The sequence below is a fragment of the Sphingobacterium sp. NPDC055431 genome, from assembly GCF_053644255.1.
This window is the reverse complement of the sequence record NZ_JBSHLH010000013.1, coordinates 1-57671: the sequence shown is the minus strand read 5'-3', so window position 1 is coordinate 57671 and position 57671 is coordinate 1. Positions and strand designations below refer to the sequence as shown.

Genomic DNA, 57671 nt, shown 5'->3' with positions numbered 1-57671 from the left:
CACCGTATATGGATTTACGGAAAACTTTATGCTGCCTTTATCGCATGATGAAGTGGTATATGGCAAGCGTTCCTTGGTCTATAAAATGCCTGGCGATGAATGGCAGAAGTTTGCCAACCTCAGGGCATTATACCTATACATGTTTACTTTTATAGGAACGAAATTGCTCTTCATGGGTGGGGAATTTGGTCAGACTGCAGAGTGGAATGTCAACCAATCCTTGGACTGGCATCTGTTGCAGTACAAGCCGCATTCTAGTCTAAAGAATTTCGTGGCGAAATTAAATGAGATCTATAGAAAGTATCCAGCACTTTATGAGAAAGCATTCAGTCCGGAAGGGTTTTTCTGGATAGAATTAGGGGACAGGGATCAAAGCGTCTTTGCGTATTGCAGACGTGGGCACGATATGGTGAACGACCTAGTGGTCATCCTCAATCTTACGCCTGTTGTCCGGAGGAAATTTAAGTTAGGTGTGCCGCATCCGGGAAAATGGGAGCTGATCCTGAACTCGGACGATCAGGCATATAATGGCAGTGGCGTATCGGTTAAGAAAGAATTGATTACAGAAAATGAACCTTGGATGGGGCAGGAACAAGCCATTGTCGTAGACCTGCCACCATTGAGCGGTTTAGTATTTAAAAGAAAATTCGGAAAATGAAAGTCATACATTTAAGTGTAGAATGTTTTCCTGTCGCCAAAGTCGGCGGATTGGCGGATGTGGTGGGTGCCTTGCCTAAATACCAAAGGGAATTAGGTATTGATGCATCGGTCATCATGCCCTACTTCAACAGGAAGTTTGTACAGGATCATGAATTTGATGTGGTAGCCCGTGGAGAATTCCCACAGGGTTCCAGTGTATTGACCTATGAAATATTAAAGGAGAAAAAAGATGAATTGGGATTTCCGTTGTTCTTGGTGAAGATCCCTAATCTTTTGGACCGTGAAGAGATTTATTGTTATCAAGATGAGGCAGATCAATGGATTGCCTTTCAGCATGCGGTTCTCCATTACCTAAAAAGCAATGATATTCATCCGGATGTGCTGCACTGCCATGATCATCATGTAGGATTGGTTCCTTTCTTGACCAAGTGGAGCAATGAATTCAATGTCTTCAAGGGTGTAAAAACGGTAGTGACGGTCCATAATGGACAGTATCAAGGCTGGATGTCCTGGAGCAAAGGGATTATCCTGCCATCATTTGATACCTGGAAATGGGGGTTGTTGGATTGGGATGGTCTGATCAATCCGTTGGCCACCGCCATAAAATGCTGTGATGCCTATACCACCGTTTCTGAAGGTTATCTAAAGGAACTGTTTGTGGATGCAAATGGATTGCAGGATTTGTTTTCAGATGAACGCTCCAAGGCCGTGGGCATAGTCAATGGTATTGACACCTCTTTTTGGGATCCAGAGATCGATGCCTTAATCGATCATCAATATTCCATGGTAACCGTGAACCAAGGGAAGGCTGAGAACAAAATGACCTTTTGCAAAGAATTTGGTCTAGATCCGAGCAAGCCTCTGTTAAGCTATATCGGTCGATTTGCCACGGAAAAAGGAGCAGATATTTTGCCTGAATTAATTGAGAATCTTTTGAAGAAAAACTCAGGGAAATTAAGTATATTTATACTAGGCTCTGGTGATGCGGGTATCCAACAATCTATAGAGGCTATCGCTCCTAACTATAAAAATGATCTAGCAGTATTCTTTGGGTATAATGAGCAATTGGCTCACCGGGTTTATGCAGCCTCAGACCTGTTGATTATGCCTTCGCGTGTGGAGCCCTGTGGATTGAACCAACTGTATGCATTAAAATATGGGACCATTCCTGTCGTTCGCAAGATAGGGGGGCTAAGAGATACCGTAAAGGATGTAGAAGAGGGAGGCTATGGCTTTCTTTTCAATGATGTAGAGGCTGATGAAGCTGCTGAGACTGTGAAAAGAGCAATCAAATATTTGAGTTATGCTGATAACTTGACGAAAACAAGGGATGCTGCGATGGTATTGGATTATTCTTGGAACAAATCGGCAAAGAAATATATAGAGTTATATAACCAATTACTTAAATGATATGTCGCATAAAGTTGTTTCTATAGTACTAGGTGGGGGTCGAGGAACCCGCTTATTTCCGTTGACAGACCAACGTTCGAAACCAGCAGTTCCAATTGCAGGAAAGTATAGATTGGTTGATATCCCAATTTCCAATTGTCTTAATTCTGGCTACAATAAGATATATGTACTGACGCAATACAACTCGGCTTCATTAAACAAGCATATCAAGAACTCCTACAACTTCAGTATTTTCAGTAAGGGTTTTGTGGATATATTGGCTGCAGAGCAGACCAATGAAGGTGATCGCTGGTTTGAAGGTACCGCCGATGCGGTTAGAAGGACCCAGAAGAACTTGGTGAATGTGGACTATGATTACGTGCTGATCCTTTCGGGCGATCAACTCTATCAAATGGATTATTCGGCCATGGTGGACTTCCATGTTAAGAACGGAGGGGAAATCACCATTGGAACCATTCCAGTAACGGCCAAGGAAGCTCCAGGTTTTGGAATCCTGAAATCGGATGAAAACAATAAGGTCATCTCCTTTATTGAAAAACCGACCAAGGACCTTTTGGAAGACTGGACCTCGGAGGTGCCTGAAGAATTGGAAAAACAAGGTAGAAACTATTTGGCTTCCATGGGTATCTATGTGTTCTCCAAAGGAGTGATGTCGAGGATGTTGGCAGAGAACAACGGAATGGATTTTGGAAAAGAGATTATTCCAGATGCAATCGAAAGTTCAAATGTATTGAGCTATCCTTTTGACAGCTATTGGACCGATATCGGTACGATCCCTTCTTTCTTTGAAGCGAATATTGGATTGACAGATGATATCCCGGAATTCAACCTTTTTGGCGAAACGGTATATACCCGGGCGCGTATGTTGCCACCATCAAAAGTGTCAGGTACTACCCTGAACAATGCAATCATAGCTGATGGATGTATTATCTTGGCTGAAAAGATCCAACGTTCTGTGATTGGGATCCGTTCTAGGATAGGGGAAGGAACCGTGGTCAAGATGACCTATATGATGGGGTCGGATTATTATGAAGAATTAAATGAAGTTGTACAATTAACTTCATCCCAAGCTCCGCCACCAATTGGAGTAGGTGAGCGCTGTTATATCGAAAATGCCATCTTGGACAAGAACTGTAGGATTGGAAATGATGTGAGGATTAAAGGTGGGAAGCAATTAAAGGATGGGGATTTTCCTGAGTACACAATTTGTGAAGGTATTATCGTCATCAAGAAAAATGCTGTAATAGAACATGGCAGAACCATTGGGTTCTAGAACTATAAGATTTAAAAAGAAAGGCTATCCCACTCGGATAGCCTTTCTTTTTTATGTTTTTATTGTTGGCCTTTTAATACCAATTCATAGATAAAGTAAATGATCGCCAAGACAATGATTGCAATGATGATTGTTTTCTTGAGATTGTTAGCTGCTGGCTGATCATCTTTCTCTTTAACGACTGTTTCTGGAACCTTTGTAGGGTCTACATCTTCGGCGTTATTGATTTTGTTTCCTTGTTCATCTTCTTTTTCTTGCATCGTTATTCTCCATTAGTTTACTATTCTTAAACAAATAAAGAGATAAATAGTTTGAGATGGCATGTTAGTCAACAGATTCGCGGATTAAGCCATAATCAAGGGCCATTTTTATGGCCGAGCTCAAGTTGCTGGTCTTGAATTTTTCGATCAGGTTCTTACGATGGCTCTCCACAGTGTGGTGGCTAATAAAGAGCTTTTCTGCAATTTGGGTCGTCGTCAGTCCCTGTGCCGCTTCAGCCAATATTTCCTTTTCCCGACGGGTCAATTTTGGGACACTCTTCAGTTCCGTACTGTTTTTCTTATCGATGATCAGTTTGGTCTGTTTGCATAGAAATTTCTTTCCAAAAAGAATTTCTTGGATGCCAAGCTTGATCTCGTCAATGGAAGCATTTTTCTGGATATAGCCATGCGCCCCTTCCTGAAAAGCGCTGTTGATCACAGCAAATTCATTGTGAACACTGAGCATGATGATCTTAAGATCCTTATGTTTTTTGATCAATGGACTGATCAATTCCAATCCATTCGCATCAGAAAGGTTGATGTCCAATAGCAAGACATCAATCGCAGTTTCTTCCAAAGCCTTTACCAAGACCTGCGCATTGGGATAACAACCAATGATATTTAAATCTGGCTCTTGGGCAAGGATGTTCTTCAAGCCTTCGGATAGTAAAGGATGGTCGTCGGTGATGGCGATATTTATCATGTTTGTTTGTTTTTTGGGATATTGATTTCAAAGCTACTACCTTGACCGATATCAGATTGTACATTCAAATTACCTTTCAAGAACTCTACTCTTGATCGTATGTTCTGCAAGCCTGCAGATTTGTTGCTGTGATTGTTCCTGTCAAACCCTTTTCCGTCGTCCTCAACGGTGATATGGTATTCGGAGTCTTCCTCAACAAGCTGGATAAGGATTTGGCTAGGGTCCGCATGCTTAATGGCATTATTGACCAGTTCTTGGATAATTCTATAGATGACCAGTTGCTGGTCAAGATTCATGTTGTTGTTAAAATGCAGGAATTGGACATCGATTTCCAGATTATCATTGCACATGCGTGAGGCATAGTCATTCAAGGCTTCCTGCAAACCAAACTTCTGCAATAGGTCTGGTGTCAGGTTGTGGGCAACTCGACGGAGTTCATCAACGGCCATATCCAATTGGGTGATTCCCTTTTGCATCTTCTCCTGGATCTCAAATGATGTTTGGTCGTTCAGATGGGATAATTGCAGTTTGGTTCCTGATAAAAGTCCTCCTAAGCCGTCGTGTAGATCGCGTGCAATCCTTGCCCTTTCTTGTTCTTGCCCATCCAATAGGGCAGTCAGCATGGATATTTTCGCATTTTGTCTTTCTTGTTCGATGGCAAGGTTGTGAAAGTTCTCCCTTTGTTTCATATGTTTCAGGCGCTGCGTATAGGCATAGAATAGGACCGCCAATAGGGTTAAGGCTGCGATCATCAAAGCAATGTAATACGTGTTGATTTTATCCTTTAAGCTGATTTCTTGTTGATAATTGCTGATTTCTTGAGCTCTGTTCTTGGCTTCCAGTTTAGACATCTGAATTTCCTGAAACTGCTTCTCAGCAGTCAGTTTGGAGACCTCCAATTCTTTGGACTGATTGTCCTGGATCAGGCGCAAGTTTTCCAGTTCCTGCTTCTGCTGGATTCCCAAAGCTGCCATCAATTGGATCTGCTGTTCTTTCTTTTCAGCTTCTACTTGTAAGAGTGCCAGTTCTTGGTCCTGTTTTCCTTTTTCATACTGTGCTTCAAGACGCTTGCCTATACCCAGCTTCTCCTGGTCGTAGACATTGGTAAACAAGGTAATGTATTCTTTATAATAATTGATGGCCTCCTGATAATTTCCCTCTTGCTCACTGATATGTGAAAGGGTGTTATAGATGCTCATCAAGATCTGTTGATCCTGTACCTGGGATTTGTTGATCTCTATCAGTGATGATAGCAAATGTTCTTTTGCTTTTTTGAAGTTCCCGTTAAGAAGTTCCAGTTCTGACAATATCCCATACGCCGAGGCAACCAAATTGTACTGTTTGGATTCCAGTCCTTTTGTTTTTGCCAGTTCAGCATACTGAGTTGCTTTATCCCTATATTCCTTAGGATAGAACTTAAAATAGAGATGCGAAAGGTTATTGGCTACAAAAGCTAAGTTTGAAGGTATTGGTATCTCATTCTGTTTTTCCAGATAGGTATTCAAAGCTTTTAGGTAGTATTCTTCCGCTGAGTTCCTAAATTCTACATGTTGTTGGTCTTCTAGATATTTCTGTTCATACATATAGCCCAATGACATGTAGGTGTCAAAAATGGTCAGTGGATCTTTCTGCTTCAGTGCAATATTCAGCGCTAGTTTGCTGTATTTTTCCTGCAGTTCAAACTCATTCCAGTTCGCGTAAATAGACGTCAGCTCTTTATAGACATTTGCTTTTCTGTTGAAAAGTGTATTCGATTGTTTGGCCTGATCGTAATAACTTAACGCGATCATAAACTGCTTGACTGCTTCTGCCTCCTGTTGTTGCCTTGCCAATATCCATCCATAGCCGTAATAGACATATCCTTTGGTTTCGATGTCCTTGCTGCGGTCTACCAATGACTTCGCCTTCAAGATGCTTTGCCTTGAACTTGTCGTTTCTTCCATAATCAATTGATTGATGGCAAGAATGGTATTGAGATAGGCAGAATATCGGCTGTCATTTAACTTGCTGGCAACGGCGATATCTTTTTTAAGTAGTTTGAAGGCTTCATCTTCCTTTTGATTGAAGAATAGCGCTTGCGCCAGCTTTCCGGTGCTGAAGAATTTTTCAGGATCGTCGGTGTTGTATTGATTATATTCTTTTTGGAGTTTGTCCAGGATATCCTGAGCCTTTGCCGAATGGGGAAGGAGGGCAAGAATGTTGAATAGAAAAACATAAAATATAGATAATAAGACTTTTCCTATGTTAGTGTTCATTCTTGCTTTCTGTTTGTGTATTGACAAAAGTACATAAACAGAGCCTAATTAAGGACTCTGTTTATGCTTTCGTTCGATTAGTTGATGTTTACTTTTTCACCTTTGGTATTGATATAATACACATCGCCATCATCCGTATCCATAACTGATGCCGTACCATCTTCGAAAGAGGAAACACTGCTAAACTTAATAGGGATGACTAACTTTCCTTGATTATTGATATATCCGAATTTTTCACCCTTTTGAACAATATGCAATGGGTCTTTTTCAGAAAGAGAGATCATATCGTAGCCTTCTGCAAGTTTTTTGTTCTGTTTGATATTGTACATTACATAATGATCATTTTCAACCGAAACAAAAACTTCGGCGTTGAATTCCAGGATGAGAGGATAAGAAATCGGAACGATAACCTTTCCTGTTTTGTCCAAGATTCCGGTTTTATCACCAACGGTAGCCGATAAGTATCCGTGGCTCATATGGCTCACCATATCATATTGAGCCTTGATAACAGGCTGGTCATTGGCACCAAGGATCCCAAACTTGTCGTTTTCGGAATAGATGTACTGTTGGTATTCTGCGTCATACACTAGGAAATCATACTTGAAAGGAATCTTGATGTTACCATCTTTATCCATTGAACCATATTTGCTATCCAAATTGATTACTGTGCTTATTCCTCCACTGAATTGATCAAAAAAGGTATAATCAGCTTCGGTAATAGGATTTCCATTTTCATCCATTAAGCCTAATAGCTCGGTGTCCTCATCTTGGTATAAGTAACGGTCTTCATCAACCTGCGGGACTGCTGAAAGGCTATCTGCCGCATCTAAATGCTCACCCTCTTCCTCGTCCACAACCAATGCAGCATAGAAAGTAGGAATCTCAAATTCGGTATTGCTCAGGCTTTCTTCGGTAATATTAATTGCAGTAAATCCAGTCTCGCCAATAGTAAGTTCCATTACCGCTCCAGGTAGATCTTTAAGGAACATGAATTGATCCCAATATAGGTTTGGATGTTTATCGGAGTACCAAACTTCCATCTTAGTATAGTTATCACCCGAAAGGTCAAAATCTCCATTCACTACGGCCATCTTACAAGGAATGCCTGCTATGGTTTTAGTTTTTCCCTGGACGAATTCAAATTCTACGTCTGATTCCACATATAGCCTTCCAGCTTCACCATCATTACCTTCATTGTAAATGTAATACTGTTCGGATTCTGGAAACAACAAGAAAGAGCGATCTGTCTTTTTGTTGATAACCTGCAATCTAGTGGGTGATTCATTGAGCGAAGTCTTAATAAAAGTGTCGTTGAACCAAGCCCTCAATGAATAATTGTCTGAAGTGTTTGCTTGATCCTTTTGTTCTCCAATTAAAATAGTGCGATAGTCGATTCTGTGAAGCTTTTGCTCTTGTGCCAACAATGTTAGATTGCAAAAGCTAATAAGTAAAATAGAAAATAATAGTTTTTTCATTAAATATGATGTTATTCCACAAAAATGGGCAGATTACGGCAGAAAAACCATCCCTGATAACAGCTAATTTCGTTGGTTGCACGGAAATAATAGCCTGATTTTATGAAGTGGACATTGTATAGCTCCGGAAAATAAATTTAGTAAGTATTCCTACTCAGTGGTTTTTAATATGTAAGTAAACTACTCCAAGCAATTATTTGACACTTCACCTCTTTTTCTATGATATAACATGTGTGGAGAATCAACTTTTTAAGATTATTAAACTTAAAAATATGCTTAAAATAATGTTTGTTAAGCAACGAGAATATTCTGTGTTACAACATTTATTCATTATTTTCTCTAATATCCTTTTTAATTGAAAATTAGTTATAAGATTAACTAAAGGGTAATTATTAAGCTTTAATTATGTTAACTTTTTAGATGAAGTAGCGAAACCTTTTTGTTATTTTTGAATTAACTAATTGTACTTGATAAAATATATTTAACATCTTAACCTACTATTAACAAACATTTAATAATAAACCAATATTGTAAAACCTTTCTTTGCTCGCAAAGAAATTGTACTTAAACCATGAAAAAGAACTACACCTACCTGCCCATTTTAGTGGGCTTATCGCTTCTTTCTTGGTCTGCTGCTCATGCTACATATAAGCATGTCCCACTAGAGCGGACCTATGAAATCAGTCAGAACATTATTCGAGGTAAAGTAGTCGCAGAAACAGGTGAGGCTGTTGTCGGCGCATCAGTGAGTAATGTCACGATTGGGTCTAGCACCCAAACTGATGAAAATGGAAATTTTGAACTCTCCGGTTCTGTGGGAAACGAACTGAGGATTTCCATGGTCGGCTATACTGCTAAAACTGTTACTGTTACTGGACCCCAAGTAAATGTTACTATTGTTGCTACCGATCAAAACCTTGATGAGGTCGTGGTTGTGGGCTATGGTAAGCAGAAAAAAGTGAACTTAACAGGTGCAGTAGCACAGATCGATTCCAAAGTATTGCAAGATCGTCCTGTAGCAAATGCAACCCAAGCTCTTCAAGGGGCTGTACCTAACTTGAACATTAATTTTACCAACGGACGCCCAGGGGGTGAAGGAAAGGTAAATATCCGTGGTTTTGCTTCTATTAACTCTGCAAATGCTGCTCCACTTGTCTTAATAGACGGCGTTCCGGGGAATATCAATACCATCAACCCTAAAGACATTGAATCGATATCTGTATTGAAGGATGCTTCCGCGGCGGCCATCTATGGTGCTCGAGGTGCCTTCGGTGTTATGCTTGTCACAACCAAAAAAGGACAAGCCGGAAAGATGACCATTGGCTATAGCAATAATTTTGGAACTTCTGACCTTACTGTTAACACGGATTTCATCACCAATGGCTATGATGCTGCCGTATTGAATGATGAAGCGTTTTTACGTGCAACTGGTAACCGATATACAGGTTATACCGATGAGGATTATGCCGAATTACTAAAGCGTAAAAATGACCCATCTTTACCTTCCGTGGTAATCCAAAATAGAAATGGAAAGGACCAATACGTGTATTATGCCAATACGGATTGGTGGAATACTTTCTATAGGGATAAGATGAATTCTATGGAACATGCCCTAACTTTTTCTGGTGGATCTGAAAAAATGGACTATTACATCTCCGGAAGAATGTACCAGAAAGGTGGTCTGATGAAGGTCCAGCAAGATAAGTTTGAAGGATACAACCTAAGAGCTAGATTGAATGGGCAAGTAACAGATTGGTTAAAAGTGAGCAATAATAGCCAAATTAACTATCAAAACTATACTTTCCCAGGATGGAACAGTAGTGTAGATGCCAACAATAACTTTATCTCCACAACTGTGCATGCATTACCTTCCTATGTTCCTCAAAACCCAGATGGTACGGCTACATACAGAACGGAACTGAACAATTATAATATCGGTGATGGTATCATGGCAGATTTACTTTACGGTAAATCCAAAGGAGGGGAGAAGGAATATGAATTTATCAACCTTTTTGAAGCTGTCGCTCAAATTATGCCAGGCTTGACCGTTACTGGTAACTATACATTTACCTACAATCCGATTGATAAATTTAATCGCAGGGTTCAGGCTCCATGGTCTGTTTATCCAGGCGTGATCAATTATTTGGGAAATGATCAGCTAGTTCAAAACTTAGAGAATTACAAGAAACATTCCCTTAATATTTTCGCCAATTTCAACAAAAAATTTGGTGATCATAATTTAGGAGCTACAGCAGGTTACAACCAAGAACTGAGTACCTGGAGAAATGTAGGTGGAACCCAAACCAACCTCTTATCGGAAGACCTTAATGACTTTAACCTAGGTACAGGCGTGCCATTATTACGTGGTGGCGAAGAATCTTGGGCATTACAGGGGTTTTTCGGAAGGATAAATTATGATTATAAAGGAAGATATCTTTTAGAAGTAAATGGTCGTTATGATGGGACTTCCAAATTCCCTTCAGGTCAACAATTTGGTTTCTTTCCATCCTTTTCAGCAGGATGGCGTATTATGGAAGAACCTTTCTTAGAGTCTGTGAAGCCTTATATCAACGAAGCTAAATTAAGAGTTTCCTACGGTTCTCTAGGAAATGCTCAGGAAGCTTCGCCTTATGGTTATATCCCGTTATTAGGTGCTGGAAACTCAGCCTACATTACCAATGGTGGAAGAACACAATTCTTAAGTTCACCGTCGCCAATCTCTGGAGATTTAACCTGGGAAAGAACCAGTACCTTAAACTTTGGTGCTGACTTTGAATTTGCTCAAAGTAGATTGACTGCATCCTTTGATTACTTTATCCGCGAAACCTTGGACATGTTGATCCCTGGAAAAACATTACCAGCAGTATTCGGTGCTAGTTCTCCGAAAACGAATGCAGGAGATTTAAGAAACGTAGGATGGGAATTGTCATTAGCATGGAGAGATCAATTTGAAGTTGCTGATAAACCTTTTGGCTATAGTTTCGGTCTTGGTCTGTCGGATTCCAAAGCAAAGATTACCAGATTTGACAATAGAGAAATGTTGTTGAACAACTATTATGTCGGTCAGACATTAGGTGAGATCTGGGGCTATAAGATCGACGGTTTGTTCCAAACCAATGAAGAAGCTGCCAATTGGGATGTAAATCAAGATCGTATTGATGCTCGCCGTCTTTCAGCTCCTGGAGATTGGTCTAAGCTGCAGGCTGGAGATCCAAGATTTGTGGATATCAATGGGGACAAAGAAGTAAACCAAGGGAAAAATACCCTAAGTGATCCTGGAGATCAGGTTATCATCGGTAATAGTAGAGCGAGATATAACTTCGGTTTAAACTTAGGTGCCAACTGGCAAGGTTTTGATGTCTCGGCATTCTTCCAAGGTATCGGAAAACAGAACTGGTGGCCAGGTTCCAATGCGGATAAGTTCTGGGGACCTTATTCAAGACCTTATTACTCATTCGTTCCAAAAGATTTTGTTGAAGATGTATGGACTCCTGAGAATCCAGATGCATATTTCCCTCTATTGCGTGGCTATATCGCTTTGGATGGTAACAGTTCCCTGAATGTAAAATCAGACCGTTATCTGCAAGATTTAGCTTATATCCGTTTGAAAAACCTAACCATTGGTTACACTCTTCCAAACGCTATCATGAGCAAGTTGAAACTGAGCAATGCAAGGATTTATCTATCTGGAGAAAACCTGTGGACAGCGACTAAACTAAGGTCAAAATATATTGACCCAGAACAAGCAGCTCAAGAATCTAACGGTAGAGCTTACCCTTATTCTAGAACATTTTCTTTTGGACTTGACTTTACTTTCTAAACCCATGAAAAACTCATTAATATTATATGTTCTACTTGCTGTTCTAGTTACAGGATGTAGTAAGGATTATTTAGATAGACAGCCGGAGGCAAATATCTCTCCTGATGTCTCTTTCAAAAGTGTCAAAGATCTTGAATTGTTCAGCAATTCATTTTATGACGGCGCCCTTCCATCTGCTGAAGGAATCTATAACGAGGCAATTGATAATATTGTTAAAACAACCCTTCAGGATGAATTAACGGGAAAAAGAATTGTCCCTGTAAGTGGGGGTGGCTGGTCTTGGACCCAACTAAGGAATATTAATTTCTTCCTTGAAAACTGCTATAATCATCTTTCAGTTCAGGATGCTGCGCCTTATGCAGGTGTAGCCAAATTCTTCAGGGCTTATTTCTATTTTGATAAGGTTAGACGTTTCGGAGATGTGCCTTGGTACGGAAAGGTTCTTGATGTCAATGATGAAGAGGAATTATCGAAAAAACGTGATTCCAGAACGCTTATTGTTGATTCCATCATGGCAGATTTAGATTTCGCCATCAAGAATATGTCAGACGCAAAGTCCGATGAAAAAGCAACAAAATGGACCGCCTTGGCACTTAAATCAAGAGTGGCCTTGTTTGAAGGTACTTTCAGGAAATATCATACGGAATTGAACCTGCCAAATGCAAATAAATACCTTGAAATGGCTGTAGCAGCTTCTAAAGAATTAATGGATGCTGGTCAGTATAGTCTATATACAGGTGCTGGTGTTGATTCTTATGGTAAACTTTTCAGCTCTGTCAATAGCGTATCCCAAGAAGTTATTTTGGCCCGTAAGTTTTCGGATGCCCTACAGATTTGGCACAATGTAAACTATTATACCATTACAGCTTCATACGGTAAGCCAGGTCTGGAGAAAAACTTGGTCAACTCCTACTTAATGAAAGACGGAACACGCTTCACGGACAAACCTAACTATGATAAAATGACCTTCTTGGAAGAGGTAAAAGATAGGGATCCAAGGTTGCATCAAACCATTAGAACTCCTGGCTATACCAGAATAGGAGGGGCAGCACCAATAGCACCTAACTTTGGGAATTCCGTAACGGGCTATCAGTTAATCAAATTCGTAGGTGATGTGAAATATGATAACTATAATCGTTCTGAAAATGATATGCCTATTTTCCGCTATGCTGAAGTTCTGTTGAACTATGCTGAAGCTAAAGCTGAATTGGGAACTTTGACCCAAGCGGATCTTGATCAATCCATTAACCTAATCCGTGCAAGAGCAGAAATGCCAACATTGGTATTAGCAGCGGCAAACAGCAATGCAGATCCGTATCTGGCCAAAGATTATCCAGCAGTTGCTGGCGCCATGAAAGGTGCCATCCTTGAGATCCGTAGAGAAAGAAGGATCGAATTGGTTATGGAGTCTTACCGTTGGGATGATATTTTGAGATGGAAAAGCGGTCAATTGATCACTCGTCAATTTAAAGGGATGTATTTCCCAAGCATTGGAAAGTTTGACCTTGATGGTGATGGTAAAGAAGATGTTTGGATTTACGAAGGAACTAAACCAACAGCTCCAGGCGTCCAATTGTTAAAATTAGGATCAGAAATCTTATTGGAAAACGGGAAAAGTGGAAACGTGATAATCAATGCCCATATCAAAAAAGTATTTGATGAGGCTAAAGATTATTTCTATCCGCTTCCGATCCAGGAATTGGAACTCAATAAGAATTTAACTCAAAATCCAGGCTGGAAATAATGTTAATATTAAATAAATGAATAAAGCCGCATCTTTTTGATGCGGCTTTTTCTTATGCAATATCTTCAGCTTTAGGGTTGTTAAGCTTGGAATGTTTATAACCATAAAAGAAATAAACCACTAATCCTATTGCTAGCCAGATCAAAAAGATCACCCAATTGCTCGTACCTAGCTCGGTCATCAAATAGAGATTGATCAGGATCCCAATCACAGGTAGCAACGAGAAATTGTATTTAAAAGCCATAATAGCAAGTACAATCCATACAGCCCAAAAGATCAAAATCAACGATTTATGCTCCAGGATATACAAGAAATCCAAGTGTTGCCATTCATGGATGGCTTCTTGGTTAAATCTCCAGATCAAAGCCCAAGCAATCACAAAACCTAATCCGATCAGGTATTTGCCGTTTATATAGGGAACTCTAAATTTAGATTGCTTTGATAAGCCTGAATAATCCATATAGAGTACACCCGCACAGACTAAAATAAAGGCAAAGAAGGTACCTACGGAGGTTAGATCCACAAAGAAATCCATCTTGAAGAACATGGAAGGTATAGCAACCACAAAGCCTGTCACGATTGTCGCAAAAGAGGGGGTCTTATATTTTGGATGGATAGTAGCAAACTTCTTCCAAAGCAGGCCATCACGACTCATCGTCATCCAGATCCTTGGTTGAGCCAATTGATAGACCAAAAGAGCACTGGTAATCGCAATGACTGAGGTGACTGAGATTATCCCAGCTAAATAATCGACTCCTATGTATTTAAAAACAAATGCCAAGGGATCTTTTACGTTCAGTTCCGTGTAATTCACCATCCCTGTCAATACCAAAGTTATCCCTACATAAAGAACGGTACAGATCAATAAGGTGATGATCATCGCCTTAGGAAGGTCCCGTTGGGGATTCTTGCATTCTTCTGCAGTGGTCGAAATTGAATCAAATCCAATAAATGCAAAGAATACAGCTGCAACTGAGCCTAATACGCCCTGGAGACCATTTGGAGCAAAGGGTACCCAGTTTTCAGGATTGACGAAAAAGGCGCCACCAATAATGATAGCCAAGATTACACCGATCTTTACCATGACCATGATGTTACTGGCTCTTCTAGACTCTTTAATGCCTCGGTATACCAACCATGTGATCAAGCTGATGATAACCCCAGAAGGCAGATCAAAAATAATAGGTACTTCACCAATCCGAGGGGCAGATTCATAGGCCTTCAGACCCAACTTATCCGCAACCGTCAAAGCTTCCGGTCCTAATTCAACTAACTTCTGATGAGCTTCCAAGGCATATTGGGGCGCCATAGAAAGCCATGCAGGGATATGAATCCCAAATCCTTCCAGCATGGTAACGAAATATTGCGACCATGATATGGAAACCACAATATTGGAAACAGCATATTCTAAAACCAATGCCCAACCAATAATCCAGGCGAATAGTTCCCCAAATGCAACATAAGCATAGGTATAGGCACTACCCGAAACTGGAATGGTACTGGCAAATTGAGCATAGGAAAGAGCCGTAAATACGCAGGCAAAAGCAACAAACACAAAAAGTAGAGAAATGGCAGGGCCACCCTCAAAACTAGCCAATCCGATGGTGCTGAATATTCCGGCACCTACGATGGCAGCAATTCCTAAGGAAACTAAGTCTCGAACTCCAAGGACCTTGTTCATACTTTCGGACTGACCCTTTTCCTTGATGATCAGTTCTAGACTCTTCCTTTTGAAAAGCTTATTTCTCATTAGCGATTAATTATTTGGTGAAGTCAACAAAAGTAGATATAAAAATGAAACCCTAGAATGATATTTATAAGAAAATCATACTAGGGTTTCTGAAAATTTATTGAATAAAATATTTCATTTATGTTGTGGCCGAGTAATTATCTAGTATTTCCTGCGTAGGTACAAAGAAAAGTGTACCTGTTTCCGCAGTACTGAAATCCAATATCCTATCATAATTTCCTACAGGATCCCCCAAGAACATATTTTCCAACATCTTTTTCGTTGTCGAGAATTTACTGGCGTAGGAAATAAAATACGTGCCGAATTCACCTTTTGAAGGATTTGAAAACGGAAGGTTATCCCGCACAATCTTTAGGTCATTCCCATTCTCATCTGTAATACTGGTCAATGCACTATGGGCATTCTTTGGCTTGACTTCATCCGTCATCTCCACATCCGACAATTTGTACCGACCAAATACCTTCTCTTGCTCGCTTGTAGACAGTTCTTCCCATGCCTTAAGATTGTGGATGTATTTCTGTACAAACTGATAACTCCCACCTTGATATTGAGGATCTTCTTCGCCAACCAATGCAAATTGAGCTCGTTCATCCCCAATCGGATTTTCTGTTCCATCGACAAAGCCAAGGATGGAACGGCCATCCCAATACCTAAAACCATGGACCTCCACCAAATTGTCGGCAACAGGATTGATGATATCGTAGATATCCTTCGCCATCTCATAACAGATGCCAGCATTCTCTGCGCGTAGATGAAAATGTAAATCTCCCTCCGTAGATACGGCAGTATGTTTTCCTCCAACAATCTTTTCAAAAGTCTTCAGTTCCTTGGGAAGGGGAGTAGGCATACCTAATTTATTCCAAGCATCATAACCGATCCCCATAATACAACTGGTCCTGCCATTTGGCGTACGAACCACAAATGAATGGTTCAAATTGGAAACCAGTGCACAAAGCCTTTCAAAGACAGCCTTATAATCTGTTCCATCCTTAAATTTCCAAACTGAAAAAATGGTGTTGTTATTGGGGTAATCCGTAATGTTTTGAGATATTGATGCCATAGGTGAATTTAATAATAGTGTTAACCTAATTTAAGCATTCTTAACAAGAGATAAAAGTTAGCCTGTAAATTTTATTGAAAGAAAAAAGTACTGCGTTTTAGGGCAGTACTTAATGCATTGTGATGAAAAAAGCAGAGAAATAAATCCCTGCTTTCTCAATTAGTAATTTATAACCTTATCTAATTCTTTTTCATCGATGGTAACTTCATTTAGATAACGCTCTAAGCTATCATCCAATTCTTTCATCCAAGGTGTATGGTGAGGTTCAGCGCTTGTGCCATCCATGACCGACTTGTAAACCTGATCCCTGTAGTTCAGGATATTGACCTCCTTGTCGTTTAACCAGCTTTTAAACATCTCTGCCACACGATCTAAATCGAATGCAGGATAATCCGTATAACTGATCAAATTCTTGATGTAATCTGTCTGGAAATCTACATGCTCAGGACCAGTTACGGTTTTAGCCTCGTAATCCATCCACTGTTTAATGTCGGCATCTCTTTCCTCTTTAGCTGGGAAATCAACTCTCCCCAACATATAATCCCTTGCAAACCATGCCTGAGTATCAAACATGTTGAATGTATAGTATTGGTCTTGCATTCCTAAGAATATAAGTCGCTCATTTTCATTGAATACTACACCTTTATATAAATTGTCTGGATACAGACAGTTCTTCGTCTTTAAACGCAAATCATCCGGTAGGAAAGGGAACTTGTGCTGATATCCTGTACAAAGGATTACAGCGTCATAATCTTCAGTTGTTCCATCTTTGAAATAAGCAGTATTGCCATCAAAGTGAGTTACCAACGGTTTTTCCTTGATTCCTTCTGGCCATTTCGTGCCAATTGGGTTTGTCCTATAGGAAATGGTCACCGAGTCACTGCCATGTTTGAAACATTGAACCGCAATATCCTCAGCAGAATAACTACTTCCGATCAACAACAACTTTTGTCCAATAAATTGATCCGCACCACGGAAGTCATGCGCATGCATCACGGCACCTGGAAAGTTATCAATACCTTTAAAATAAGGCATATTAGGTGTTGAGAAATGACCTGTACCTACTACAAGATAATCGAAGTACTCCTCGAATGTCTCATTCTTTTGTAGGTCATCAAATACGACCCTAAATTGTTTTTTATCTTCGATATAGTCAACCCAGCGAGCTACCGTATTGAATTTAATATAATCTCTTGCGTTACTTTTCTTAATTCTGCCTTGAATGTAGTCAAAAAGCACTTCACGTGGAGGATAGGACGAAATTGGCTGCCCAAAATGCTCCGTAAAAGTATAGTCTGCAAATTCTAGACATTCTTTTGGCCCGTTGGACCATAAGTATTTATACATGCTTCCATGTAATGGTTCGCCAAATTTCCCTACACCCGTTCGCCAGGTATAGTTCCACATGCCGCCCCAATTATCTTGTTTTTCATAACATTTAATTTCTGGGATGGGATTACCTTTTTTCTGTTCTGATTCAAATGCTCTTAACATAGCTAAACCACTAGGGCCAGCTCCAATAATTCCAACTTTAAAATCTGTCATATTTTATTCTTTTTATAAATTTTTTAAATTTTTCAATGTGCCATTATCTGTAGATAGATGCAATAAGGCTGTAATGATTCCCATTAGGGGAAATAGAAGGCGTGTTGATTTCTTTGGCAGATAATTACCAAATATTCGTGACGCTAAAATTAAAGGAAGTAATAAATAGGTGATGCTGAATGATCATTATACACAAATGTGTTTTTTTCCTTCACTGTTGCAAAGGTACGAATAATATTCATTAATTAAAAATATTAACGAAATAATATTCGGATTAACCAATGGTTTTATCGGAAAACCAATGATTAATATTTGGTTCTGTTAGGAATTGTTTGGCAAATTTGACCGTTCAGAAATTAAATCCAATTGCCTGCGCCCCTGTTGGTTTTGGTATATGATTTGCTTTTATCGGGTAGGATTTACCAAATTAATTCTAGCCCCATTTTCAATTAAATTAAGGGATTGCGTGATTTTGAGCAAAATCTGTTTATTTTAGGAGTAAATTAAAAAAATCATATATGGCATCAGGAATATTCGCGGTTTTGGATGATATCGCCGCTCTTATGGACGACGTAGCAGTTGCAAGTAAAATCGCAACTCGGAAAACCGCAGGTATTTTAGGAGATGATTTGGCCGTGAATGCCGAAAAAGCAACCGGATTTTTAGCATCTAGGGAACTTCCGGTCCTCTGGGCAATTACGAAAGGCTCCTTTGTCAATAAGCTGATTATCGTGCCTGTCGCCTTATTGCTCAATGCTTTCCTTCCCGTAGTGATTAAATATATTTTATTGATTGGTGGTGCTTATTTAGCTTTCGAAGGAGCGGAAAAAGTTATACATTATCTTTTTCACCGGAAGAAAGAAGGGCAGGAGGTCATTCAGGAACAAGCTTTGGAAGGAGAAGCAGCAGAGTCTGCAAAGGTTAAATCCGCAGTCACTACTGATTTTATCTTATCCGTGGAGATCGTAATCATAGCATTAGGAACTGTACTTGAAGAAAGCCTTGCCATTCAGATCCTAACGGTTTCTGTGGTTGCTATCCTTGCTACGGTGGGTGTATATGGTATAGTCGCCCTGATCGTGAGAATGGATGATGCCGGACATAGCCTGATCAAGAAATCGAACGATAAGGGAATAGCAGCTAAATTAGGACACCTCTTGGTAAAACTTTTACCGATTGTGATCAAGGCCTTAGGAGTAATCGGAACAATAGCTCTATTATTGGTTGCAGGGGGTATTTTTGTGCATAATATCGATTATTTCCACCATTTCCTTCCACAGGTTCCTTCAATCGTGAAAGAATTTGGAATGGGTCTTGTAGTAGGTTTTATTGTATTGGGAATTGTTCTCCTGGTCAAGAAGATCTTTGGGATAGGAAAGGATAAGCATTAATTTATTTGTGGGGCGGGTTAATTTTTAGCAATTTGCGCCACAATAGGTCCTGGCCTAAACCGAATAAAATTTCTACAAGAAATAGTATAGATTATTTATGAAAAAGATATTAAACATTATTTGTTTCGTTGCTGTTTTAGGGGCATTTACTGCCTGCTCCAAAGAGGATGAAGAAGTAAAGACTCCAAAAGACACTGCAGAACTGATTGGAAAATGGGTTAAGGTTGATGGAATCCGTAATTCAGATACTATTATCACCGAAGGTCCTCATTTGGACACCTTAAAAATGCTTGAATTCACAGCGGATAATAAGTTGACGGTGAGTCGTGGACAGTTCTGCGTTTTCACGGTTGCAAAAGATAAGAGCCAATCTGGCGATTTTGAATATTATTCAGTAAACAATAGTATTTACCCTGGTCTCAATGACAGGATTAAATATAACCAAGGCTGTACGAATGGAATGCCTGTATCTCTTCAAGGCAATGTTTTACGCATTGGATTTCCTACGGATGAGGCTTCTTACGAAGAATATATGAAAGTTATACCTGCAGAAACCCCAGAGGTTCCTGAAACCCCTGAGGTTCCTACAGAACCAACTCCTGTTGGATAAAAAAAGACATTTGAGGAAAGCCCAAAATTAATTTTGGGCTTTTTTCATTCTAGTTCCAATAAAATAAAAACCCCCGACCAGGTGGTCAGGGATTTTTTTATATGGCCATCCGCCATGTTATTGTTAAACATTTCTTTATGCTTAGAGATGTAGTTTCATCCCTTCGTGACTTGCTCTAAAACCCAGTTTCTCATAAAATTTCAAGGCATCTGGTCTTACTTTATCTACGGTGAGTTGAAGGACATGGGCACTTTTTTCTTTTGCTCTTCGGATCGCATATCGGATCATCTTTTCGCCATAACCTTTAGACCGCTCTGCTTTATCAATCCTAACCCCTTCGATCTGGGCCCTGATTCCTCCACGATAGGTCAGGTATTGGATAAATGTCAATTGCAAACAGCCAATAATTTTGCCATCCTCAGTTTCCATTACCAAAAGCTCTTGGTTTTTGTCCTCATTGATCTTATTGAAGGCCGTAATGTACTCCGCAGGAAGTGGATGCCGATAAGCCTCGCGCATGTTCCCTAACATATCGTCCGAAAGTAATTCTATGATTCTTTCTAAGTCCATAATATGGGCTTTTCTAAACTTCATGGTAGATTTTCCTATGTTTGCATAGTAAATGTACGAAAAATCTGGAATAAAAATAAAAGGATAAAAAGAAAGAATATTTTTTTTGACATATCTTAATAAGGATCTCGGAACGGAGCAATGTTCATCATGAAAAGGTTAAGGACTTTATTGGCGTTCAGTTCGTTAACCAAATTTTAACGATGACAGAGTCTAAGGGAGGAAACGTACAGATTCTTTACTACTTGTTCAGAATTGGAAACCTTCATTTCATCACAAACAAATTGTCTGATTTTCAATTTTTAGCACTTTATTACATTAATCTTCCATCTTATTACATTTTCACCTGCTACTATTGTAATTTTTTCTAAAATTATGTAACTTGTTGATAGATAGTTTGTTGGTGGATATTTATTTATCCATTACTCCCCATTTATCAACAATTTAATTAACATTTTTCGAAAAACACTTAGTATAGGAGGTATATCATGGAAAGTCTAAAATTTGAAATTGGAAAGGTTTCTCTGCATCAATTAAACAGTGTCAAGGACGCATTAAATGAAATAACAAATATCAACGATTGGCAGATTGCCCCTTATGTGGATGGATATTTGCTTTCTGTAAAGGGCATCAATATTGTAAGTTATTCCATATTAAAATCCATTACTGCACTGGGGATAAATGCAGAACAACTTTATGAAGAATAGGTTCTTCAGTACGAGCTTGAGTCAAGGGATTCCCTTGACTTTTTTCGTTTAATTGGATTGGGCTGTAGGTGTTAGATTGTTTGCTAGTGTTTGTTAGTTAAATGCTCTACCTAGTTAATAGTATACACATTTAGTTTTTTCCTTAAGATCCTTCGGATGGTATGTATCCTCGTTTTTATTGTTCCTTCTTTAATATCCATTGTCTCCGCGATTTCATAGTATTTAAATCCTTCTAGGTACATATTTATTATCTCATAATTTTCCGCTGATAAAGACTTGATTGACTTTTCGATATCGCCTAAAACAAACCTTGATTCAGCATTGTTTTTCGAACTTCGATTTTCCCCAGTATAGGTGAGTTCTTTTTCTGCGGTTCTGTATAAATTAAGGCGTCTATATTTATTCAAATAGATATTTTTCATGATCACATATAACCAAGCAACTATTTTAGGGTGATTGATAAATTTTTCTATTGATTTCAGGGAGCGGATGAAAGTTTCTTGAACCAGCTCCTCCTTTTCGTTTTGATCTGTAGTGAAGTTATTAGCCAACCGATTTAAAATTGGTGAATTCTGCACAATCACATCATTAATTAGATTTTTCATGATTGAATGTTATATGTTATGTAACATTATAACGTATTGTTTATGAGCATGTTTTGCGCTGTTGGGTACATTATGACAAAACAGGTATTAAAATTTATTTCAGGTATTAATCTCTTGCTTGATCTGAAATTTTAAAACTTGAATTTATAGGATTGTACGGTTTCGAACTGTTAATTTCCACTCAACACGAAAGTTGAAGGGATTAGGATTCTTTTGTTACACTTAAATTTGTAGCGAAATTGCGACAAATACCTGAAATCAGTTAAAAAGTACTGAATTGTCTTTAATTCAAGCATGCCCCAAGCTGATAGCGATTAATTTTAGTTAATTTTAATAGCTTAATTAAAAAGTTAACTAAGTATTGCCGATGAAATATAAAGTTGATTTAGAAAGATAGAGTTCTTAATAAATTAATGTAAATAAGTAAACTAATTAAAGTACAAAAAGAAAAGGTTAATTAGTCATGCTCACTACAAGAAAAGATTCATTTCACAATTCTGTTAACAATAAAAGATATACACTCCTCCAAGAAGATTGTAAAAGTGATTTTTTGTGCTTTGATGTCTTCTTTAAGGAAGGGCCCTTTGCAATTCTTGTTTTAGACAAGAACTTTCATGTTATACGTGTTAATGGGCGATTTGATTACATATTTGGGTTAAAAGGAAAGGAGTTAATATCTAGAGATATTTTTGAGTTTTTGAACTCAGAAGATGCATATAGATTAAAGGGGATTTTTGAAAATAGAGATGAGTCCAGAAAACCATTGTTGGTCAATCTGAGATTCAAGAAAAACAGAAGTTCCTTCCTAAAAATTGAAACCTTTATTAAAAAATATATCAATCAGTTCCAGGACCCGCATTATTGCATGCTCCTTTTTGATAAGAAATTTTATCCCCACCATCATTGGGTGGAACTGAAAAAAGAAGTGTTTCAGGCCATTGTTGATACCCAAGAACAAGAAAGATATAGGATAGGAACCCAGTTACATGATAGTGTAGCCCAAACCCTATATGCCATAAAATTAAACCTTCAGCACCTTGAAAAGGATAATGTCGGTAGTAAAAATGAAATGCAGAACATTAAACTGATGTTGAACGATGCTATTGCGCAAATACGGAATATCTCAATCGACTTGGTTCCTGCTGTCCTCCATGATTTTGGACTCAAGGCTGCAATCCAGTTTATGGTTAACCGAATTGATATGTCGGATTTCAAAATTACCACTGTCATTACCAAGAAAGTTGAGGAGGTAGAGCAAGAAGTTAAGTTAGTGATCTATAGAATCGTCCAAGAACTATTGAATAATTGCCTGAAACATTCCAATGCAAATAAAGTCGCTGTAAAAGTAGGAATGAATGAAAATAAAATTCAAATAATGGTTAAGGACAATGGTGTTGGCTTTTCTGAGGAGTTAGCAAATAGCATGAAAAAAGGAATTGGATTGAGGAGTATTAAAAATAGAATTGATTTATATCAAGGTGAAATAGAAATTTTGGAATTAAAAAAAGGAACCGCAGTGGACATAACTTTAAACGTATTTTAAAAAATGGGCGAAATTAAGATACTTTTAGCTGAAGATCATTTAGTGGTTAGAAATGGTATTAAGCTGCTTTTGAATTCCCAAACAAATTTTAATGTAGTGGCCGATGTCAGTAACGGCATGGACGCCCTGCAAACATTAAGTTCAGATTTAGAGGTCGATATTGTCATAACTGACCTCGGTATGAACAATCTTGACGGTTTACAGCTTATCCAAGAAGTTACCGCAAAATACCCCCATATTAAGGTCATAGTACTGACTATGCTGGACTGTGAACAGCATATGTTCAAGGCTTTTGAATATGGTGCAAAGGGCTATTTGGTTAAAAATGTGGGTTCGGACGAACTTATTTTCTGTATCAATCACGTGGCTCAGGGCGGGAAGTACCTATGCGAAGAGCTAGCTATTGGATTTATCAATTCTGGTATTGAAAAAAACAGGAGCAAAGACCTCGAGTTTGATCCGGTAGCACTTGATCTGACATCCAGGGAATTGGAAGTTTTGGAACTCTTAGGTGAAGGCCTCACAAACCTAGAAATCTCTAAAAAATTGTTCTTATCTAAACGTACCGTTGAAGGACATAGGCAAAACCTAATTGATAAAACAAAATCTAAGAATACACCCGCACTGATTAAATATGCCGTTCTGAACGGCTTGATTCAATAATTTCTAAACTTTATCAAGGTTCGATTTGTTCTTCCATTGAATATGTCGAACCTTGATCAATATAATAAAAAACGTGATTTCTCCCAGACAGCCGAACCTCAGGCTATAAAGGAAAAAATCAAATCTGCTGGCCAGCATTTTGTCGTTCAGAGGCACCATGCCAGTAGGCTACATTATGACTTCAGACTAGAAATCGATGGCGCACTGAAGAGTTGGGCCGTGCCAAAAGGACCATCCCTAAACCCTAAGGACAAACGATTGGCTGTGCAGGTCGAAGATCATCCATTAAGCTATGGCTCTTTTGAAGGCCATATTCCCAAGGGAAATTATGGCGCAGGTACAGTTAGTATCTTTGATGAAGGAACTTATGTCCCCTTGGAAGCAGCGTCGGATAAGGATTTCCTAAAGCAATGGAAAAATGGAAACATCAAGTTTACCTTGAAAGGGAAAATCCTGAAAGGTGATTTTGCTCTCGTCAGAATGAATGGAGCAGATTCCGACAATTGGCTTTTGATCAAACATAAAGATGAATTCTCTTCGGATAAACCCTTTGACGCGGAAAAGTTGGTCAGTGATTCCGTTAAGGCTGAAGGGAAAGACTTTAAGAAAAAATCAACCAAAGCTAATTCTGGAACTGTAAAAAAAAAGTCCCAAAGCATCGAGGATAAACAGCTGAAACCCATGCTCGCAAAATTAAGCCAATCCATTCCTGATTCCCACGACTGGCTATTTGAGAAGAAATTTGACGGTTTTCGCTCGCTTTATTATGCTTTGGACAGCACAAAGAAATTAATCTCAAGAAATGGAAATCTCCTGAACAAGAAATTCCCCAGTATTCTCAACGATCTCGAAAACCTAAGCAGACCTTGCGTCCTTGATGGTGAGATCGTGATTGAAAATAAACAGGGAATATCCCAATTTCAATACCTTCAGTCTGGAGAACCTATACAAAATAACCTTCAACTCTATTATTATGTCTTTGATATCCTGTATCTGGATGATGTAGACCTGAAATCTTATGCTTTAACAGAAAGGAAAGAAATACTAAGGCTCCTGATTTCCAAATATAAATTCCAACTTATTAAATTGGTTGAGGAAATAATCCCCGAACATCAAGACCTCTTAGCCTATGTTAGGGAGCAAAAATGGGAAGGGATTATTGCTAAGCTTAAGGATAGCACCTATGATATGGGCCAGAGGAGTGGGAAATGGCTAAAGATAAAAATCCGAAATACCCAGGAAGCCATTATCTGCGGATTCACTAAACCTGAAGGTTCTCGGTCTTATTTTGGTGCATTAGTTTTAGGGATCAAGTCTGGAGGTCAATTCAAATATATCGGCAATTGTGGTACTGGGTTTAATGAGGAACTGTTAAAATCGCTTTCTACTTTATTTAAGCCCTTACAGACCCAGACCAAACCCTTTTCAAAGGCTGAAAAAATAGCCAAAGAGAAAGATGTCACTTGGTTAAGGCCTCAATTGGTTTGCGATGTTTATTTTTCGGAACGGACCTTGGACGAACATCTGCGTCATCCGGTTTTCAAAGGTATCCGAGATGATAAGTCCGCCGAAGAAACTACCAAGGAAGAACCTGCAAACGAAGTGTCAAGAAAGGAAAATAAGATCATGGACAAAGAACTTAAATTTGGAAAAAAAACGGTCAAATTGACCAATCTAGATAAACTCTATTGGCCGACAGAAAAAATCAGCAAAGGAGATCTTTTAGATTATTATGAAAAGATGGGTGATTATATATTACCCTACTTGAAGGATAAACCTATTTCCATGAATAGGTTCCCTAATGGAATCGATAAAGAGAGCTTCTTCCAAAAAGATGTTGACCCTAATAAAATCCCAGCTTGGCTCAAGACGACCGAAGTGTTTTCTGAAAGTACATCTAAGACCATTGACTATCTTTTATGTAATGATCTGCCAAGCCTACTCTATATCGTGAACCTCGGATCTATCGAAATAAATCCATGGCTTTCTACCTACAAAAAGCCTGAAAAACCGCAATATGCTGTTTTGGATTTAGATCCAAATGGCGCAGATTGGGAAGATACCATCGATGTAGCCCTAAGCTGCAAGGAAATTTTGGACAGAGGAAATATTCCTGGTTTTATAAAGACCTCTGGGTCCAGTGGATTACATATCTTTATGAATGTTGCAGGTAAGTATGACTACCAAGTCGTCAGGGATTTTATCCAATTTATTGCTGAATTGGTTCATCAAATGCATCCTGAAACGACCAGCTTGGTTCGGGATCCTAAAAAAAGAAAAGGCTTAATCTATCTCGATTATCTCCAAAATAAAGAAGGCCAGACTATAGTAGCACCGTATTCAGTTCGTCCCAAGCCTAATGCTACAGTCAGTACACCCATTCTTTGGGAAGAAGTGAATTATGACCTTTCTATTCAAGACTTCCATATTTTCAATGTCTATGGTCGAGCCAGCAGCATTGAGGATCCCTGGAAAGACCTCAATAGCAGTAAAGTCGATATAAAAAAGGCCCTGTCTAAATTTTAAGCCAAACTGGCCTTTAATTTTTCCAATAGGTCGGTAGCTTTGGTATTTTCCACATTGATCTTTCGGATGGTGGCGCGTTTGCCTTTGCTCTTCTGATTGATGATTTTCATTAATTCCTTGGAATATTCATTTTTGAAAGCGGAGATATCAAATTCCTTACTATTCATTTTGATGAGCTGAAGAGCCATATCCATCTCCTGTTTAGAGATTTTACTGGAAGGTGTTTTTAACTCTTCCGTATCCCTAATTTCTTCCTCAAACCGGAGTTTGTTGAGTAAGAGAATGTTCTTGTATGGTTTAATGATCGCTAGGTTTTCTACACTTCGCATAACAAAGGTCCCTAAACCTGCCATTTTACTTTTTTCCAAGGCCTGTAATAATAATTGATAAGCTTTTTCCCCTGATTTTTGAGGCTCCAAATAGTATGGAGTGTCAAAATATATACTGTCGATTTCTTGCAGTTTGACGAAGGTTTGCAAATTGATCATTTTGTTCTTTTCGGGCATAGCTTCCTCAAAGTCGGCATCTTCCAAAACCACATATTTATCCTTCAATAAATACCCCTTTACGATATTGTCCCAACTTACTTCCTTACCCGTATCTTCATTCACCCTCTTGTATTTGATATTTGCGTGATCTTTGCGGTCTAACATATCTAAATCAAGACTGCTGCTTTGCGTGGCTGAAAAAATCTTGATAGGGATATTTACTAATCCAAACCCAATGGCTCCTGTCCAAATAGCTTTCATACGATGTTTTTATTTTAATAAACAATCTTTAGGAAATATAGTTCAGTGCTTCTCACTGAACGATTTTAAGCTTCGATTGTTCTCGATGAATAAAAAGGATTATTTATTGTTTTATGATGAAGATAAATGAAGAAAAATTAAACAGGATTGGAGAATACCTCCAATCAAAAAAATTAAAACTATCCTTGGCAGAAAGTATGCCTGCTGGCTTTTTTACTAGTATATGGAGTTTGCAGACCGAAGCTGGGGAATATCTTGAGGGTTCAGTTGTCTGTTTCAGTGAAAAAGTAAAAACCCATGTTTTAAAAGTCCCTAAAAATCTTCTTGAAACTTATTCGGCAGAATCCATGGAAGTAACTGAAGCCATGCTAAAGAGCATAATGGCTACCATACCTGCCGATATACACATAGCCATTACGGGCAAAGCCTATGATGTCAAGCAGACCCAAAAAAATCAGTGTGAGACTGGTGACGTCTTTCTTTCTATTTCCAATAAGGGTAAAATAATATCTAAAAAATATCATTTTTCAGAAAGCAATGCAGCCGATGTATTTATTTGTGCATTCAATGCCTGTTTAGATTTATTGGAATTAGAGTTTGAACTAACAGCTAAATAGTAACCCTTCCACCGGTTGCTGGGATTGTAGCTCCTGAAATATAGGATGCCGCATCTGAAGCAAGGAATACATATATGGGAGCAATCTCTGCGGGTTGTCCAGGTCTGCCCATAGGCGTATTGCTTCCAAATTTTTCATGGTCGGGAATCGTACTGGGAATCAATGGTGTCCAAATAGGACCTGGAGCAACGGCATTTACCCGAATGCCTGTGTTTTCCTCAAGGAATTTCTGCGCCAAGCTAGAGGTGAAGTTTTGTATGGCGGCCTTACTGGCTGCATAAGGCAACAAGGTTGGGTTAGGATCATAAGCATTCACCGAGGTCGTATTGATAATACTTCCGCCAGCAGGGATATACTTTTTTGCATATTTTACCAAATAAAACATCGCACTTAAATTTACTTCAAATGTTTTGTTCCATTCTTCCGCAGTGATATCTTCAATATCCTTATAGGTCATCTGATAGGCCGCATTGTTTATAAGGACATCTATTTTTTTAAATTCCGTGATACATTGCTCAACGAGTTTTTTACAATTGAGTTCTTCACTTAGATCAGCCTTAAATAGAATGACCTTCGAACCAGCTTGTTTAACCCATTCGGCAGTATCATAGGCATCTTCGTTCTCTATTTCATCCTTATAGGCAATGACTATATCAGCGCCTTCTCTGGCCATGGCGATGGCGATTGCCTTGCCAATACCCGAATCACCGCCAGTAATGATCACAACTTTCCCATCCATTAATCCATGCCCAACATAGCTGTTCTCGCCATGATCGGGTAAAGGATCCATTAATTTCGTTTCCCCAGGAGGGGATTGTGGCTGTTTCTTAAATGGAGGTGCTGGATATTTTGTCTCTGGATTATTCGTTTCTTGTCCTTTCTTCTTCATAGCTTCTTCTGATTTTTTGTTGTTATGTTCCGTGAATAGAACAATTCTACCCGATAATCGTTCTGCTAAAAAACAATTCATCATGATGCAAGAAAACAGCTTATACAAGATTTTATTTGATGGAGCAAGTTCCGAATTGTTGGTCGAGATTGTTTTGAGGACTTTGATCATGTTCCTGCTGATTTTGATTATCCTTCGTATTTCTGGAAGAAGAGGGGTGAGGCAATTGACATTATTTGAAGTGGCTATTATCTTAGGCTTAGGTTCTGCAGCCGGTGACCCTATGTTTCAGGATGACCTCCCGATATTACACGCTATCCTGGTTTTTCTAACCGTTATTTTGCTTTACAAAGGGATTACCTGGTTGACAGCAAAGTTCAGTTTTGTGAACAAAATCATGGAAGGTGATCCCTTTGTCGTGGTAAGGGATGGCGAATTTGCCGTCAATGAAGAAAATATAAGCAGCTTCTCAAAAATGGAATTCTTCGCAGAGCTGAGGAATGAATCCATCGAACATCTAGGTCAAGTCCGAACAGCAGTTTTAGAAACAGATGGCAGCATGAGTATTATCCGCTTCAGTAATGAAAATATTAAGTTTGGTCTTCCACTTTTTCCAGACGATTATATTGAGATTGAACCGCTCCAGCCCGAAGAAGGTCCATTTGCCTGTATGTACTGTGGCAAGGTGATGGCAGTAGTAGGTCAAAATTTAACTTGCCCGGTATGCCAAAAAAAACGCTGGACAAAAGCTATCAATACTTTGACCCCTTAATCAATTATCGGGAAAATAGAGTTTGACCGCTGTTCCTTGATTGATCTCACTGCTTACTTCTATTTTTCCCTGAAGCTTTTCCATCATCCGCTTTACGATGAACAAACCTATTCCGTTACCGTGGAAATTACCTGCATTCGAAGCTCTATGCATATTGGAAAATATTTCGCCCATATCAGCTGTTGGTATTCCAATCCCATTATCCCTGATATAATAATAAATCCCATTTTCATCCCTTTCGCTATCAATACTCAACATAGGTTGATCTTTTTGAGAGGAATACTTGATGGCATTATTAATAAGGTTAGAAAAGACCTGATTTAAGGAGTTTGGCTCAGCATTAATGGGATGTAATTCTCCCAAATCTATTTTCAGTTCTGTTACCTGGTGAATAAATTTGGCCTCATTGATCCAATGGTTAACCTTCTCCGAAATATGAACTACCTTTTTGCCAATTTTATATGTTCTTGCCTCGCTCAAAAGAGAGGTTTTGTCGATGATCTGTGTCAAGCTGCAAAGGGCATCTTCAATCACATATAACCAGTCCTTGAAATCATTGTTTTGATCCAAATGCTTTTTACGGATATTTTCTATAGCAATCCTTGCAATGGAAATTGGGTTTTTGGCATCATGCACTAAGGTATTGGTAATCAATTCCAATTCATTATTATAATTTAAATGCTGAACATGGGATTCAATGGTTTTGAGTGCAACATTTTTCTCTGTTACATCGATAGAAGTATGTAATATAGCATAGGTCTTATTGTTCTCATCCGTTAAGGCCTTATATTCAAAATCAAAAAAACGTTTGATTGGAATTCCGTCCTTCAGGATTTCAGCCTCTTTATCTGTTGCGGTATAACTCTTTCCGCTATGCCATACATTTTCCAATATTGCTGAAAATCCACTTTCTTTGAAGGAAGGAAAAACTTCACTGAATAGTTTACCGCTAATATCCCGCTTGGCGCACCACATTTCTAACATAGCCTCATTGACAAAAGCAATACGTAAATCAGGACTATCGTATATAGCAGTCGCTAACGGAGAATAATTAAGGATTTCGTTTAAAAATTTGTAATCTTCAGGTAGCATAGAATTATTACGAATACGATTGCAAAACAATAAATTTATTGAATTTTAGGTTACTCACAAGGCAACAAGGAAGAAGGGATTCTATCTCAAATTCCGGTTAACCGTAAAATGCTGGATAGATTTTAAACCTATTTTTAAAATATTTCCTCAAGGAAAAACCCTCAAGCGGAGAGCAGGAGGGTTTTAGGAAAATGAAGGTTTTATAAATAAACGATTACTGTAATAATATCAAATCAAACTGTAGATTATGAAATCTGTTAAAAATCAGCGCTTTATAAACGGATGAAATTTCTGAAATTAATTTTTATTTCGCCGTTTTGAACGGATGCCATATACGGCATATCCCAATACTAAAACACAGATAAGGATCAAAAAAATAGTTAGTAAACTTGAATCCATTGTTTTTTCCTTTCAATTAAAATACAACTTAAATTATTTCTGAACGTCAAAAGCCCTAAAAAACCGTATTTTACTCTGTAAAAACCGTATTTATTTTCTATTTATTTGTAGAAAATAAATACAGGCAAAAGAATTGAGGTTTCTTCTGCCTGTCAATATGGAAATGGGTGTTTGAGTACTTATTAAAAATCTCTTAACTCTTTGATGTGTTGATGAGCTTCCAATTGAGTAGCAAGTTGTTGCTGCAGAATCCCTGTCAAGTCTTGATAGTCATCTAAACTATCGCTTAAAATTTCCTTATAGGTTTCTTTGAATTCATCCTCACCTTTCTCGCAACTCTCCAAGATTGCCTGAGAAATGGAAGGTGAAATGGCAGATTTGATATCCATCCAAATCCTGAAAATTTTACCGGTAAAATTACTGTCCTCTGTCGGCTCTTGCCCAAACTGCTCTAAGCAAGGGCTTAACTCAATGATAAATTGACGTGATTGCTCAATGTATTGCTGAAACAAAACCTGTAACTCCCGTAGATTCGCATCGCCTGCAATTTCTATTGCTTTCTTATACCCTTTAATACGGTCATTGTTTATTTCAACTGCTCGATTCACTAAGTCTATTTTCTTTTCGTTATTTTCCATGGCTATATATTTTAAATATTGAACCATTTAACGTACTTCATAGTTTTAACTTTTTCATATTCAGGTATTTGTCCCTTAATTGATGTGTAAATACTGCCTATGTTTTTGATGTAATAATTTTTAATAATCTATCTTGGATTCTTTTAGCCCTTGACCCTGTGGGCATGCTTTTATTTTTTCTTATCCAGTTACTTAAACTTCCATCTTCATACAGACAGATTATTTCTGGCAGGATGTAATGCTTTAACGCTATGCCTTTACTGTTCCCCAATTCTTTGGCTACCACTTTGACGGTTTCTTGAACCTGATTATGGCGCTGTTTTGGGTCTTCGGAATATTCGCTGTTTAAAAATATTTCTAGGCATAGATAACAGGCATTCCAAGTCCTAAATGTTTTGCAGGTAATGTGCTGGTGATAAACATGGTATAGATATGCATTTAAATGTCCAGAATCCAATTGCTGGATTTTACGGTTACTATCTTCAAATTGAAATAATTGCTGTCCAGGTATAGCTTTTACCTTTTTCAATAAACTGGCTAAGTTTTTAGCGGTTATTTTTTTTTCTTGAGGAACACCCTTCTTACCTATATATTTAAAACAGATCTTATTTTTATCGATGGATAGATGTCGATTTTTCAATGTAGTCAATCCAAAGGATCCGTTCTCTTTCTCATAAAATTGATTGCCAGCTCGCATGGAGGTTAGATCCATGATCTGTAGAGCCAAAGCTGTTACTTTTTGAAGGTCAATTTCTTTGCGCTTTAAATCTTTCCTGATCTGTTTTTTTAATTTACCGAGACCTCGAGCGAAGGGTAGGAGCATGGCAAATTTATCTTCCTTTCGCAGAGCTTTCCATTTGGGATGATAGATATATTGTTTTCTGCCTTTTATATCGTAGCCTGTGGCCTGTAAATGACCAGTTTTATAGGGACAGATCCAAACTTTCTTCCAATTCGGAGGTATGACCAAGGATTTGATCCTAGTAAGGGTTTTATCGTCTGAAATAGGTTTTTTATTTTGGTCAACAAAGGAAAACCCTTTACCCTTTTTAATTCTTGAAAAACCGGTAATATTACTGTCAACATACTTAAGGCCTTTAATCTTATCGATTGAACTGTGGGTAAAGGATTTTTCCATTTTTTAATTAATGATTCCGGAGGACATTAATCATTTCTCCCTTTTTTCATTAGATTGTTTTCCAGAATTATCTGTTGTTTCTGCTTGTGAATTACCATTTGACTTAGTACTTTCTTTTGACGGATCAGCTTTAATGTTGGTACTTCTGGAATCCAATGAGTTTTTGTTATGGGGATGTTTATCTACTGCTGTATTTCCTTGTTTTTTCATGTTTTCCTCCATGTTCGATGTTAATTAAATAACACCTGAAAATACAATATGTTTATGTTTTAAATACTTGTTTTCCAAGGAAAATACCTACTTAAAATGAATGTAATTTATTGTGTCTAAATAAGATAGCCAAAAAGATAGATTGCTTTCCGCTCCTTGATTTTTGTTGACCCCATATTCTTCCAATCCATCGAAACATGCCATGTTTTGATAATCAAATAATGCTTCTCCAGTCATATTGATACCTAAAAACCATGAAAATGCCTGAAGGACCCTTTCTGGACAATTAATGCCTGTCTCATGATGGTTCAGTTCATCATAAAGCATGATCGTACTGGAGACTTCTATAGGCTGTTGACCATAATCGCTAAGAGAACCATCCTTTTTCAGCCAACCCGTGTTGCCGATACTTGCAAAATATCCTTTTTGAAAGATGACTTGGTCCAAGTAGCAGCTGCTGTGCAAGGCAACTTTTTCAAGCTCCTTGTTCCTGAAAAAGCGCGATGCCCTTAATAAACTCAACGGAAGAATGGCATTGTCGTAGGAAATCACTTCCTCAAACCAATTCCAATTCTCATCCTGAGCAGCATGATACTCATTCATTAAAAATTGACATGAACTTTGGAGCTGTTTTTGGATTTTCTCATCTTCAGGAAATTTTTCAAGGTAATGTATAAGCCCTAAGATCTGGTATGCAATGGCCCTGACTGATTCGCAGTTTTCCATATGCGGAAAGGCACGATCAAATATTTCCTTGGCAATAGCATGGAAGTTGGCTATTTCCTCTCTAGAAAGTAGATAGCCTAAGGCCCATATGGTTCTCCCAAAACTATCCTCAGAACCTATCCGCTCCAAAAAAGCATGGTCAAAGGACATAAAGTTCCTAAAGGTACCATCGGATTTTTGGGCATAATGGATAAATGATAAATAAATACTGATATACTTATTTCTGTACTTGGGTTCTAAATGATTAAATGCTTTACAAAATAATAACAGGGCCCTGCAATTATCATCCAAACAATAGCCGTGATGATAATCTGGGATATTGAATTTTGCATGCTGAATGATTCCAGTAGGTTTTGTCAAAATTTCAATGTAGGAAAAATCCACCCTTGGTACTCTCTCGAAGAAACCCTTCAAAGTTTTCGTCATACTTGTTCTTTCCACATGATTTTTCTCCATCATGAAGTAGCGTTATGAAGAAATTAAGTTCTTAGATTTTCCAGGATCTAGGAACTTCATTGTTTTATCTTGGTTTATTATGCTCTGAATTTTTGCTTTCGGATTAAGAATGGAAGATATTAAGCTCAAATGTAGTTTCCCCACATTTATCCAAGACATGGATTTACCAAAACTTTCAGCTCGCTTTTGATAACTTTCCATCAACGATGGCTTTTCAATCAATTCATTGATGCAATTTGCCAATCCTGAAGCATCATTGAAATCAAATAGCACCCCTCTACCTTCAGCCAAAAGATCCTTGGCATACCAATATGGCGTTGAAATTACGGCCGCTCCAGCACCAAGTGCAAAGGATAGGGTCCCACTGCTCATTTGGCTTTCATTTGGATATGGCGTTACATAGATATCACAGGCTTTAAGATATTGTTGTAATGTCTCATCATTTACAAAGTGATTCACAAAAAACACCTTGCCTGAAAGATTAAGATTGCCAGCCTGTTGCATCAAACTATTCTTATAAGTATCTCCTTCCTCTTTTAAAACATTTGGGTGGGTAGCACCGAGAATGATATAAACAAAATTGTCCGAACGGATTTTTGAGGTAGCTTCAATGGCGATTTCATACCCCTTGCTTCTTCCCAGTAGTCCGAATGATAGCATGACCTTTTTATCTTCCAGACCTAAAATTGATTTTGCTTCTGCCTTGCTTAACTTAAAGTTCGGGACACCATGTGGAATCAATGTAAGTCGATTGGGGTTGACATGGTAAACTGTTTCCATCATTTCAATTCCCCGCTGAGTCATGACCGTAATCTTATCACTAAGGATGCTTAATTTTTGGATGACCCTGAACTCTTGAGGATTGGGATTTTGAAGGATAGTATGCAGATTGCTGATTATTTGAAAGTTGACCCGTAGCATGAAATCCAAAATGAATTCTCCCGCCTCACCTCCGAAAATTCCGAATTCATGCTGCAATATGCAACAATCGTAGCGTTGTTTGTTTGCCCAATCTGCTGATTCTAAATAATCTATTTTTTCATTTCTTCTAATGGTCCTTTTAACCTCAGGAGGAAATGAATGTTCAGAACCGTCGGTGATAGCGATGACATCAACTTCATTGGAATTATCCATGATGGAGTTAAATAAATCATGCGTAAAAGTTGCTATTCCACATTTCCTAGGCGGGTAAGTGCCAATAATCAAAATTTTCATAGATATCCTTTTGCAAATTGTTTATAATTAATTCTTTACTATGTGTTGAACATTCCATAACAGGAAATTGTTCAGGTCCATCCTTCAGAAAAATTAAATATGACAAAGATTAAACAAGACCAGTTTTTAATCGTTATAAATAAGTTGTTGACTTTTAATCAAAACTATAATGGGAATAACAATAAACCGAAAGAATATACTTTTTAAACCAAAGTTGGATAGGGTATTGGCTCGCCGATTCAACCTTTCACCCGAAAGGTCAAAAAGGATTATTGAAAGGGTAATGAAATTAAGCGATGAAAAGAAGAATGCATTGATCACCCAGATTTTAAGAAATTATGCACGTAGGCATCGCAGTGTTTTGAATGTATTGGAGCGAAACTATAAACTCAAGGCCCAGGAACTCAAAGACCTCCAGATTGATGCCAAGAAATTAACGGAAGTTGAGAAATTGCTGATCGGTTCGTATTTTACCATGGAATATTCTATTGAAGCTGCTGCCTACTTCAATCCGTCCATCGTGATTTCACCGGACCAATCCCAAACGCATGAAGGAGAGAAAAGGGTAATATTGAGCTTTAGGGCAGTTGGTGAAGGGCATTTATCTTCCATCGTTTTCCGTTCGGGAATCATCGACAAAAATCTGAACATCGAACTTGATGAAGTAGGTATTTTATTGGATAAACCTAAGCATGTCAAGAATTACCGATATAAGAAAGATGATTTTATAGAGAAACTGATGCAAATGCATACCGTTCAGGATGATATTAAAGTAATCATTGAAAAGAAATTGACGGAGACTTTTACCTATGATGAACTGATGCGATTTGTCAAGGAAATTGAAGAAGATAATGAGATGACCCATGATAATCAGATTCTGATGCATCAGATCATGTGGTTGGCCTCATCACATTATGAGATTTCGTATTCCTTGGATACATCGATTTCTGAACGAGTGATTTTTCCGATAAGTGATACCGAAAAAAATGGGATTGAAGATGCGAGATTTGTAGCTTTCAAAAGCGAAAAAGGCAATACAACCTATTATGCAACTTATACCGCATATGATGGCCATACCATCCTCCCCAAACTGCTTTCGACCAAAGATTTCATCAACTTCAAGGTTCAACCTATCAACGGGAAAATTGCTAATAAAGGGGCTGCACTTTTTCCTCGAAAGATCAATGGGAAATATGTCATGCTCTGCCGGATAGATGGAGAAAACAGTTATGTATCCTTCTCCGATTCCATTACCAATTGGCATGGTGAAATCCATTTGGTCGCTGAACCTGAGTTTCCTTGGGAGTTTATCCAAGTTGGGAATTGTGGATCTCCTCTCGAAACGGAGAAAGGTTGGCTGGTCATTACCCACTCTGTAGGTCCCATGCGAGAATATGTGATCGGCGCCATGCTTCTCGACCTACATGATCCCAGCAAAGTCCTGGGAAAATTAACAGAACCACTGTTGTTTGCCAATGAAGAAGAAAGAAATGGATATGTGCCGAATGTGCTCTATTCCTGCGGACAGATCATCCATAACAATCAATTGATTTTGCCATATGCATATTCTGACCATGAGTCTACTTATGCAACGATATGCTTAGATGAATTGCTCAACACCTTGTTGGAGGAAGGAAATCCCTAGGTTTACTTTTGTAGGATACCTTCGATCAGGGATTTCCATTGCGGATAGGAGGCACCTAACTTGGCTCCTAGGGCAACGAATAAATTCCTTAATCGGTCCAATAGCGAGTCGAGATCCAAGTTCATCATTTCATTTCGACCAAAATAGGATGCTTCCACGGTCTTTCCATCCCTTTTGACCTGAAAACTAGAAGTTGCCATGTTTTTGAAGAAATGCTTGGTTTCGTGGTCATCTTCCTGATGTGGCATAGCGCTCGGCCTTAAGGTTAGTGTAATGAGATCATGGGAGCTGTCTGATGATTCATTGATCTGTTCTATCTGTACGTAATCATACCCAGAGGCAGTCCATAATCCAGGTCCTGGGATGTCAATTTTCACAAAATCCCCTTCTTGTGGCTTTTCCTCCGAATGCTTTCCAAAGGCATCCAAATGCTCAAAGGTCGAAACTGGAACCTTCGCCACTTGATCCCAATTGTTGATCTCCAATAGCCTGTTCTTCGCTTCTAAGTAAAAATTCTTTGCCTGGATTTCATTCTCAAATTCTATGGAATCGGAGATATCCATGTCTTTGCCTTTATGCTGGGCCGGAATAAAATGTTTCATCGCATTGATCTTTCTTTATTAACAAGTTACATGAATAATAGTTGGCTCTTTAAGCTACCTTAATTTTGGGCGATCAGTGAAGAATCGGTACAGTTCACCTACAAAAGGCATTGTCATGCTTTACCGAAGGTTAAGGGGTTTTGGACCAGTGCAATTAAGGTTTGTCTGGTTCCGAGATCCTTCCTGCGTCAGGATGACACCGGAAATAAAAAGAATTTTTGCGGTTAATGGCTCCGTTGGGGCATGTAATTATGTTTTTTTTGTCATGTTGAGGAACGAAACATCTCGGAAAAATGCAAGCATTCAAAATAAATTATATCAATCACTGAACCCCCATCGGGGGTGGAATCTTTGTAGATTAATGATGGCTAATAACGGCCAACCCACAGCGTGGGTGAAATGTTTTTCTGAAAATCCCAGAATCAATCAGATCAAGAAAAATAGTTCCCTCATCTTACGATTTCGGGTTGACAACGATCCTAAAAAACACCAAAAAATAGATTCTTCGCTTCACTCTGAATCCCTGTTTAACGGATTTGCGAATTTGAACGATCAGTGAAGAATCTGTACTGTTCTCTTCCAAAAGATCCTGTTATCCTTATCTGATTAAGGGGCTGTGAACCAGTGCAATTAAGGTTTGTGTGGATCCGAGATCCTTCCTTCGTCATGATGACAGGAAGGGGAAACCGAAGGTTAAGGAACTGTGAACCAGTTCAATTAAGGTTTGTATGGTTCCAAGATCCTTCCTTTGTACAAATGACAAGTTTAATAGAAATGTGTTTTCTAGCCATTCAGGCACATATTTGTTTTCCAGAAAAATCTCTTTTTTGCGACAAACTGCCCTAGAAGGGCAGAATTATTTTAGCATGGATGGTAAACAATATAGGGCTAATGCAAAAACGATGTTCGATTAATCGAACATCGTTTTTGCGCGACTTCCAGGTTAGCGTGCCATAGCAGCTAAAATAATGGAACCCCAAAAGGGGTTCTATATTTAAAAATATAAAAGAGCTAATTTATTTTCATTGCCAACCTGCTGTCATAACCTTCCGATAAATTTTGCGCAAATTTTTATTTCTCAGTTTGACACCGGAAAAGAAAGGAATTTTTGCGATTAACCGCCCTTCTCATCAACTTCTATTAAATTTTGTGAAAACTGAAAATTCTCGAAATCGAGAACGAGCTTCGGGTATACTTTTGCTCTTGTTCGAGGCATATTCGGAAAATTCGAAATATGTCTCGAATGAAACCAAAGTGAGGTCCAATTCCAACTGCTATGGAGCAGATTGCTTATTTTAAAATTTCAATAAAGATTTTACCCTATTTAATCAGGCAATTAATTAGGTTATAAAATTAAGAAAAAGGTTTGGAAAATTACTTCCAAAACCCTTTTCTTTATTGGGGTAATATGAGAGTGCCTTAATGGCTATGCCCAACTGTACCTACCATTTTGGCATTGATAAAGAAAGCATTCTTTATTACGATCCTGCTGTTAGCTGGTATTTCAATAATTGGGGTAATACCGGTATAGCCCATACTGGAAACGCCTCTAACAACTTCTATTTTTTCAAAATTAATAGGTTTGGAGGTCTCAGTATGACTATGTTCTTCACCTTCCTTCTGAACATGTGGCTCTTCGGGGTGTTCATGTTCGCCTGCGTGGTCATGTTCCTCGCCAGCAGCATGTTCATGGTCTTTATGTTCTGCTTCCGGTTTTTTATCAGTTTCGATAAAAATGAAGGTTTTTCCCTCTGATTCTACTATAGCCTCGTCAGGCACTGCCGCTGTTGTGACATCTTCCACACTTATGGAACCCGAGGTATTCATGCCGTCAATCAGACCAGATTTGTCTCCAATGACCATACTATGGATGGCGATGGTCTTGCTTTCATTTTCAAATGAAGCCCCAATTTGCGATATCCTTGCGGTATAGTTCTTACTCGGATTGTTGGTCGTGGTAAAACTGATTTCCTGTCCTACCTTTAACTTAGGCAAATCCCTTTCAAAAACCTGCAGGTCTAGGTGGATCATGCTATTGTCAACTACTTCTACTATAGGAGAGGAGACATCTACATAGCTGCCCAGTTTAGCAAAAATATTGGATACCACTCCATTGATTGGGCTCGTGATAGTTAATGCAGACCTCAGATTAGAAGTTGAGATGGCATTGGGGTTTATCCCCAAGAGTTGGAGTTGTTTGGCGGAAGAGGCTTTTTTAGTCCTTAATATATTCAGGTTGCTCACTGCGTTTTGAAGGTTTCTTTTTACCCCTGCATTGCCGGCATTTAGTTCTTGCTGACGTTGAAGCTCCTGTTCAGCAGCTTGGATTTCATTGTTGGCATTGAGATAGTCTTCTTGAAGTTGGATGAACTGCGGATTGATAATGGTCGCTATCGTTTGTCCCTTCCTGACATGATTTCCTAATTGAACATTCAGGGATTGAATTACGCCTCCGTATAAAGGGGTGACGTTGGAACGGTTGTTATTGGGTACATTTAATACCCCGTTGGCAGTGATCCTGGCCGTCAGATTTTTCTGTTCGATCTGTCCAAATAGAATGCCCACCTCCTTGATCTGTTCCTCTGTTAGGGAAGTGATAGTTGTTTTTTCCGTAGCGCCATGTTCATGTTCATGACCTTCTTCAGTCTCCGCAGCTTTTTCTGATTTAGTAGAACTGCTATTACAGGAAGATAATATGCATGCAAAGCCTAAGCAGAGTAATAGTTGTTTGGTTTTATTGATGGATTGCATAAGCCTATTGATTGATAATTGAATAAATTGAAATGACAGATTCATTGACACTTTGAATGCTTTTTAAATAATTCAAATAGATATCTGTCGTGGTCTGAAGGGCAAAAAGATATTCTACATAGGAAATATCTCCTGCTGAATAACCTAGTTTTGCGGCATTGATGATCTCTCTTGCATTTGGCAAGGCATTGTCCTTGAAATAATTGAACTGAGCTAGGTTCTGTTCATATTGATTCATCAGGTTGCCGTATTCGTTCTGGAGTTTTTGCTTTTCCCATTCTGCGGCCATCTCTGCGGCCTGTTTTTCAAAGTCTAGGGACCTGATCTTGGCCTTTGTGGTTCCGTAGGTTAAAGGGATGGCAATGCCTACATCAAAAGAATTGAACCTTTGGCCACGGCCATAATACTTTTCAATCCCATTCCTTTCATGCATGCCCATTAAAGAGGCATTGGTATATCCAATATTAAAATCGGGCAATCCTGAGGACTTCTCCACCTGTTTACTTGATTCCGCTATCCGTGCCTGTTGGTAAAGTGCCTGGATTTGTGGATGATCGGCTATTTTTGACGTATCGGTTATCTCTGAAAGTCGGATAGGTTCAAATATTTCATCCGTTTCAACTTCGAAATCCTCTGAAACCTGCATCAGATTCTTTAGACTATTATAGGCGTTTTTCATCAAGGTTTCATTTTGCTTATATAACAAGTTGATTTCCCCTTGTTTAGCCTGTGCAGTATTGATATCCACCTTTTTGGTGTCACCAGCATTATATCGCACTTCTGCAATCCGAATAAAATCCCTATAGATACTATCTAAGGATTTAAGTTCTCTTTCATTGTTCTCTAGGTAAGCTATCTGCAAAAAGTAGGTACGGACCTGTTGTTTTAATTGGTTTATTCCTACAGATTTTTCTACCTGTTTGGCCTTCACCTGCTCGGTTATCAAAGCTTTCCTAGATTTAAAAAGTGTAGGGAAGGGGATGGTCTGGGAGATGGAAATGGCATCGTTCTGTTCAAAGCCATCGTTTTGGCCATATTGAAAATTCAGGTCTGTTTTAGGGAGTTCTCCACTTGTTCTGAGGAGGCTCTCTGCAGCTCGGATTTCAAGGTCGTTAGCCTTTAATCCTTTATTGTTGTCCACAGCAATTTGAATAGCCTGATCCATATTGACCTTTTGCTGGGCATTTGCAGTCGATAGACCTAAAAAGCCAAGGATAAATATGCTAATCGTCGTTTTCATATCCGTAGGTTTTACCTTGATTTTAGAATTGAAAATAATATATAACAAAGGAAGGACAAAGAGTGTCAGGATCGTTGCAGTGACTAATCCACCGATAACCACCGTGGCGAGGGGTTTCTGAACTTCTGCACCGGCACTAGTACTTATGGCCATTGGCAAAAATCCCAAAGAGGCCACAGTAGCCGTCATCAATACAGGTCGTAACCTGATTTCAGTCCCTACCTTTACACGCTGTATGATGTCGGTCATTCCTTCTTTTTCAAGCTGATTAAACTTTCCTATCAATACAATACCATTCAGTACGGCGACACCGAAAAGGGCGATAAAACCAACTCCAGCACTGATACTAAATGGCATATCCCGGATCAGCAGGGCAAACACCCCACCGATGGCACTCATAGGAATGGCTGTAAATATCAATGTTGCCTGCTTGAAGGAATGGAATGTGAAGTATAGCAACAGGAAGATCAAGAAAAGGGAAATAGGTACCGCAATCATCAGTCTGGAACTGGCCTGTTGAAGGTTTTCAAATTGGCCTCCATACGTAAAATAATAACCCGATGGCAGCTTGACCTGGGTGCCTAACTTATCTTGTATTTCTTCGACGACAGATTGAACATCTCTTCCAGCAACGTTGAAACCTATAACAATCCTTCTTTTACCTTCTTCACGACTGATCTGAGCGGGTCCGACGGTAAAATCAATCTTAGCGACTTGGGAAAGTGGGATCTGTTGATGGTTTTGTGTTGGGATCAAGAGTTGGCTCACATCTTCTATATTGTTCCTATGTTCGTCATGCAGACGCACCACCAAGTCAAATCTCCGTTCATTTTCATATACCATTCCACTGCTTTTTCCTGCGAATGCGGTACTGACCACATCATTGACATCTTCAACGGTCAAACCATAATTGGCCATTCTCACCCGGTCGTATTGAATATTGATTTGAGGAAGTCCGGTCACTTGTTCCACCTGTGGTGCTGTTGTTCCGGGAACGGTTTGGATTATTGCATTTACCGTGTTAGCATAGTTAAGCAAGGTATCTAGGTTCTCACCAAAGATTTTCACGGCTACATCCTGACGGATACCCGTCATCAATTCATTGAAGCGCATTTGGATAGGTTGGTTCTTTTCAAAGAAAACCCCTGGAATGACCTGTAGCTTTTCCATAATGGCATTGCCGAGTTCTTCGTAGGTCCTACCTGATTTCCATTCATTTTGTGGATTTAATATCACCATGATATCGGTGGCCTCTGGAGGCATAGGGTCAGTGGGCACTTCGGCAGCACCGGTCTTTCCCACCACCATTTTTACTTCTTCAAAATCCTTGATAATCCTGGATGCCTGCATGGAGGTTTCTATACTTTGACTCAATGAGGTGCCAGGAGGGAGGATACAGTGAAAGGCATAATCGCCTTCCTGGAGCTGTGGAATAAATTCTCCACCCATTCTGTTGAAAACAAAGATGGTAAACAGGAATATGGCGACCGCAATGGATACAATGATATATTTTACGCGTATCGCTTTATCCAATAAAGGCGCATATAGCTGATGTAATTTTTCAATGAATTTATCGCTGAAAGTCTTTTTGTCATGACCTTTCCTTGGAAGGAAAAGGGCACACATCATTGGGATATAGGTTAGGGAAAGGATTAAAGCACCGAATATGGCAAAACCAACCGTTTTCGCCATCGGTGAAAACATTTTCCCTTCTACGCCCACTAATGTTAAGATTGGAATATATACAATAAGGATAATGATTTCCCCAAAAGCGGCTTGGGTCCTGATCTTGGAGGCTGAATCGAAAACCTCCTGGTCCATTTCCTTTTGGCTAAGTCTGTGGGTGGATTTCCTTAATCCTAAATGGTGCAAAGTTGCCTCCACCACAATGACTGCCCCGTCTACGATAAGACCGAAGTCAATCGCCCCTAAACTCATTAAGTTTGCACTGACCCCAAACACGTTCATCATCCCCAAGGCGAATAACAAGGAGAGAGGAATGGCCGAGGCGACTATCAATCCCGCCCGTAGATTACCTAAAAAGAGGACCAAGACAAAAATAACAATCAAGGCACCTTCGATCAGATTTTGCTCTACGGTTCCAATGGCTCTGCCAATAAGGTCGGTACGATCTAAATATGGTTCTATTACTATATCCTCAGGTAATGAATTCTGGATGGTAGGTAACTTTTCCTTGATACGGTTGACGACGTCATTACTGTTCTCGCCTTTCAGCATCATCACCACACCGCCCACTGCATCAACCTCTCCATTGTAAGTCAATGCTCCGTAACGAACCGCTGATCCTAGTCTTACATCTGCTACATCCTTGATGAAGATAGGTACAATACCATCTGTTTTTACAGCGATGTTACCGACATCTTCCAAAGAACTTACTAATCCAATTCCTCTGATAAAATAAGCGTTGGGTTTTTTGTCTATATATGCGCCACCCGTATTTTGGTTGTTTTTTTCAAGAGCATCGAAAATATCAGGGATGCTGACACCCATGGCGCGCAATTGATCGGGGTGAACGGCTACTTCATACTGTTTCAGTTGACCGCCAAAGCTGTTTACTTCGGCCACTCCAGGAGTACCATAAAGTTGACGGGCTACTATCCAATCCTGCATCTCCCGCAAATCCATGGAGCTGTATTTGCTTTCACTTCCTTTTTTCGGGTGAATAATGTACTGGTAGACTTCACCTAGTCCGGTGGAGACTGGGGCCATTTCCGGATTACCTATGTTTTTGGGTATGTCTTCGGTGGCTTCGATGAGCCTTTGATTAATCAGTTGCCGCGCGAAATAGATGTCTACATCCTCTTTAAAGACTACAGTAATGACAGAAAGGCCAAACCGAGAAATAGATCGGATTTCCTCAATATCTGGAATATTGGCAATGCTCTGCTCGATTGGGAAAGTAACAAGTCGTTCAACTTCCTGACCTGCAAGTGTTGGCGTACTGGTGAATATCTGAACCTGATTGTTAGTGATGTCAGGAACGGCATCAATGGGTAATTTGGTAGCTGACCATACTCCCCAAACTATCAAGACCAAGGTCATTATACCAATAATGATCTTATTCTTGATACTAAATTTTATGATTTGATCTAGCACATGAATGGCTTTAAATTCAACATTTTACGTTTTTAGATATAGGCATAACTTGCCCTATCCAATAGGTTTTCTTCCAGAATCAATAATTCTGAAATAACATAAAGATTGAATATTAAACCTGAGGGGGTTGCCAAATGTTTTCCTGGTCATTGCTGACTAGAGGGTATTCTTTTTCTGTTAAATCTATGTTGGAATAGGATTCAATTGGTTTTTCCAGCTTTAACATATGAAAACTCGCAACCGTTAAGGAAATTCCGCAGCATGAACAGGTACAGAAAGGTGTACAGCTGTCTTTGGAGCAGTCATGTTGTTCCTGATGGGTTGATTTTTCAGTTGAGCTATGGAGATGGGCATGAGATTCCGTCATGCGATCACTGCATGGTATCAAGGTAAGGACCATGACATAAACCATTAATATGATAGAAGCGAATCTCATTACTGCAAATATATAGAATCTAATGATTGGGAAATTAGTGATAATCAATAAATAAGGCTTAATGTAACAAGAAAGTTGCGATTAATGAGTATCGAATCCCAAGCAATCTCGTTTTTTAATTAATCTACCGCCTTTTTTGGCTATCTATTAATAAATACATCACTATGGGAAATATTCCCCAAAAAATCTTAATTGGAACACATCATTTGGATCATATTGGGGGATCCGAAGCGTATACTTACGATTTGATAAAGGCCCTAAAAAATATGGAAGGTATAGAAGTGGAGTATTTCACTTTCGATAAAGGAGCGGTCTCTCAAAAAATTGAAGAGGAACTTCAGGTTTCCTTTATGTCCAAGAAAAAGTATGATTTGGTCATTGCTAACCATAATACCACCGTGAAAGAGCTTTATGGTCAAGCGCCCATTCTTCAAGTCTGCCATGGCATCATTCCTGATCTGGAACAGCCATCGCCATTGGCAGATTATCATGTAGGGATATCTGAGGAAGTTTCAGATCATTTAGTAGAATTAGGATATCCTAATTCCATCATTCTTAATGGCATCGATGTCAACAAGAAAAAGTCCATAGTGGCTCCCAATGATGAATTGGAAAGTGTTCTCTCTTTATGTCAAAGTGAGAAAGCTAATAAACTATTACAAAAGGTTTGTGAGGATAAAGGTTTGGAATTCAAGTCTTTTAATAAACATGTTAACCCAACTCTCAATATAGAGAAACAGATCAATAAGGCGGACTTGGTTGTGGGGGTGGGAAGATCCATCTATGACGCTATGGCTTGTGGAAGGCCCTGTTTAATCTATGATAATCGGGGATATAATGGAAATAAGGCCGATGGATACCTTAGACCTAGAAATTTCTGGAAATATGTGAAGAATAATTGCTCCGGTCGCTATTTAAATAGAAAATATACGGAGAAGGACCTGATCCGGGAACTGGAGAAATATAATCCGCAGCATGGTCAAGAATTGCGAAACATTGCTGTTGAGAACCTTAATTCTCAGAACATGGCTGTAGAGTTACTGAATATGCAGCAGAATTTTACTTGGAAAAATAAGTTCAAGAAATGGAAAAGGTTTTCAGACCATGCGAAATTAGTCAAGCATGCCCTGCTTTACAAGAGATTGTATTATGCAACTGGTATAGAGTATTTTAACAAGTCCTTGATGTAGCCTGTGAATTTTCAACCTTTATTTTTTCAATAAAATTATCCCATAATAATCTGGATAATTCATAATTTACAGAGCCTAAATTAAATGAAATTATGCAGAAATTCGTCGATCGTTCAGAGCAAGCAGCAGATAAGATTTTTGATAGCCGGACCGTACAAAAAGATTACCACAGCATTGTAGGAATAATAAAGCCCGGAATGTCGGTTTTGGATGTAGGCTGCGGTACAGGAGCGATTAGTAAGGGCATCGCAGAACTGGTAGGACCCACTGGAAAAGTGATCGGTATAGACAATACCCGTGATTTTATTGAATCTGGGAAGCGGAATTATGCAGAGCTGGACAACCTTGAATTAGTACATGCCGATATTTTTGATTATTCAAATACAGAAAAATTTGATTTGGTAGTTTCTGCCAGGACATTACAATGGTTATCCAAACCAAATGAAGCCATTAAAAAAATGATAACATTCCTGAAACCTAATGGGATACTTTCTGTTTTGGACTATATCCATGAAGACATTGAGTGGAACCCTAAAATCCCGGAAAGCATGGCCAACTATTACAGTTCATGGTTGAAGTGGAGATCAGATAATGGAATGAATAACCGCATGGCGGAATGCTTGCCCATAATTTTCAATGAGAATGGATTAAGGAACATTGAAGTCCGGGAGTCCAATGAGACCTATCTGAAAGATCAAGATGATTTTGAAGATAAATTGGGGATCTGGATCAAAGTAGCCAGTTCAAAGCAGCTTGTTGAAGAACAGTATGTTACGGAAGAATTAAGACAGAAAGCAATTTTGGACTATCAAAATTGGATCAGCAGGGATGCCCAAGCGATGCAAATGATGCTGAAAGAGGTGCGAGGGCAAAAGATAGAGTAAGTCTATACATATATTTCAAGTCTAAAGATTCCTTTAGACTTTTTAGTCTCAAAATTTATACAATTCCAGTAACATTTTTTTTAGTAGATTTATTAGATAAATAACTTATTCAACGTGTATTATTAATAAACCTAACCATACATAGGTATTTGTATTTTTTTATAAAATATAAATACCGAGTTAAAAAAAGCTTAGTATCCATCAATCTTGAGTAAGATTGTGTATACATTCTATGCTAATTTTACGTATGGATACATAATCCTGCTTTAGGGCTATGTACGAACGCAATAAACCTATAACTAAGCGTAATATAAACCTGCAATGAGAAGAAAGATATTGGTTTTTTCTGCTTTGGCTGTTCTGGTGCTGACCGTCGGTTTTTTTACAGTACATAACAGTGAAGAAGTGGATTTCAGCAAAGATGTTAAGCCCATCCTGAACAAGCATTGTATTTCATGCCATGGTGGGGTGAAAAAAAATGGCGACCTGAGTTTTCTTTTCGAAGAGGAAGCCTTTGCCAATGCGAAGTCAGGTGAGCCCGCAATCATCCGCGGTGATGCCGAGCACAGTAACATGATCCAACGCCTGACCGAAGAGGATCCTGAATTGCGCATGCCCTACAATGCCGCAAAATTGGATGACAGTGAAATCGATATCCTGCGTAAATGGATAGACCAAGGGGCTAAATGGGGCAAGCATTGGGCATATGAGCTGCCTGAAGAGGTGGAGGTTCCTAAATCCTTTTCATTCGCCTCCCTTTTTGGTTTCAAGCCAAAAGGGATTAACAATAACATAGACTATTTCATTAAAGATAAATTGGATGATCAGGGACTTTCTTCTTCAGAAGAAGCTACCCGAGAAACTCTTTTGAGAAGGGTTTATCTGGACCTGGTCGGTGTTCCGCCAAGCCTTGAGGAGGTAGAAGCCTTTAAAAATGATAATCGTGACGACGCCTACGAAATAAGGGTGGATAGCTTGCTCAATTCGCAGCAGTATGGCGAGAAATGGGCCTCCTGGTGGCTCGATATGGCCAGATATGCTGATACCAAAGGCTATGAAAAGGATATGTCCAGGCAGATCTGGGAGTATAGGGACTGGGTGATCCGAGCCTTCAACAAGGACATGCCCTATGATCAGTTCAGTATAGAACAGCTTGCCGGAGACTTGTTGCCTGAACCTAGCAAGGACCAACTGATTGCTACGGCATTCCACAGGAATACCATGAATAATGATGAGGGTGGTACAGACAGTGAGGAGTTTAGGGTTGCTGCGGTCCTGGACCGTGTAAATACAACCTATCAGGTTTGGTTGAGTACAACCTTTGAATGTGTGCAATGCCATAGCCATACCTATGATCCCTTCAAATTTGAGGAATATTATAAATCCGTCGCCTTTTTTAACAATACACGAGATGAAGATACCGAAGGGGATCATCCGAGACTGCGTTTTTATGGCGAACAGGAGCAACATAAAATTGATAGCATCAAGACTTGGTTGACTCAATATGGCAATGAGAAGCTGCTGCATTCGACAGATCTTTTCTTAAAAAGCCTGGAACCTAAGATACATGCTCATTATACAGATCAACTGAACAATGCCGCTCTATACGATACTAAATGGTTAGGGGTGCGAAGTGGTGGAAATGCCAGAATGAGGAACATCCAACTGGATGGAAAGAAGTTGATCTACCTGAACTATTGGACTGGAAATACAGGTGGAAGGCTGGAAATCCGTAAGGACAGTTTAGCTGGGGAATCCATCGCCAGTATTGAGCTTCCAAGTACACAGGGAAGACAGGTGATACAGGCTCCGATAGCTGCTACCCAAGGCCGACATGATCTTTACCTGGTATTTACCAATCCCAAATTGGGGAAGGATGAACCGGTGTGCATGGTGGAATGGTTGGCATTTCGGGAGCCATTTCCTGACATGAAGGCGCCTGGTGCGGAGCATATGCAAAAAAGTATATTGCAATTGGTCAATACTAATCCTTCCAGTGTTCCGATCATGATCGAGAACCCTGAGGACATGAAAAGGACCACCAAGATATTTGAACGTGGAAACCGTTTGGCGCCGGGGGATGTGGTGGAGCCCAAAGTACCGGAAGCATTGAACCCATTTCCGAAAGGAGCTCCCAACAACAGATTGGGCTTTGCGCAGTGGTTGGTTGCCAAAGATAATCCGCTGACGGCAAGAACGCTGGTAAACCGGATATGGGCGCAGCTGTTCGGTAGAGGGTTGGTAGAACCATTGGGTGATATGGGAACCCAGAGCAATCCACCGATCCATAGGGAATTGCTGGATTACCTTGCCTTGGATCTGATGCATGAAAAGGAATGGAGCATGAAGTCCTTGGTCAAGGATATCGTTCTTTCCTCAACCTATAGACAGTCATCCAGCCTGGATAGCAAGGATGCCAAAAAGGATCCGGAGAACTATTACTTGGCAAGAGGTCCACGTTTTAGACTTTCTGCAGAACAGATCCGTGACCAAGCGCTGACGGTAAGTGGGTTGCTGAGTGGCAAGATGTTTGGACCAAGCGTGATGCCGCATCAACCAGATGGAGTTTGGATGTCGGTGTACAGTGGCGAAGCCTGGAAGAAAAGTGAGGGTGAAGACCAATTCAGAAGAGGAATCTATACCTTCCTGAAACGGACCAGTCCTTATCCTTCCTTTATTTCCTTTGATGCATCGAGTAGGGAAGTCTGTCTCGTGGACAGAATCAGGACGAATACTCCGCTCCAAGCACTGACGACATTGAACGACCCGGTTTATATAGAGGCAGCGAAGAACCTCGCCGCAATTATGAAAAAAGAATCTAATGGTGACCTGAAATCAGGGATAGCGGCTGGATACCGGCATACGATGTTCAGGGATCTCTCCGCCGATAAATTGGCGGCACTAGAGAAACTCTATGGGCAAGCCTATGATAATTTTGAAAAGCGACCAGCTGAGGCGGAAAAGTTCATGGGCAAGGACCATGTTTCGCCTAACAGTAAAGAGCTGATCAGTGATGCTGCATATACCTTGGTAGCGAACGCTCTGTTGAACCTAGATGAATTTTTGACTAAATCTTAAGGATATGAAAGACTTTGATAAGCTAATGAAAGAGGCCTACCATAGGCAGTTGCAGGCAGAGACTAGACGACATTTCCTTAAGAAATGTGTTGCTGGGATTGGAAGCATCGCCCTTGGGGGAATGATGGCAAGTTGTATGCGTTCTGGAAATTCTGCAAATGCTGAAGGCATTGACCTCAATTCCTTGAATCCTTTGCTGCCCCGGGCCCCTCACTTTGCCGGAAAGGCCAAGAACGTAATCTATCTTCATATGGCCGGAGCGCCGTCCCAATTGGAACTTTTTGACTATAAACCTGCTTTGCAGAAACTTCATAACCAACCTTGCCCAGAATCTTTGTTAGCGGGTAAGACCTTCGCTTTTATCCGTGGTGTTCCCAAAATGTTGGGGCCGCAGGCAACTTTTAAGCAATATGGACAGAGCGGAGCTTGGGTTTCGGATCATCTCCCACACTTTAGCAAGGTGGTCGATGAGGTGAGTTTCCTGAAGGCTGTACATACCGACCAGTTTAATCACGGTCCAGCACAATTGTTCATGCATACCGGAAGTGCCCGATTAGGACGTCCGAGCATCGGCTCTTGGGTAACCTATGGCCTGGGTTCGGAGAACAGCAATTTGCCGGGATTTGTAGTGCTGACTTCTGGGGGTAAGACTCCAGATGCGGGGAAAAGTGTTTGGGGCAGTGGCTTCCTGCCTTCAGTGTACCAAGGGGTGCAGTGTAGGTCTAAAGGTGACCCGGTGCTCTATATTGCCGATCCGGAAGGGATGGACCGCGACCTCAAGCGGAACGCCATAGATGCCATCAATCAGGTGAACAAGGAGGAGTTCGAAACGTTCAAAGATCCTGAGACCCTGTCCAGGATAGCACAATATGAGATGGCCTATAAAATGCAGGTAGCAGTTCCTGAGGTGATGGACATCAACAATGAACCGGAATATATACACGAACTCTATGGCACTAAACCAGGGCAGGAGTCTTTTGCGAATAACTGTCTGTTGGCACGTAAGCTCGTGGAGAAGGGGGTTAGGTTCGTTCAGCTCTTCGATTGGGGCTGGGATAGCCATGGTACCAATCCTTCTGATTCCATTGACCTCGGCTTTCGCAACAAATGCCGCGAGATTGACCGTCCGATGACTGCACTCATCATGGACCTCAAGCAACGTGGTTTGCTGGAAGAGACCTTGGTAGTTTGGGGTGGCGAGTTCGGAAGGACCCCGATGCAGGAAAACCGTGACAACAACGATATGCCTTTCCTTGGACGTGACCACCATACCGATGCTTATACTATCTGGATGGCCGGTGGTGGTATCCGAAATGGGGTCAGCTATGGTGAAACGGATGAAATTGGGTTTACGGGAATTAGTGGAAGATCTTCAGTACATGATGTACATGCGACCATGCTGCATTTGCTAGGGTTTGACCATGAAAAGTTTACCTATGAATTCCAAGGACGGCCGTTTAGGCTGACTGATGTGGAAGGGACCGTAATCAAAGATATTATCTAAACAATATATGAAGAACCTTTTTAGGCTATTGATCATTCTGGTCTGTCAAATGAATTTTCTGTTTGCACAGACGGAAAAGGGACCGACCATCAAATATTATTGTACAAACTGGGGCATGACTGATAGCTGGGCCGACTTCTGTAAGAAAGTGAAGGCGGCTGGATATGATGGCGTGGAGACTTGGTTGCCAAGTGGGCAGGCTGAAAGGACTGCTATGCTAAAAGCGCTGAAGGAAAATGGACTTTCCTTGGGGCTGCTCGCTGGTGGAGGTGGAAGTGACTTTACAGCCTATATGGGCAGTTTTGAGAATAACCTCAAGGAAGCTATTAAACTAAAGCCGGATTATATCAATTGCCATACAGGAAAGGAGTATTACAGTTTTGAGGAAAACAAGAGGTTGATCTTGCTTGCCTATGGGATGAGCAAGCAATCAGGAATACCGATTTACCATGAGACGCATCGTGGACGGTTCAGTTTTGCAGCTAATATTACCAAAGAATATCTTGAAAAGATGCCTGAATTGACCCTTTCCTTGGATATATCCCATTGGTGTGTCGTCCATGAATCCTTGCTTTCGGACCAAAAAGAGGCAGTGGATCTTGCCCTTTCGAGAACCGGACATATCCATACACGAGTTGGGCATCAGCAGGGCGCTCAGGTGAACGATCCGGCAGCCCCTGAATGGAAAGCTGCCCTGGACCAACACTTGGCATGGTGGGATGCCATCGTTGATCGGCATAAAAAGCAAGGTAAGTCTACGCTGACCATGTGCATGGAATTTGGTCCATCGGGTTATATGCCTACCTTGCCTTATACTCAGCAGCCTGTTGCCGATCAATGGTCTGTAAATAAATTTATGTTGGATCTCCTGAAGAAAAGATATAGCTCCTTATGAAGTTTCTAGAAGAATTGGCCTCCTTTTTCGGTCGTTTCCACCCAATCCTAGTCCATCTGCCAATCGGAATGCTTGTGTTAGCCTTTGCTATGGCGGCTTTCGAAAAGATCAAGAAAACTGTTGAATATGGTTCAGCGATTAGGTTTTCGCTATTGTTGGGGGCTTTTGCTGCTGTATTGGCTGCGGTTACGGGGTTCTTGCTGTCCAAGGATGGAGGCTATGAGGATGATGTCCTAGATTTCCACCAATGGCTGGGAATCTCAGTTGCCCTATTGTCTTTGCTGAGCTATTGGCTCTGCCGTGACGGAAATCCAGCGCAGGGGATTCTGGGAAAATTGAAGGCTCAACGTTTTGTGATCCTGTTGCTGATGGTCGTTCTGTTGGGATTTACAGGTCATTTTGGTGGGACATTAACTCATGGTAAAGGTTATATCAAGGATGCAATTCCTTCGGATATAAAAGCCGCATTGGGCATCGAGGACAAGGAGGAAGAGATTATGGTACTGGAGAACGTTCAGGAAGCTGAAGTCTATGGACAGGTCATCCAACCCATCCTAAAGGCTAGGTGTCAGAGTTGCCATGGTGAAAAGAAACAGGAAGGTGAATTCTCCTTACATAACAAGGAAAGCCTACTGAAAGGCGGTGAATCAGGATCGTTGTTGGAAGCAGGGAACAAGGATAAAAGTGAACTCTATAGGCGACTTATCTTACCAGAAGGCCATGAGGATAGGATGCCACCAAAAGGTAGGAAACCTATTACAAACGATCAGATCAAGCTAATTGCTTGGTGGATTGATAGCGGACTGGCTTTTGATAAAAAGGTTAAGCAAGTGGATCAAGGGCAGGAAATAGCAGCAATCCTTAAAAAGCTGGAAAGTCCGGCTGAACCCACTGAATCACCAATGTTGTATGCCAACCTACCAGAAGCACCAGACCTTCCAGAAGAACGATTGGAGGCTTGGCAGGCTAAAGGGATAAAGGTCCTTCCGGTAGCTACGGAAAACAACTATGTGACAATCAATGCCATTAATTATCCAGAGCTCAACGATAAGGATATTGAAGATCTGATGCATATCAAAGAAAATATTGTACAGTTGAAACTTGGGCACACCAAAGTAACGGATCAAGCCATGAAACTTTTGACTTCATTGCCAAACCTGGTCCGTCTGCATCTGGAACATACCGGAGTTACCGACAAAGGAATGGAAATCTTGAAGTCTGCTCCACAGTTGGCCTATCTCAATATTGTAGGAACTAAGGTTACCGAAAAGGGAGTGCAACAGCTCAGCTCGATCAAGTCACTGAAGGACATATATGCCTTCCAAAGTGGAGTTAAATTAAATGCAGATAACTTAAAGGGGAATGAGAAGTCTAGATTAGACACCGGTAACTATGAATTACCGTTTCTTGAGTCTGATACCATACAATATTAAACCCAAAAGAACGATAGGACTTACCTGTTTTGGGTTTAATGGAAATTAATGACTAAGATTTACTAGGAAAGAAATAGGTGATCAAGATAATGCATTTCTCGTCATTTTCATTTTTTGTGGAACGAATCATATTTCCATCAAGAAATATGGAATCACCAGTTTCTAGTTCTATTACCTGATTTCTTAAATGTATCGCTGCTTTCCCATTGATAATGTGCTTAAAAATGTAAGCATCCTGTTGCACTATGGATTCTTCTTTGTAAGGATCTAATTCTAACAAAACAACACTCATGTTGCTTTCTCCTAGATCTTGATCGGTAATTCTTTTGTATAGAGAACCTGATCCTTTCTCCAATATTAAGGAAGAATAGTTTTCTTTTTTGAGTACAATGACTGGACCTGGTTCCTTGGGACCTGAGAAATCCTCAAAAAACTGGTTCATGTCAATTTCAAGAGAGCTGATGATATTGATTAATACCGGAAGTGAAGGTATAGTCCTATTGTTTTCAATCTGTGAAATTAGCCCTTTGCTCACTCCAGCCTTGTTCGCAAGCTCTTGGATAGTAATACCCTTGTTTTTTCTGATTTCCTTGATCTTACTACTTATTTTGAAAATAGTATTGCCTTGCATTGTTTGTTTTAATTAAAATGATTCAAGTAAAGTTAAACTTATTAAGTAAAATTGTTATTTTTTTATTTTATTTTCTTTGTTCGAAACAAAATGGTAGTAGAAAATTAACACTTTCCTTAAAAGTACTTTCGTCCAAATGCTGATTTTTCAGCACTTTAAAAATTGTCGTGTTATTTAGGATTGTAAGCTATCCAAAACTTGAAAAAGAGTTTGATGGGAAATGGGCTTGGTCAGGTACTCAATGTATTGATTACCGTTATTGCTTTTATATCGGTCTGATTTACAGATAGAAGAGCTAATAATAAAGATGCTTACCTCTTGATCTTCGAATAGGTTTTCTTCTTGTATGCTCGTCATCAATTCCCAGCCATTCATTAAGGGCATATTGATGTCTATAAACAAGACATGGGGATAACTTTCCTTGTTGGATTTGTTCTTTCTGAAAAACTCATCTGCTGTATATCCATCAGGGAAGATGCTCAGTTCAATCTGTTTTTTGTCGTACTTTTCAAGGAATTTCTTGAATAGAAAACAGAAAATAGAATCATCATCCACAAGGGTTATCCTCAATGTTTCCTTCATGGTAAAACGTTAATTTGCTAAGGGTAAGTTTATGGTTACCTGATTTCCGAAGTCAACATTCCTAGAGATATTGATATTTCCGCCGAAATTTAAGATCTGTTGTTTAGCTAAATGCAGATCCAATAATGAGTTTTCATCAATATCCTCATCTGTTGATTCCAGATCTTTTTCAATACCAAAACAACGTTGTGATTCACAGTCGTTTTCAATTTTTATCACAATAAAATCGTCCTTTCTTTCTGTCCAAATTTTTATCGTAACTTTCTTTCCGGACGAATTCAGTTTCAGGCTTTCATTAATCAGATAATGCATGATATTGTAGATATAGATTGCAGGGAAGGCAATTTCTATTATTTCAAAATGGCAATCCAACTGAAGTTCTTTACTGTCGATTTTGGACTGAAACTGATTGGTCAAATTTTGATATATTTCGTCCATATTCGAGGTCTTAAAAAGAGAGTCGTTAGAATTTTGTATTTCCACTGTTTCGATCAGTTTATCGAACAGTTTTAGGAATTTGAAATTGCTCTTTTTCAATAATTTGGTCAGGACTTGCTTCTCATGTTCATCAGTTTCAAGACTCAATTGCTCGATGATCATGTTGATATTACTGATCGGGGTCCTGAGGTTGTGCGTTAGGATCTGATTGTAAGCTTCTAATTGATTTACTCGAACTTTCAGTTCATAGTTCCTTTTTTCCAAGAGTTCGTTCTGTTGGTTAAGCTTTATCTCATTGTTCTTGAAAAGCGATAGATCTTGGATCTGACAAAGGAAATAGACTAATTTTCCAGTCATATCGCGAACAGATGAAATATTGATCAGGCAATAAAAAGATTTATCTTCTTTGGCAATACAACGGGCTTCTATAATGGCCTTTTCCTTTTCACCAGACTTCACCTGTTTTGTGGCTGTTGTCACCAAATCGAGTGATTCTTCATGGATGAACTCTGATATGGGTTTTTCCAGCATTTCCTCAGCAATGGTATAGCCCAATATGCTTTGCAGTTCTTGGTTGTATTCCATGACCTTCAGCGAACGGTTCAACAGCAGCATACCGATAGAAGAATTCTTGAAAGCACGATTGAATTTCTCCTCCTTGATCTGCATCTCGGCTTCCAGCCTTTGTTCTCTGGTGATATTGGTCACCACCACTGTCAACCGATCAGTTTTATTGTTGATGATCTTGGTCTTCAACTTAAACCATTGGTCGGGATTCGAATCATAGGGCGATTTGTATTTCAACACGTAGCCAGTCCTTCTCTTGAAGGATTTGTTCAGGATATATGTGAGGGTTTCGGAAAATTCTTGTGGGAAAAGATCAGCAATGGATTTATTGACAATAAATTCCTTATCATAGAAGAGCTGTTCCGGGGTAGATGTCCAACAGTTCAATATGACACCATCATCCCTGATTTCAAATATAATATCATCTATAGAGGATACTAAGGAGTCAAAATCTTCCAGTTTTTGTTTCAATTGCTTTAATTCATCAGACACTAAGGGAAGTTCCATATTGAAAATAATGGTCAGCTTGAAGGGCTGAAAATGATAAATAGATAGTGCTTTCTGTTAATACTTTACGGCCTGCAAGAATATTCATTCTTGAAATGATGTAAAGATAAAGAAATTTCTGTTCCTATTTTAATGAAAATTTCTTAAAATCGATACAGGATGGTTAAAAATTTATTAAATAAAATTAAAAAAAGTGCTAACTTGCTCCTGTTAACCTAAGTGCATATTTGTACTGTAACACTTACTATTAATAAATTCAATTAATAAATCTGAATAATGGTAATTCGTTCTTAATTAGAGGTTTTGTAAATATTTTTATTTAAAAATCTGTAATCGAAAGACCAGGAAGAGATTGAAATTAGTGCATGGCAAAATGGATTATTGAGCAGAAAGTAGGATGCTAAAATATTTCTTGGATATAAGATATTAAAATAGGTTTAATATAATTAACTAATCAATTTAAAATATGTCTTTTTTCAATCCAATATCATGCTACCTTTGCGACGCAAAAATTCATTAATTCAGTTTGTTCAAGCATGGAAAAACCAAACCAAGTTTATCAGTGGGCAATCTTTTGTTCAATTGATATCTATAGAATTAAGGTAATTTTTCAATTAACAAAATTGGTTTTAATAAAGCCAATATTGTCCAGAAATTAACTATTATGCCGATTGGCATTTAGTCAACATTAGGTAATATT

44 protein-coding genes (1 of these 44 running past the window's edge) are annotated in these 57671 nt (G+C 39.3%); 20 read left to right on the top strand and 24 right to left on the bottom strand.

What is annotated here, in order from left to right; genetic code table 11:
• The 3 genes in view from glgB to ACWIB3_RS12450 are tightly spaced (at most 1 nt apart) and all read left to right on the top strand, a layout consistent with a single transcriptional unit that may run on beyond the window.
• On the top strand, nt 1-658 hold the final stretch of the coding sequence (glgB, locus tag ACWIB3_RS12460) for a 1,4-alpha-glucan branching protein GlgB (protein WP_254529128.1). The gene continues 1262 nt to the left of window position 1, outside the view; only the last 658 of its 1920 coding nucleotides appear in the window; the start codon falls outside the window, past its left edge; it ends in the stop codon at nt 656-658.
• Nucleotides 655-2070, top strand: a complete 1416-nt coding sequence (locus ACWIB3_RS12455) for a glycogen synthase (RefSeq protein ID WP_454291748.1) — start codon at nt 655-657, stop codon at nt 2068-2070. Before glgB ends, ACWIB3_RS12455 begins: the two co-directional genes overlap by 4 nt.
• A gap of 1 nt (nt 2071) precedes the next feature.
• Nucleotides 2072-3343, top strand: coding sequence for a glucose-1-phosphate adenylyltransferase (locus ACWIB3_RS12450; RefSeq protein WP_185211663.1), 1272 nt, complete (start codon nt 2072-2074; stop codon nt 3341-3343).
• 59 nt (nt 3344-3402) lie between these two features.
• Here the strand turns inward: ACWIB3_RS12450 and ACWIB3_RS12445 are convergent, their stop codons facing one another.
• From ACWIB3_RS12445 to ACWIB3_RS12430, 4 genes are all read right to left on the bottom strand, one after another.
• Entirely contained in the window at nt 3403-3603 is a 201-nt protein-coding gene (locus ACWIB3_RS12445; RefSeq protein ID WP_185211664.1) for a hypothetical protein, read from the bottom strand.
• Between the two features lie 64 nt (nt 3604-3667).
• The gene (locus tag ACWIB3_RS12440; RefSeq protein WP_185217076.1) at nt 3668-4306 is read right to left on the bottom strand and encodes a response regulator transcription factor; all 639 of its coding nucleotides are present in this window, start codon (nt 4304-4306) and stop codon (nt 3668-3670) included.
• Entirely contained in the window at nt 4303-6561 is a 2259-nt protein-coding gene (locus ACWIB3_RS12435; RefSeq protein WP_454291747.1) for an ATP-binding protein, read from the bottom strand. The genes ACWIB3_RS12440 and ACWIB3_RS12435 overlap by 4 nt, the downstream gene beginning before the upstream one ends.
• A 77-nt stretch (nt 6562-6638) precedes the next feature.
• Entirely contained in the window at nt 6639-8036 is a 1398-nt protein-coding gene (locus ACWIB3_RS12430) for a WG repeat-containing protein (RefSeq protein WP_454291746.1), read from the bottom strand.
• Nucleotides 8037-8607: 571 nt separating this feature from the next.
• Between ACWIB3_RS12430 and ACWIB3_RS12425 the strand changes: the two genes are divergently transcribed.
• Nucleotides 8608-11856 carry a SusC/RagA family TonB-linked outer membrane protein gene (locus ACWIB3_RS12425; RefSeq protein ID WP_454291745.1) on the top strand — a complete coding sequence of 1083 codons (3249 nt, stop codon included), beginning with the start codon at nt 8608-8610 and terminating at the stop codon, nt 11854-11856.
• A 4-nt stretch (nt 11857-11860) separates the two neighbouring features.
• The gene (locus ACWIB3_RS12420; protein ID WP_454291744.1) at nt 11861-13600 is read left to right on the top strand and encodes a RagB/SusD family nutrient uptake outer membrane protein; all 1740 of its coding nucleotides are present in this window, start codon (nt 11861-11863) and stop codon (nt 13598-13600) included.
• Between the two features lie 52 nt (nt 13601-13652).
• On the opposite strand, the gene ACWIB3_RS12415 is transcribed toward ACWIB3_RS12420, so the two are convergent.
• The 3 genes from ACWIB3_RS12415 to ACWIB3_RS12405 all read right to left on the bottom strand — a co-directional run bounded on the left by ACWIB3_RS12415 (nt 13653) and on the right by ACWIB3_RS12405 (nt 17955).
• Nucleotides 13653-15350 carry an amino acid permease gene (locus ACWIB3_RS12415; RefSeq protein WP_454291743.1) on the bottom strand — a complete coding sequence of 566 codons (1698 nt, stop codon included), beginning with the start codon at nt 15348-15350 and terminating at the stop codon, nt 13653-13655.
• 118 nt (nt 15351-15468) lie between these two features.
• On the bottom strand, nt 15469-16410 hold the full coding sequence (locus tag ACWIB3_RS12410) for a Dyp-type peroxidase (RefSeq protein ID WP_454291742.1): 942 nt from the start codon (nt 16408-16410) through the stop codon (nt 15469-15471).
• Between the two features lie 159 nt (nt 16411-16569).
• Complete coding sequence (locus ACWIB3_RS12405; protein WP_185211672.1) at nt 16570-17955, bottom strand: NAD(P)-binding domain-containing protein; 1386 nt, start codon at nt 17953-17955, stop codon at nt 16570-16572.
• A gap of 518 nt (nt 17956-18473) precedes the next feature.
• Between ACWIB3_RS12405 and ACWIB3_RS12400 the strand changes: the two genes are divergently transcribed.
• Nucleotides 18474-19346, top strand: coding sequence for a DUF808 domain-containing protein (locus tag ACWIB3_RS12400; RefSeq protein WP_454291741.1), 873 nt, complete (start codon nt 18474-18476; stop codon nt 19344-19346).
• Between the two features lie 97 nt (nt 19347-19443).
• The gene (locus ACWIB3_RS12395; protein ID WP_313258490.1) at nt 19444-19956 is read left to right on the top strand and encodes a hypothetical protein; all 513 of its coding nucleotides are present in this window, start codon (nt 19444-19446) and stop codon (nt 19954-19956) included.
• Nucleotides 19957-20097: 141 nt separating this feature from the next.
• Here ACWIB3_RS12395 and ACWIB3_RS12390 read toward each other — a convergent pair whose 3' ends face one another.
• Nucleotides 20098-20526, bottom strand: coding sequence for a GNAT family N-acetyltransferase (locus tag ACWIB3_RS12390; RefSeq protein ID WP_214649456.1), 429 nt, complete (start codon nt 20524-20526; stop codon nt 20098-20100).
• A gap of 488 nt (nt 20527-21014) precedes the next feature.
• Between ACWIB3_RS12390 and ACWIB3_RS12385 the strand changes: the two genes are divergently transcribed.
• Nucleotides 21015-21233, top strand: a complete 219-nt coding sequence (locus tag ACWIB3_RS12385; protein WP_185211676.1) for a hypothetical protein — start codon at nt 21015-21017, stop codon at nt 21231-21233.
• A 110-nt stretch (nt 21234-21343) separates the two neighbouring features.
• On the opposite strand, the gene ACWIB3_RS12380 is transcribed toward ACWIB3_RS12385, so the two are convergent.
• A complete protein-coding gene (locus ACWIB3_RS12380; protein WP_454291740.1) occupies nt 21344-21838 on the bottom strand; it encodes an RNA polymerase sigma factor in 495 nt (164 codons plus the stop codon).
• Between the two features lie 463 nt (nt 21839-22301).
• Here ACWIB3_RS12380 and ACWIB3_RS12375 point away from each other — a divergent pair, with 463 nt between their 5' ends.
• The 3 genes from ACWIB3_RS12375 to ligD are packed head-to-tail and all read left to right on the top strand — an operon-like array spanning nt 22302 to nt 26570.
• Nucleotides 22302-23381 carry a sensor histidine kinase gene (locus tag ACWIB3_RS12375; protein WP_454291739.1) on the top strand — a complete coding sequence of 360 codons (1080 nt, stop codon included), beginning with the start codon at nt 22302-22304 and terminating at the stop codon, nt 23379-23381.
• Nucleotides 23382-23384: 3 nt separating this feature from the next.
• A complete protein-coding gene (locus ACWIB3_RS12370; RefSeq protein WP_454291738.1) occupies nt 23385-24044 on the top strand; it encodes a response regulator in 660 nt (219 codons plus the stop codon).
• Nucleotides 24045-24086: 42 nt separating this feature from the next.
• Complete coding sequence (gene ligD / locus ACWIB3_RS12365; protein WP_454291737.1) at nt 24087-26570, top strand: DNA ligase D; 2484 nt, start codon at nt 24087-24089, stop codon at nt 26568-26570.
• Here the strand turns inward: ligD and ku are convergent.
• On the bottom strand, nt 26567-27319 hold the full coding sequence (ku, locus tag ACWIB3_RS12360; RefSeq protein WP_185211681.1) for a non-homologous end joining protein Ku: 753 nt from the start codon (nt 27317-27319) through the stop codon (nt 26567-26569). The two genes, ligD and ku, sit on opposite strands and share 4 nt — an antisense overlap.
• A gap of 113 nt (nt 27320-27432) precedes the next feature.
• Here ku and ACWIB3_RS12355 point away from each other — a divergent pair, with 113 nt between their 5' ends.
• Complete coding sequence (locus ACWIB3_RS12355) at nt 27433-27936, top strand: CinA family protein (protein ID WP_254529142.1); 504 nt, start codon at nt 27433-27435, stop codon at nt 27934-27936.
• Here ACWIB3_RS12355 and ACWIB3_RS12350 read toward each other — a convergent pair.
• Nucleotides 27929-28825, bottom strand: coding sequence for an SDR family oxidoreductase (locus tag ACWIB3_RS12350; protein ID WP_454291736.1), 897 nt, complete (start codon nt 28823-28825; stop codon nt 27929-27931). The genes ACWIB3_RS12355 and ACWIB3_RS12350 overlap by 8 nt on opposite strands.
• A gap of 82 nt (nt 28826-28907) precedes the next feature.
• On the opposite strand from ACWIB3_RS12350, the gene ACWIB3_RS12345 reads away from it, so the two are divergent.
• On the top strand, nt 28908-29597 hold the full coding sequence (locus ACWIB3_RS12345; RefSeq protein WP_237235549.1) for a DUF421 domain-containing protein: 690 nt from the start codon (nt 28908-28910) through the stop codon (nt 29595-29597).
• On the opposite strand, the gene ACWIB3_RS12340 is transcribed toward ACWIB3_RS12345, so the two are convergent.
• From ACWIB3_RS12340 to ACWIB3_RS12315, 6 genes are all read right to left on the bottom strand, one after another.
• Nucleotides 29598-30689 (bottom strand): sensor histidine kinase, encoded by a 1092-nt coding sequence (locus tag ACWIB3_RS12340; RefSeq protein WP_313258470.1) that lies wholly within the window; start codon nt 30687-30689, stop codon nt 29598-29600.
• A 581-nt stretch (nt 30690-31270) separates the two neighbouring features.
• Nucleotides 31271-31726, bottom strand: coding sequence for a ferritin-like domain-containing protein (locus ACWIB3_RS12335; RefSeq protein ID WP_254529146.1), 456 nt, complete (start codon nt 31724-31726; stop codon nt 31271-31273).
• A gap of 97 nt (nt 31727-31823) precedes the next feature.
• Nucleotides 31824-32864: a DNA topoisomerase IB gene (locus tag ACWIB3_RS12330; RefSeq protein ID WP_454291735.1), complete on the bottom strand. Its 1041-nt coding sequence runs from the start codon at nt 32862-32864 to the stop codon at nt 31824-31826.
• Between the two features lie 30 nt (nt 32865-32894).
• Complete coding sequence (locus ACWIB3_RS12325; protein ID WP_185211687.1) at nt 32895-33074, bottom strand: hypothetical protein; 180 nt, start codon at nt 33072-33074, stop codon at nt 32895-32897.
• An 87-nt stretch (nt 33075-33161) separates the two neighbouring features.
• On the bottom strand, nt 33162-34259 hold the full coding sequence (locus ACWIB3_RS12320) for a hypothetical protein (protein ID WP_454291734.1): 1098 nt from the start codon (nt 34257-34259) through the stop codon (nt 33162-33164).
• A gap of 9 nt (nt 34260-34268) precedes the next feature.
• Complete coding sequence (locus ACWIB3_RS12315) at nt 34269-35471, bottom strand: glycosyltransferase family 4 protein (protein ID WP_454291733.1); 1203 nt, start codon at nt 35469-35471, stop codon at nt 34269-34271.
• A 169-nt stretch (nt 35472-35640) separates the two neighbouring features.
• Here ACWIB3_RS12315 and ACWIB3_RS12310 point away from each other — a divergent pair, with 169 nt between their 5' ends.
• Nucleotides 35641-37116: a glycoside hydrolase family 130 protein gene (locus ACWIB3_RS12310; protein WP_454291732.1), complete on the top strand. Its 1476-nt coding sequence runs from the start codon at nt 35641-35643 to the stop codon at nt 37114-37116.
• Between the two features lie 2 nt (nt 37117-37118).
• Here ACWIB3_RS12310 and ACWIB3_RS12305 read toward each other — a convergent pair whose 3' ends face one another.
• The 4 genes from ACWIB3_RS12305 to ACWIB3_RS12290 form a co-directional block, all read right to left on the bottom strand.
• A complete protein-coding gene (locus ACWIB3_RS12305; protein ID WP_313258460.1) occupies nt 37119-37718 on the bottom strand; it encodes a hypothetical protein in 600 nt (199 codons plus the stop codon).
• A 1419-nt stretch (nt 37719-39137) separates the two neighbouring features.
• Complete coding sequence (locus tag ACWIB3_RS12300) at nt 39138-40469, bottom strand: efflux RND transporter periplasmic adaptor subunit (RefSeq protein ID WP_454291731.1); 1332 nt, start codon at nt 40467-40469, stop codon at nt 39138-39140.
• Between the two features lie 4 nt (nt 40470-40473).
• The gene (locus tag ACWIB3_RS12295) at nt 40474-44826 is read right to left on the bottom strand and encodes a CusA/CzcA family heavy metal efflux RND transporter (RefSeq protein WP_454291730.1); all 4353 of its coding nucleotides are present in this window, start codon (nt 44824-44826) and stop codon (nt 40474-40476) included.
• A gap of 112 nt (nt 44827-44938) precedes the next feature.
• Nucleotides 44939-45262: a DUF6660 family protein gene (locus tag ACWIB3_RS12290; protein WP_185211694.1), complete on the bottom strand. Its 324-nt coding sequence runs from the start codon at nt 45260-45262 to the stop codon at nt 44939-44941.
• Between the two features lie 266 nt (nt 45263-45528).
• On the opposite strand from ACWIB3_RS12290, the gene ACWIB3_RS12285 reads away from it, so the two are divergent.
• From ACWIB3_RS12285 to ACWIB3_RS12260, 6 genes are all read left to right on the top strand, one after another.
• The gene (locus ACWIB3_RS12285; protein WP_454291729.1) at nt 45529-46452 is read left to right on the top strand and encodes a glycosyltransferase; all 924 of its coding nucleotides are present in this window, start codon (nt 45529-45531) and stop codon (nt 46450-46452) included.
• Between the two features lie 92 nt (nt 46453-46544).
• A complete protein-coding gene (locus tag ACWIB3_RS12280) occupies nt 46545-47336 on the top strand; it encodes a class I SAM-dependent methyltransferase (RefSeq protein WP_454291728.1) in 792 nt (263 codons plus the stop codon).
• A gap of 321 nt (nt 47337-47657) precedes the next feature.
• A complete protein-coding gene (locus tag ACWIB3_RS12275) occupies nt 47658-50414 on the top strand; it encodes a DUF1553 domain-containing protein (protein WP_454291727.1) in 2757 nt (918 codons plus the stop codon).
• Nucleotides 50415-50418: 4 nt separating this feature from the next.
• On the top strand, nt 50419-51918 hold the full coding sequence (locus tag ACWIB3_RS12270) for a DUF1501 domain-containing protein (protein ID WP_313190681.1): 1500 nt from the start codon (nt 50419-50421) through the stop codon (nt 51916-51918).
• A 7-nt stretch (nt 51919-51925) separates the two neighbouring features.
• Nucleotides 51926-52813 (top strand): sugar phosphate isomerase/epimerase family protein, encoded by an 888-nt coding sequence (locus tag ACWIB3_RS12265; protein ID WP_454291726.1) that lies wholly within the window; start codon nt 51926-51928, stop codon nt 52811-52813.
• Nucleotides 52810-54246 (top strand): c-type cytochrome domain-containing protein, encoded by a 1437-nt coding sequence (locus ACWIB3_RS12260; protein ID WP_454291725.1) that lies wholly within the window; start codon nt 52810-52812, stop codon nt 54244-54246. Before ACWIB3_RS12265 ends, ACWIB3_RS12260 begins: the two co-directional genes overlap by 4 nt.
• A gap of 52 nt (nt 54247-54298) precedes the next feature.
• On the opposite strand, the gene ACWIB3_RS12255 is transcribed toward ACWIB3_RS12260, so the two are convergent.
• The 3 genes from ACWIB3_RS12255 to ACWIB3_RS12245 form a co-directional block, all read right to left on the bottom strand.
• Complete coding sequence (locus ACWIB3_RS12255; protein ID WP_313258439.1) at nt 54299-54877, bottom strand: helix-turn-helix domain-containing protein; 579 nt, start codon at nt 54875-54877, stop codon at nt 54299-54301.
• 174 nt (nt 54878-55051) lie between these two features.
• Nucleotides 55052-55459: a response regulator gene (locus ACWIB3_RS12250; RefSeq protein WP_454291724.1), complete on the bottom strand. Its 408-nt coding sequence runs from the start codon at nt 55457-55459 to the stop codon at nt 55052-55054.
• 9 nt (nt 55460-55468) lie between these two features.
• Nucleotides 55469-56971 carry a PAS domain-containing sensor histidine kinase gene (locus tag ACWIB3_RS12245; RefSeq protein WP_454291723.1) on the bottom strand — a complete coding sequence of 501 codons (1503 nt, stop codon included), beginning with the start codon at nt 56969-56971 and terminating at the stop codon, nt 55469-55471.
• Between the last annotated feature and the right edge of the window lie 700 nt (nt 56972-57671).

Excerpts from the sequence above, each read along its gene's own strand:
- ACWIB3_RS12430 (WP_454291746.1), bottom strand. The coding sequence starts at position 8,036 with ATGAAAAAACTATTATTTTCTATTTTACTTATTAGCTTTTGCAATCTA.
- ACWIB3_RS12440 (WP_185217076.1), bottom strand. The coding sequence starts at position 4,306 with ATGATAAATATCGCCATCACCGACGACCATCCTTTACTATCCGAAGGC.
- ACWIB3_RS12315 (WP_454291733.1), bottom strand. The coding sequence starts at position 35,471 with ATGAAAATTTTGATTATTGGCACTTACCCGCCTAGGAAATGTGGAATA.
- ACWIB3_RS12340 (WP_313258470.1), bottom strand. The coding sequence starts at position 30,689 with ATGCTACCTGAAGATTACAAATTTTTAAACGAAATCCTTAATTATTCT.
- ku (WP_185211681.1), bottom strand. The coding sequence starts at position 27,319 with ATGAAAGCTATTTGGACAGGAGCCATTGGGTTTGGATTAGTAAATATC.
- ACWIB3_RS12450 (WP_185211663.1), top strand. The coding sequence starts at position 2,072 with ATGTCGCATAAAGTTGTTTCTATAGTACTAGGTGGGGGTCGAGGAACC.
- ACWIB3_RS12385 (WP_185211676.1), top strand. The coding sequence starts at position 21,015 with ATGGAAAGTCTAAAATTTGAAATTGGAAAGGTTTCTCTGCATCAATTA.
- ACWIB3_RS12390 (WP_214649456.1), bottom strand. The coding sequence starts at position 20,526 with ATGGACTTAGAAAGAATCATAGAATTACTTTCGGACGATATGTTAGGG.
- ACWIB3_RS12405 (WP_185211672.1), bottom strand. The coding sequence starts at position 17,955 with ATGACAGATTTTAAAGTTGGAATTATTGGAGCTGGCCCTAGTGGTTTA.
- ACWIB3_RS12285 (WP_454291729.1), top strand. The coding sequence starts at position 45,529 with ATGGAAGGTATAGAAGTGGAGTATTTCACTTTCGATAAAGGAGCGGTC.
- ACWIB3_RS12300 (WP_454291731.1), bottom strand. The coding sequence starts at position 40,469 with ATGCAATCCATCAATAAAACCAAACAACTATTACTCTGCTTAGGCTTT.
- ACWIB3_RS12355 (WP_254529142.1), top strand. The coding sequence starts at position 27,433 with ATGATGAAGATAAATGAAGAAAAATTAAACAGGATTGGAGAATACCTC.
- ACWIB3_RS12350 (WP_454291736.1), bottom strand. The coding sequence starts at position 28,825 with ATGAAGAAGAAAGGACAAGAAACGAATAATCCAGAGACAAAATATCCA.
- ACWIB3_RS12305 (WP_313258460.1), bottom strand. The coding sequence starts at position 37,718 with ATGAAACATTTTATTCCGGCCCAGCATAAAGGCAAAGACATGGATATC.
- ACWIB3_RS12410 (WP_454291742.1), bottom strand. The coding sequence starts at position 16,410 with ATGGCATCAATATCTCAAAACATTACGGATTACCCCAATAACAACACC.
- ACWIB3_RS12455 (WP_454291748.1), top strand. The coding sequence starts at position 655 with ATGAAAGTCATACATTTAAGTGTAGAATGTTTTCCTGTCGCCAAAGTC.
- ACWIB3_RS12270 (WP_313190681.1), top strand. The coding sequence starts at position 50,419 with ATGAAAGACTTTGATAAGCTAATGAAAGAGGCCTACCATAGGCAGTTG.
- ACWIB3_RS12310 (WP_454291732.1), top strand. The coding sequence starts at position 35,641 with ATGGGAATAACAATAAACCGAAAGAATATACTTTTTAAACCAAAGTTG.
- ACWIB3_RS12275 (WP_454291727.1), top strand. The coding sequence starts at position 47,658 with ATGAGAAGAAAGATATTGGTTTTTTCTGCTTTGGCTGTTCTGGTGCTG.
- ACWIB3_RS12400 (WP_454291741.1), top strand. The coding sequence starts at position 18,474 with ATGGCATCAGGAATATTCGCGGTTTTGGATGATATCGCCGCTCTTATG.
- ACWIB3_RS12290 (WP_185211694.1), bottom strand. The coding sequence starts at position 45,262 with ATGAGATTCGCTTCTATCATATTAATGGTTTATGTCATGGTCCTTACC.
- ACWIB3_RS12255 (WP_313258439.1), bottom strand. The coding sequence starts at position 54,877 with ATGCAAGGCAATACTATTTTCAAAATAAGTAGTAAGATCAAGGAAATC.
- ACWIB3_RS12245 (WP_454291723.1), bottom strand. The coding sequence starts at position 56,971 with ATGGAACTTCCCTTAGTGTCTGATGAATTAAAGCAATTGAAACAAAAA.
- ACWIB3_RS12425 (WP_454291745.1), top strand. The coding sequence starts at position 8,608 with ATGAAAAAGAACTACACCTACCTGCCCATTTTAGTGGGCTTATCGCTT.
- ACWIB3_RS12345 (WP_237235549.1), top strand. The coding sequence starts at position 28,908 with ATGATGCAAGAAAACAGCTTATACAAGATTTTATTTGATGGAGCAAGT.
- ACWIB3_RS12435 (WP_454291747.1), bottom strand. The coding sequence starts at position 6,561 with ATGAACACTAACATAGGAAAAGTCTTATTATCTATATTTTATGTTTTT.
- ACWIB3_RS12445 (WP_185211664.1), bottom strand. The coding sequence starts at position 3,603 with ATGCAAGAAAAAGAAGATGAACAAGGAAACAAAATCAATAACGCCGAA.
- ACWIB3_RS12260 (WP_454291725.1), top strand. The coding sequence starts at position 52,810 with ATGAAGTTTCTAGAAGAATTGGCCTCCTTTTTCGGTCGTTTCCACCCA.
- ACWIB3_RS12395 (WP_313258490.1), top strand. The coding sequence starts at position 19,444 with ATGAAAAAGATATTAAACATTATTTGTTTCGTTGCTGTTTTAGGGGCA.
- ACWIB3_RS12250 (WP_454291724.1), bottom strand. The coding sequence starts at position 55,459 with ATGAAGGAAACATTGAGGATAACCCTTGTGGATGATGATTCTATTTTC.
- ACWIB3_RS12325 (WP_185211687.1), bottom strand. The coding sequence starts at position 33,074 with ATGAAAAAACAAGGAAATACAGCAGTAGATAAACATCCCCATAACAAA.
- ACWIB3_RS12335 (WP_254529146.1), bottom strand. The coding sequence starts at position 31,726 with ATGGAAAATAACGAAAAGAAAATAGACTTAGTGAATCGAGCAGTTGAA.
- ACWIB3_RS12420 (WP_454291744.1), top strand. The coding sequence starts at position 11,861 with ATGAAAAACTCATTAATATTATATGTTCTACTTGCTGTTCTAGTTACA.
- ACWIB3_RS12265 (WP_454291726.1), top strand. The coding sequence starts at position 51,926 with ATGAAGAACCTTTTTAGGCTATTGATCATTCTGGTCTGTCAAATGAAT.
- ACWIB3_RS12380 (WP_454291740.1), bottom strand. The coding sequence starts at position 21,838 with ATGAAAAATCTAATTAATGATGTGATTGTGCAGAATTCACCAATTTTA.
- ligD (WP_454291737.1), top strand. The coding sequence starts at position 24,087 with ATGTCGAACCTTGATCAATATAATAAAAAACGTGATTTCTCCCAGACA.
- ACWIB3_RS12280 (WP_454291728.1), top strand. The coding sequence starts at position 46,545 with ATGCAGAAATTCGTCGATCGTTCAGAGCAAGCAGCAGATAAGATTTTT.
- ACWIB3_RS12375 (WP_454291739.1), top strand. The coding sequence starts at position 22,302 with ATGCTCACTACAAGAAAAGATTCATTTCACAATTCTGTTAACAATAAA.
- ACWIB3_RS12330 (WP_454291735.1), bottom strand. The coding sequence starts at position 32,864 with ATGGAAAAATCCTTTACCCACAGTTCAATCGATAAGATTAAAGGCCTT.
- ACWIB3_RS12370 (WP_454291738.1), top strand. The coding sequence starts at position 23,385 with ATGGGCGAAATTAAGATACTTTTAGCTGAAGATCATTTAGTGGTTAGA.
- ACWIB3_RS12320 (WP_454291734.1), bottom strand. The coding sequence starts at position 34,259 with ATGATGGAGAAAAATCATGTGGAAAGAACAAGTATGACGAAAACTTTG.
- ACWIB3_RS12415 (WP_454291743.1), bottom strand. The coding sequence starts at position 15,350 with ATGAGAAATAAGCTTTTCAAAAGGAAGAGTCTAGAACTGATCATCAAG.